The sequence below is a fragment of the Corynebacterium sp. HMSC055D05 genome, assembly GCF_001810365.1.
Classification (GTDB): Bacteria; Actinomycetota; Actinomycetes; order Mycobacteriales; family Mycobacteriaceae; genus Corynebacterium; species Corynebacterium coyleae.
The window spans coordinates 168,604-225,648 of record NZ_KV801073.1 but is presented as its reverse complement, the minus strand read 5'-3'; the positions used below and the strand labels follow the sequence as shown (position 1 = coordinate 225,648).

Here is a 57,045-nt window from a genome sequence, read left to right as displayed (position 1 = left end):
GCTGCACTGGTCCTCCGAGCTCGTGCCGGATGCTGGCGTGCTGCTGAACCTGGCTGAAGACCACATTGACTGGCACGGCTCGTTTGCGGAATACGCCGCGTCGAAGGCGAAGGTATTGCAAGCAACGCATGCGGTTGCAGGTATCGACGATACGGAGGTGCAGCGTTTAGCTGAGCAGACTGGTCGCGACGACATCATCGGGTTCACACTTCAAGAGCCTGGCGACAACCAGGTCGGTGTTTCGGGCGGCAGGATCGTGGCCAAACTCGGCGGCGAAACTATCGACGTTGCAAGTGCCGACGGCATCGAGCCCGCCGGAGCCGCCGGTCTGCTTGACGCACTCGCGGCCGCTGCGGTGGCGTTGACCCAGGGGGCCAAGCCGCATCACATCCAGCGGGCACTGGAGAAGTACCGCGTGGCCGGTCACCGTGGGGCGGTGGTGCACTCCGGCGGCGGTGTGGATTGGGTGGATAACTCCAAGGCCACGAACCCGCACGCGGCGGATTCTGCGCTCACCGGTGCGGGCACGGTGGTGTGGGTCGCGGGAGGACAGCTCAAAGGCGCTGCCGTCGACGGTGTCGTCAAAGCACACGCTGATCAGTTCCGCGCCGTTGCTCTGCTCGGTGTGGATCGTGAGCTCATCCGCGCGTCGGTCAACGCGGCCGCCCCGGACGTTCCGGTGTTTGTCTCCGACTCCACGGATCCGGAACAAGCCATGGATGAGGTTGTTGCGTGGGCGGCGACCCAGGCGCAGCCGGGCGATACGGTGCTGTTGGCGCCGGCGGCTGCGAGCTTGGATATGTTTTCGGGCATGTCAGCGCGTGGCGACGCCTTCGCAGCGGCAGCGATGCGACACTGGAGCCCGGATAACAAGTAAGCTCAACTTCACGTTGAGACTTCTCGAATGAAAGGGCAGCTGCATGGCGGTGCAACAGGGGACAACGCGGCGTGCCCCGCGATCGACCGAGCCAACCTCAAAATTGGCACTTAAGGTGCGCAAATTCGAGGAGTTTCTGGATTCCCGGCCGCTCATCGACTACACCATGATCCGCAGCATTGTCCTGGTGCTTGCAGGTCTTGGTGTGGTGATGGTGATGTCGTCGTCAATGGCGACGTCGTTCGCAGATTCCGAGAGCGTCTGGGGCGTGGCCATCCGCCAAACCGTCATGGTCATCGGTGGCCTGATCGCGTTTTGGGTGGCGCTGAAAACGCCGCCTGAGCGGCTGCGCAGCTTCTCCGCTGTCCTGATGGCCGCTTCCGTTATTTTGCTGATCTTGGTGCTCACGCCCTTGGGCACCGGCCGCGAAGAGGTAGGTTCCCAGTCGTGGATTGTGCTGGGCCCGCTGCGCCTGCAGCCATCGGAGGTGGCCCGTGTGGCTATCGCGATGTGGGGCGCGAAGGTGCTCGAACACAGAAATCCGCAACGTTTGTTCCAGGCCAACAACGGTTTCCTCGCGTTCTTTATCGTGGCTGCAATCTGTGTCGCGCTGATTGCCGCACAGGGCGACATGGGTATGGCTTTGTCGTTCGCGGTTGTGGTCGCCTTCATCCTGATCTTCGCGGGTGTGCCAAAGAAGGCAATCGTTTACCTGGGAATTGGTGGCGCGTTCTCACTGATTGTGGCGTTCTTGTCCGGAGGTTTCCGCTCTGCGCGTTTCCACGTGTATTTCGACGCACTGCGCGGCCACTTCGATGACACGCAAGGTATTGCGTTCCAATCCCACCAGGGCTTTTTGTCGCTCGCAGACGGCCACATTTTCGGTGTCGGTCTTGGCCAGTCCCGCGCGAAGTGGTTCTACCTGCCTGAGGCACGCAACGACTTTATTTTCGCGATCATCGGCGAAGAGCTCGGCCTGTGGGGCGGCACCTTGGTTATTTCCCTGTTCGCGTTGCTGGGCTTTTTCGGTTTTCGTACCGCTCGGCGTGCGCAGTCGCAGTACCAGACGCTGATGGCGGCGGCGCTGACGGCAGCGGTTGTTTCGCAGGCGTTTGTCAACATCGGCTACGTCATCGGTCTGCTGCCGGTGACCGGCATTCAGCTGCCGATGCTCTCTGCTGGCGGTACCTCGGCTGTGATCACCCTGGGGGCGATGGGTGTGTTGGCAAACGTGGCTCGCCACGAGCCGGATGCGATTTCCGCGATGCAGAACTACGGCCGCCCAGTGTTCGACCGCATGCTTGGCGTCCAGGAGCCCCGTCCGATCACACAGCAACGCCAGCCTCGCGAGCACCCACGTGAGCAGGTACAGCGCAATCACCGCCCGACGGCGCCGGTGCGTCAAGCCACTGGTGGGCCGCGCCGCGTGCGTAGATAGCAGGAGGATTACATGAGTGAACTCAACGTCGTCTTGGCAGGCGGCGGCACCGCAGGCCATATTGAGCCGGCGCTCGCCGTGGGGGAGGTGTTGCGTGATCAGTTCGGTGCCAATGTTGTCGCGTTGGGCACGGAGCGTGGTTTGGAAACCACGATTGTTCCCGCCCGCGGTTTTCAGTTGGCGTTGATTGATCCGGTGCCCATTCCGCGCAAGAAGCCGTGGAAGTTGGCTGCGGTGCCGGCGAAGCTGCTGCGTTCGGTCAATCAGGCCAAGGAGGCGATGAAGTCTTCGGGTGCTCAGGTGGTGCTCGGTACCGGCGGGTATGTGTCCGCGCCGGCGTACTTGGCGGCGAAGTCGCTGCGGCTGCCGTTTTTCGTGCTGGAAACCAACGCGCTTGCGGGCATGGCGAACAAGCTTGGGGTCAAGCTCGGCGGCGTGGGCTTGAATGCGGTGGCGAATTCGGGCATGGCTGGCGATGTCGTCGGTATTCCGGTGCGCCCTGGTGTCGGAGTGGATCCGGACGGGGCGAAGCGCGAGCGTGGCTTGCGCACGTGGGGGCTGGATCCGGAGAAGACCACGGTGTTGGTTACGGGGGGTTCTCAGGGTGCGGTGAGTATCAATACGGCACTCGCTGGCGCGGTTGAGCGTATTACCGCTGCGGGTCACCAGGTGTTGCACGCCTATGGGCGCAAAAATGATGCCCCTGCACCCCACGAGGGTTATACGGCAGTGCCGTACATCGACGACATGGAGGCGGCGTACGCGGTCGCAGATGTTGTTGTGTGTCGCTCCGGTGCGATGACGGTTGCGGAGAACTCTGCGGCTGGTGTGCCGGCGATCTACATCCCGTTGCCGCATGGCAATGGCGAGCAGGGGTTGAACTCGGCACATTTGGTTGCCACAGGGGCGGCATTGCGTATCGACGACGCCGAGCTCAACGGCGACGTACTCGTCGAGAAGCTGCTGCCTTTGCTCAATAACGACGATGCGCGTGCCGAGATGCGTCGCGCAATTGCTCAATCCGGTGCCGGCAATGTTGCCGAGGACCTCGCGCGCCGCATTGCTGATGCGGCTGGAAAGGAAAACTGATGACGGATCTCTCACGCGTGCACCTCATTGGCATCGGCGGTGCTGGCATGTCGGGCGTGGCGCATATCTTGTTGGACCGAGGCGCAACCGTGACTGGCTCTGACGCGAAGGACTCCCGTCCGGTTCGCGCACTGAAGGCCAAGGGCGCGAAGGTGGCGCTTGGCCACGACGAGGCCAACTTGGAACTTTCTGGTGAGCTTCCCACCGCGGTGGTGACGAGCTTTGCTGCTATCCCGCAGGACAACCCCGAACTCGTCCGCGCCAAGCGGGAGGGGATTCCGCTGCTGCGCCGCTCGGACCTGCTGGCCGAGTTGATGGAGGGCCGTACTCAGCTGTTGCTCGCTGGCACGCACGGCAAGACTTCGACGACGTCGATGGCGGTCGTGGCGCTGCAAGCAGCAGGGAAAGACCCGTCGTTCGCGATCGGCGGGCAACTCAACCGTGCCGGCACGAACGCTCATCACGGCCAGGGAGAGGTTTTTGTCGCGGAGGCCGACGAGTCGGACGCGTCGCTGTTGCGTTACTCCCCAGATGTCGCCGTGATTACGAACATTGAGCCGGATCACCTGGACTTCTACGGCACGCGTGAGGCGTATTTCAAGGTGTTCGATGATTTTGCGGACATTGCGAAGAACATCGTGGTGTGCCTTGATGACGAACACGCCGCAGCTTGCGGTGAGCGCGCAATCGAGCGTGGTCTGACGGTTTACGGATACGGCACTGAAGAAGCCGCGAAGCGCCACCCGAGCGTGCCGGCAGCGGCGGTGATTACCGAAGAGCGCCAGGAAGGCGAGCACACCGCAGTCGGTGTGCGTTTGCGCACGCCTGATGTGTCCGGTGAGGTCACCTACAGTATGGCTATCCCGGGCCGCCACATGGTGCTCAACTCGGCAGCAGCGCTGCTTGGTGGGGTACTCGTCGGCGCGAATCCGGAGAAGCTCGCCCAGGGGCTCAGCGAGTTCACGGGCGTGCGCCGTCGTTTCGAGTACAAAGGCAGCGTCGGCGAGACTCGCGTGTACGACGACTACGCCCACCACCCGACCGAGGTCGAGGCGGTGCTTACCGCGGCCCGCGACAAGGTGGAGGCAGAAGGCAACGGTGCGCGTGTGGTCGTGTGCTTCCAGCCACACCTGTACTCGCGCACCCAGGAGTTCTCTAGCGAGTTTGCTAAGGCATTGTCGCTGGCAGACGAGTGCGTGCTGTTGGATATCTACGGTGCCCGCGAAACCCCGGTTGAGGGTGTGACCTCGCGCATTATTAGCGACGAAATGACCATCCCGGTGCACCTTGAACCGGACTTCTCTGCTGCCCCTGCAACCGTTGCGTCCGTGACCGAGCCGGGTGACTTGGTGCTCACGATGGGGGCGGGCAGTGTGACCATGCTGGCAGACGAGATCCTGGATGCGTTGGCGGGCAAGTAATGTCCACGAAAGTTCCCATGCCTGATTCAACCGAGGAGCAGCCGAAGCACCGGAAGATCCCGTACGGTGCGATCGCAGCAACGGTGGCCATTGTTGTGGCTGTGTGCGCGGCCGTGCCGTTCACGCCGCTGATGAGCGTGAACGATATTGCCGTCGAGGGGTCCGTGAACCTGCCCGAGGAGGAAGTACGCAATCTCACCGGGATTGATTACGGCACGCCGATAGGCAAGGTGAAGCCGCGCCGAGCCGCCGAGAATGTTGCCGCAAACCCCTGGGTGGATTCCGCAACAGTGTCGCGCGCGTGGCCGAACGGCGTCAGTGTGGAGATCACAGAGCATGATCCGGTGGCGTGGGTGGACATTGATGGCCAGCCGCACCTGATCGACCGGGAGGGCCGCGATTTCATCGTTGCGGCGCCGCCCGCAGGCGCTGTGGAGATCCAGGGGGTGGCCCAGGAGCGGTTTGCGCAGGCGGTGGAGGTGGCGTCGTCGATTAGTGATGTTGCCCGGCCTCGCGTCCGCGCGCTCAAAGCCAACGGTGACTACACCTACACGCTCGTGCTTGACGACGACCGCGTAGTCCAGTGGGGAGCTGCAACCGACAATGCGAATAAGGCGCTGGCGCTCGAAACCGTGCTCCAGTTGGAAGGCCACGAGTTCAATATTTCTAACCCCGAGTTGGTGACCTCGCGCTAAAACCCCAGGTCACAACCCTAAAGTACAGGTTTAGGGTTGTGACACGCCGGGCGAGAACACAAAAAATGCTTCGCTTTCAAACATGATGGGACGCAACTGAACACCCGAGTTTTGAAAGGCGAGACTTACGCTATGACTTCTCCCGCCAACTACCTCGCCATGATCCGCGTCGTCGGTGTCGGCGGGGGCGGCGTCAACGCTGTGAACCGAATGATTGAGGAGGGGTTGAAGGGCGTCGAATTCGTCGCCATCAACACTGACTCGCAGGCGCTGCTGTTTACCGATGCCGACACCAAGCTCGACATTGGTCGAGAAGCCACCCGTGGGCTGGGTGCAGGCGCGAACCCCGAGGTTGGCCGCACTTCCGCCGAGGACCACAAGCAGGAGATTGAGGAGTCCCTGAAGGGCTCCGACATGGTCTTCGTTACCGCAGGCGAAGGCGGCGGCACCGGTACTGGTGCGGCCCCGGTCGTCGCAGGTATTGCAAAGAAGATGGGCGCACTGACCATTGGTGTTGTGACCCGCCCGTTCACCTTCGAGGGCAAGCGCCGTACCCGCCAGGCGCTGGCTGGCATTGAGAACCTGAAGGAAGTTTGCGACACCGTCATCGTGATCCCGAACGACCGCCTCCTGCAGCTGGGAGACGCGGAGCTCTCCATGATGGAAGCGTTCCGCGCGGCTGACGAGGTGCTCTACAACGGTGTTCAGGGTATTACCAATCTGATCACCATCCCGGGCATGATCAACGTCGACTTTGCGGACGTGCGCTCCGTTATGGCTGACGCTGGCTCCGCGCTCATGGGCGTCGGCTCTGCGCGCGGCGAGAACCGTGTGATGACCGCAACTGAGCAGGCCATCAACTCCCCGCTGCTGGAGACCACCATGGAGGGTGCCAAGGGCGTGCTCATCTCCGTCGCCGGTGGCTCCGACCTCGGCCTGATGGAAGTTAACAACGCTGCTTCCATCGTGGAGGAGAAGGCCGACGACGATGCCAACATCATCTTCGGCACGATTATCGACGACAACCTGGGCGACGAGGTCCGCGTGACCATCATCGCCACTGGCTTCGACGAGAAGGCCAACGCCCGCCCTGCCGAGGACGCCCCGCAGGCAAGCGTCATCGCTCCAGCCGAGGAGCTCGAGTCCCAGCCGGAGAAGCCGGCCGAGCCACGCACTGAGACCCGGACCGAGACCCGCGCCGAGCAGCCGTCGGAGAGCTACCAGGCTCGTCACCGCTACGAGCCAAACCGTGGCCTGTTTACGGACCGTGAGGACTCCCGTCCGCGCCGCGACGAGGAGTTCGGCGGCGGCTTCGACGATTTGGATGTGCCTGATTTCATGCGCTAGTTAGACTGGCTGGCATGCCAGATCTTTCCAACCGCCCCGTCCGCATGGTGTTTACTTCCCGAGCTGGCGGGGTTTCGCGTTCTCCGTACGATGCGTTCAACCTGGGAACGCATGTTGGCGACGACCCAGCCGACGTCGCCGCGAACCGTCAGCGTCTCGCCGACATCTTGGGCCTTCCCGCCGAGCGTTTCGTGTGGATGGAACAACTCCACACCAACACCGTCACCGTGGTCGACGGGCCTGCGGATGAGCCGGTTGCGACCACTGACGCGATCGTGACTCGCAAGAAAAACCTCGCGCTGTGCGTGCTGGTTGCGGACTGCACCCCCGTGCTGCTGTCCGACCACAGCGCAGGTGTGATCGCCGCAGCCCACGCGGGCCGTATGGGAGCTCGCAACGGCATTGTGCGCCGCACCGTCGAGGAGATGGTGGCGCTTGGCGCAGCCCCGGAGCGTATCCAGGTGCTGCTCGGGCCGGCGGCGGCAGGTGAGTCCTATGAGGTGCCTGCCGAGATGGCTGCGGACGTCGAAAAGCATTTGCCCGGCTCGCGCACAACCACCAAGCAGGGGACCGCGGGCATCGACGTCCGTGCCGGGCTTGTGCGCCAGCTCATGGGCATGGGCGTGACCCACATCGATGCGGATCCGCGCGATACCATCACCGATGCCGACTTCTTCTCCCATCGCCGCGAGGGCGTCACCGGACGTCAGGCCGGCGTGATTTGGATGCCAGATGCATAACCTCGAAAAAGTAACCCAGCAGATTCACGACGCCGAGCGTGCCGCAGGTCGCCCGGAAGGCAGTGTGCGACTGCTACCTGTGACCAAGTTCCACCCGGTGGAGCGCATCATCGAACTTGCCGACGCAGGCATCACCCTCGTCGGCGAAAACCGCGAGCAGGAAGCACGCGCGAAGGCAGAAGCTCTGGACGGCCGTTGCGAGATCGCGATGATCGGCCAGATCCAGTCCAAGAAAGCCAACGCTGTGGCGCGCTGGGCCGCGCAAGTACACTCGCTTGACTCTGTGAAGTTGGCGCACGGCCTCGACCGTGGCATGGCGCTTGCCCTCGAGCGCGGCGACCGCACCACGGACACCCTGCCGTGCCTGATTCAGCTTTCCGACGACGGCGATACCGCCCGCGGCGGCGCCTCCTACGATGACGTTGCCGACATCATCGAAGCAGTCGAACACTCCGAACACCTTCGCCTCGACGGGTTCATGGTCGTGCCACCGCTGGACTCTGATCCCGAGGCGGTGTTTCGGAGGGCGCGTGCGCTTGTCGACGACACCTCCGCACGCCTCGGCCGCGACCTCATCTTGTCGGCCGGCATGAGCGGCGATTTTGAGACCGCAATCGCGTGCGGATCCGATCTCGTGCGTGTCGGAACAGCGCTGCTTGGACCCCGCCCCGTAGGCTGACCTTCATCGCAAAACCACCCCCAAGGAGCCCCACTATGTCCTTCTTTGGCAGCGCAAAAGAATTCTTCGGCCTCGGTCCGATCGAGAACAACGAGGACGACGCCTACTTTGAGGATTCGCGCTACTCCGAAACTTCCTCGACTGCTGGCGCTGGCGCGTACGACCGTGCTGAGCGTCCGTCGCGTTATGAGCGTGACCACCGCGAGGTGTCGTCGACACGCGCCAGCTACCGTCCGACCCCGCGCATCGTCAACGTGTCTCCGCGTAATTACAACGATGCCAAGGAGATCGGCGAGCCGTTCCGCGATGGCGACGCAGTGGTTATGGATCTGACCGACCTGGATACCGCCGACGCGAAGCGCATCGTCGACTTTGCTGCTGGCCTGTGCTTCGGCCTGCGCGGCAGCATGCACAACCTGTCCCGTGGTGAGGACACTCGCAAGCGCCTGTTTGCCATCGTCCCGGAAAACGCCAACGTGGACAAAGATACGCTGAAGCGCTCCGCGGGCCTGCGCTAGACAACCTGTAGGGTGTGAACGCGTGGCACTTATCGGAGCAATTCTTTACGCCGTCATCGGCATCTACTCGCTGATTGTCGTCGTGCGCATCATCATTGAGATGATTCAGGCATTTTCGAAGCACTTCGACCCGCCCCACTGGTTCATCATGGTGGCGGAACCACTGTTCAAAATTACCGACCCTCCAGTGTTTGCATTACGCAAGCTCATCCCCCCGTTGAGGTTGAACGGGGGAGTAGGGCTCGATGTGAGCGTGATCGTGCTTTTCCTGGCACTTTCCCTGCTCCAGATGGTTATCCGGGCGACGATGATCGTTCCGGCACTGCATTAGCGCGCTGTCATGTGCGTTGTGTAGACGAAACAGTTACAATTCAGCAGACAAATTAAGTACGTTCCCGTAACGTGGGGCGCATTCGCGACCCGCAGACGCGGGTCCGTTACAAGAACATGAAGGGAACGCAAATGCCGTTGACGCCAGCTGACGTGCACAATGTCGCTTTCAGCAAGCCCCCGATTGGCAAGCGGGGCTACAACGAGGACGAAGTTGATCAGTTCCTCGACCTGGTTGAAGACGCGCTTGCACAGCTCCAGGATGAAAACGAAGAGCTCCGCGCACGACTCGAAGAGGGTGGCGCTGGCGTAGCGGCACCGGCAGCAGCCGGTTCTTCCGCAGACGAGGCTGCAATCCGCCGCGAGGTGGAGCAGAAGATCCGCGCTGACTACGAGGCGCAGCTGCGTTCCGCGAAGGAAGCCAAGGACAAGGCTGAGGCTGAGGCTAAGGCTGCCAAGGAAGATGCGGCAGCAGCCCGCAAGCAGGCTGAGGAAGCTCGCGCACAGGCTGCGAAGCGTCCGGCTGAAGGCGTGTCCAAGGCGGTCAACACCGCCCCGCAGAAGGCAGAGCCTTCGCAGGATTCGCACATCCAGGCTGCCAAGGTGCTCGGCCTTGCACAGGAGATGGCAGACCGTCTGACCAGCGATGCCCAGGCAGAGGCAACCTCCATGCTGGCAGACGCACGCAGCGCTGCAGAGCGTGAGGTGGCCGAGGCTGAGGCGAAGTCCAAGAAGCAACTGCAGGACGCTCAGACCCGCTCCCAGTCTCAGCTGCAGGAGGCGGAGACTCGCGCCAAGCAGCTCGTCGCCGAGGCCCAGAAGAAGGCCGAGGAGACCACTGGCGAGGCTGCTTCCCGCGCCGAGGCCCAGATCCGCCAAGCGGAGGAGAAGGCCAACAAGCTCAAGGCAGATGCAGAGCGCAAGCACACCGAGATTATGAACACGGTGAAGCAGCAGCAGACTGCGCTGGAGAATCGCATTGCGGAGCTGCGCACCTTCGAGCGCGAGTACCGTACTCGCCTGAAGACGCTGCTTGAGTCCCAGCTCGAGGAACTCGAGGCCCGCTCAACTACGGCGCCGAACGAGAAGTAAAACCTCAACGCCCGGGAGTGCTACACTTCCGGGCGTAACGCTTTGATCCGGCTATCACCGGGGAGCATTCCGGAAGAACGGCATTACGCTTATTAGAACCGGACGTTAAATGGGAAGACGTCACTTCCTTCACCACAAATGAAGTGGGGGCTTTCGCCCCAAGCAGGGTGGTACCGCGCAGCACATGCGTCCCTGCAGATTGTGTGTGGAGGAGTGTCATGGTTGGCAACGTCTACCCTAAGGTCGATATGACCGGAGGCAGCGACAAGTTTCCCGAGATGGAACGCGCTGTGCTCGACTACTGGAACAAGGATGAAACGTTCCAGGCATCGCTTGAGCAGCGTGAAGGTTGCGAAGAATACGTGTTCAATGACGGCCCGCCGTTTGCTAACGGTCTGCCGCACTACGGCCACCTGCTGACGGGCTACGTCAAGGACATCGTTCCGCGCTACCGCACGATGACCGGCTTCCATGTGCCGCGTGTGTTCGGCTGGGACTGCCACGGTCTGCCTGCGGAGCTTGAGGCGGAAAAGCAGCTCGGTATCACCGACAAGGCTCAGATCGAGGACATGGGCCTGGAGAAGTTCAACGAATACTGCGCGAAGTCCGTCATGAACTACGCCGGCGAGTGGGAAGAGTACGTCACCCGTCAGGCTCGTTGGGTGGACTTTGAGAACGGCTACAAGACCATGGACCCGGAGTACATGGAATCCGTCATGTGGGCGTTCAAGGAGCTCTACGACAAGGGCTTGATCTACCAGGGCTTCCGTGTGCTGCCGTACTCCTGGGCAGAGCACACGCCGCTGTCCAACCAGGAGACGCGTCTCGACGATTCCTACCGCGACCGCCAGGACCCTACCGTCACCGTCACCATGCCGTTCACCGGCGGGCGCGCCGGCTACGCTGCGGAGAAGACGTGGGCTGAGCACCCTGAACTGCACGATGCGGCTGCGATCGCCTGGACCACCACGCCGTGGACGCTGCCGTCGAACTTGGCGTTGGCGGTTCACCCGGAGGTTGAATACTCGTTGGTGAAGCCGGGGGATGAGGGTGTCGTCGATACGCCATTGCTCTTGGCGACGAACCTGCTCGGCGCATACGCGAAGGAACTCGGCGAGTACGAGGTCATCTCCACGTTCACCGGCGCCCAGCTCGAGGGCCTGGAGTACGAGCCGGTATTCGATTACTTCCGCGATCATGAGAACGCGTTCATGGTGCTTAACGCGGACTACGTCACCACCGAGGACGGCACCGGTGTCGTCCACCAGGCGCCCGCCTTCGGTGAAGACGATATGTTCACCTGCCAGGACTACGGCATCGATTTGGTCATCCCCGTCGACGCCGACGGCAAGTTCACCTCGCTGGTTCCGGACTACGAAGGCAAGTTGGTCTTCGACGCGAACCGCGACATCATCCGCGACCTGCGCGCCAAGGGCCGTGTCGTGCGTGACCAGACCATCGTCCACTCTTACCCGCACTCCTGGCGCTCCGGCGAGCCACTGATCTACATGGCGCTGCCGGCTTGGTTTGTGAAGGTCACGGACATCCGCGACCGCATGGTCGAGCTCAACCAGGAGATCGACTGGATCCCGTCGCACATCCGCGATGGCCAGTTTGGCAAGTGGCTCGAAGGCGCTCGCGATTGGAACATTTCGCGTACCCGCTACTGGGGCTCCCCGGTGCCGGCGTGGGTATCCGATAACCCGGAGTACCCGCGCGTGGATGTCTACGGTTCCCTCGATGAGCTCGAGCGTGACTTCGGTGAGCGCCCCAAGTCGCTGCACCGTCCGCACATTGATGAACTGGTGCGTCCGAACCCGGACGACCCGACCGGTAAGTCCATGATGCGCCGCGTGCCGGACGTTTTGGATTGCTGGTTCGAATCCGGCTCCATGCCGTTTGCGCAGTACCACTACCCGTTTGAGAACCGCGAAGAGCACGACGCTCGTCAACCGGCTGACTTCATCGTCGAGTACTCCGGCCAGACCCGTGGCTGGTTCTACGTCCAGCACGTCCTGTCCACCGCGCTGTTCGATCGTGTCGCCTACAAGAAGGTCGTCGCCCACGGCATTGTGCTTGGTTCCGACGGACAAAAGATGTCCAAGTCGAAGGGCAACTACCCGAACGTCAACGAGGTTTTCGACCGCGACGGCTCCGACGCCATGCGCTGGTTCCTGATGTCCTCGCCGATCCTGCGTGGCGGCAACCTCATCGTCACCGAGCAGGGCATCCGTGAAGGCGTGCGTCAGGCGCTGCTGCCGATCTGGAACGCGTACACGTTCCTGCAGCTGTACTCCTCGGAGGAGGCTCAGTGGTCGGTGGATTCAGACAATGTGCTTGACCGTTACATCTTGGCCAAGACCCACGACTTGGTGGAGGCCGTGGGCGAGGCTCTCGACGACACGCGCATCGCCGATGCTTGCGATGAGGTGCGTCGCTTCGCGGACACCCTGACCAACTGGTACGTGCGTCGCTCCCGTGATCGTTTCTGGGAAGGCCAGGAGGCCCACCCGGAGGCGTTCAATACGCTTTACACGGTGCTTGAAGTCGTGACCCGTACCGTCGCGCCGTTGCTGCCGTACATCTCTGAGGTGATCTGGCGTGGTCTCACCGGCGGCCGTTCGGTGCACCTGACTGACTTCCCGAAGACAGACAACCTGCCGGCGGATGCTGACCTGGTCGCTGCGATGGATGCGACGCGTGCGGTGTGTTCGGCGGCGTCGTCGGTACGCAAGGCGAACAAGCTGCGTAACCGTCTTCCACTGCCGAAGCTCACTGTTGCTCTGCCAGAGGCTGATCTACTTGAGCCGTTCCGCTCCACCATTCGCGACGAAGTGAACGTCAAGGACGTTGAGCTCACCGCGGATGTGGACTCGGCTGGTTCGTTCGAGGTCGTCGTTAATGCGAAGATTGCTGGTCCGAAGCTGGGCAAGGATGTCCAGCGCGCGATCAAGAACGTCAAGGCTGGCAACTATGAGCGTCGTGGCGACGACGTGGTGGTCGACGGAGACATCGTGCTGACTCCGGAGCTCTACACCGAGCGTCTCGTCGCCGAGAACCCGGAGAGCACTGCGCGTGTCGACGCCGACGCCGCCGTCGGCCTCGTCGTCCTGGACACCAACGTCACTGAGGAACTCGAGGCTGAAGGCTGGGCCGCCGATGTCATCCGTGGCCTGCAGGATGCGCGCAAGCGTGAGGGCCTTGAGGTCTCCGATCGCATTGCGGTTGTGCTTGCGGTGCCGGCTGAGAAGGAGGAGTGGGCTCGTCGTCACGCAGAGCACATCGCCGCTGAAACGTTGGCAACCTCCTTCGATGTGGTCACCGAACCAGTCGAAGGCCATGATGTTGTCGACGGTGTGACCGCCACCGTTCGCAAGAATTAGGCGCTGACGGACTATGCCGCTGCATAGTGGATCCTGACCCGGACCACTATGCAGCGGCATAGTGTTTTTAGGGGCTAGCCGTGAAGCGTGAGGCCCCAGTGCTGCATTGCGCCGGCGATTTCCATGCCGCTGGTGAGCGTCTTGTTGTAGTCGCTGCCGTTCGACGTCACCCCTAGTGCCCATGCGTCCGTGCCGTCGAACGCGAAGATCGCGCCTCCGGAATCGCCTCTGTCAGCGATGTTGCGAAACACGAATTGGCCGGCCCTATCTACCTCGACGAATTTGCCGCAGGAGTAGCCAGTGGTGGCACCGAGACGGCAAATGGTCATGTTGCCTTGCCCCGCTTGGGCTGGGGTGATCCAGCCCTTCAATCGGGAATTTACGGGCAGTGCGGAATCCACGTACGGCTTGGCATCGTCGTAAATCTCAATCAGTCCGATGTCGGTGCCGATAAAGCCCGTGTTGTCGCGCTCGTAGAAGGATTCGACCATCTCGCCCACAACCAGTGACCCGCCGTATTGGTCATTGACGTAGAACTGGTCACCCACATCGCCGCAGTGCCCGGCAGTAACGATGAATGTGCGGTTTTCCCGCGACGCGATAAAACCAGTAGAGCAGTAGCTTTTGTTCACGTTGTAAATCTTCGCGCCAGGTACAACCTTGCCCGGAGCCTCGAGAAACAGCCAGTCCTGTTTGTTGTGATAGTAAATGCCCAGGTTGTCGTCCCTGCCGGTTACTCCCGCGCCGTTGTTTCGTGGGTCGATGCGTTGCGGATCCACGGCCTGTGCCTGTGGTTGCTGCGGCTGTGCGTGCTGTCGCTGTGCTTGCCTTGTGGGGCTGGATTCCGATTGCGGGGCGAGAAAGTTCTTGGGAGGGAAATAAAAATTGCTCACTTGGGCGTCGGAGCCGTCGATCGTGCAACGGAATGTGAATTCACCGATGTATTCGTCATTGCTGAGAAAACCGGAGATCTCGCTGTCGAACGTCTGTCCTGTGATTGCGTCAGTGGGCACTTCGTGTGCATAGACCGTTAGGGCGTCGTAGGCAACGCCGTCGGCGGTGGACGCGTTTCTGGCGGCGTTCTGACATAATTCGGCGACCTCAGTCGGTGTCAGTTTGGTCTCGGGAGCATCGGCGGCGATATCTTCTGCACCGGAACAGGCAGTGAGCGCAGTGAGCGTGGTCGCGGATGCGAGCGCTAGCGAGATTAACGTTCGGATGATCTTCACAGATGTCATGGTGACACATCGTGGCGACGAATGTGTCGACTATGCAGCGGCATAGTTTTTCGAACAAAGAACCGCCGTCTGCTCCAAACTATGCAGCGGCATAGTGAAAAAGCTGCGCAGCCAAGGTGGGGGAATGGCCTCTTTGAGTAGATTTGAGGAAAACTATTGACTCGAACACGCATGCGATATATAAAGGTGTCAATGTTTGTAAACAAGGGGTGTGAACATGACAGTTGCAGTGAGCCAGTGGGTGGCTGATCGAACGAATGATTTGTCGGCAGAGGTGCTCGAAGACCGGATTAAGGTCAACCACCTTTCGGCCAATCACCATCGTGCGCGGATGCTTGAAGCAGTCGGGCAGTTCGATGAGCAGGATCTCGCGTCGCAGTATGGGGAGAAGTCGACCGCGACGTGGTTGCGTAGGGAACTCAACCTGCCCGAACCGACGGCTTTTGAGTATGTGCGGGTTGCCCGGGGCCTGCGCAGGTATCGCCGGTTATTCGAGGCGTTTGAGTCTGGGGTGATGCCGTATTCGACGGTTCGTTTTCTCCTGCAGTTTCTGGACGAGCAAAACGAAGAGGAGCTTGTCGCTCTTGCGTTGTCTCTGGCGTTTTCGGACCTGAAACTTGTGCTCGCCGGTGCCGGGCCGAAAGACGATGAGCCGACCGAGCCCTTCGCCCGGGCCAGAGAGTGCGACGATGGCATGCTTGCGTTCGAGGCCCGTCTTCCCGCCGTGGCTGGGCAGAAACTTCTGACCGCGCTGAAAATGGCGCAGTTGGCCAGTTTTGGTCTGGAGGACGTCGATCCGGAGGATCTCAACGATCCTGAAAAGGTGCAACTGCTTATCGACGACGCCACCAACGCCAAGGATGCTGTCGCCTCTGAGCAGGATCGCGAACCACGGAAACGGACAAAGATCACCGCCGAAGACATCGCGAAGACGGTTTCGCGCTACGGGCCTCCGGAGAAACAGGACGTTTACGCAGCGTTGCTGGCCATGGTGGATATGGTGCGGGCTCACCCGATTAGTCCGCTTCGTAGCCCCGGTGTGCAGGTTAATCTCATGGTGAATCAGGGCGGGGGCTGTTGGATGCCCGAAAACCGTGCCGCACGGTCAGAGGATGTGCGAAGCTACCTCGCCAACGCGGTGGTGCGGCTGCACTTGATGGACAAACATGGGCTGACCATCAACGTCGGCCGTGCGCAGCGGTTCGCCACTGATGGCCAGGTGCAGGCGTTGCTAGCAACGTGGGGGTATCAATGTGCCATGCCTGGGTGCTCGCATCGCCGGTTTATTGAGATCCACCACATCCGAGAATGGGAGCATGGTGGCTCGACCAACATGGATAACCTCATTCCACTGTGCTCGAGTTGTCACTCGCAGGTTAGCCACGGGACGATCATAATTGAAAGCAGGGGAACCGACCTGTTCTTCACGTTTAACGATGGTGCGCGGTTTGTTTCCCGCGGGCGAGGGTTGCCGCGTCGCCTGGATTTCATCACGGGTACCTCATTCGATGAATGACGAAATTGGAACTCGGCGGTAGCGGTGGTGCACAGTGGTGGCATGACTCGCTGGGTGCTGCATATCGACATGGACGCGTTCTACGCGTCATGTGAGCAGCTCACCCGTCCCACGCTGAAAGGGCGGCCAGTGCTCGTTGCGGGTGTGACCGGCCGCGGGGTCGTGGCGGGCGCCAGTTACGAGGCAAGAAAGTATGGGGCGCGCTCCGCCATGCCAACACACCGGGCGGCACGTCTGGTGGGGCCAAAAGCAGTTCTTGTGGCACCCCGGCGGGCGGTGTACACGACCGCGTCGAGGCGAGTGTTCGAGGTGATTAGCAAGCACGTTGATGTGGTGGAGCAACTGTCCATCGATGAAGCCTTCATGGAGCCAGCTGAGCTCATTGGTGCTACCCCTGACGAGGTGCGTGAGTGGGCGAACCAGTTGCGCGCGGAGATCAAGGAGGAGACTGGCTTGCCGAGCTCGATCGGAGCTGGGTCGGGCAAGCAATACGCCAAGATTGGTTCGGGCCGCGCGAAACCGGACGGAGTGTTTGTCATCCCGCATGAAGAACAGTTAGAGATCCTGCATCCGATGCCGGTCAATGAGTTGTGGGGTGTGGGGCCGGTGACGGAGGCGAAGTTAGCGTCGGCGGGGATCGAGACGATTGGGGATTTGGCGGCGCTGACCGAGAAAGAACTCGATATCGCGATTGGTGGTGCGGTGGGCAAGCAGCTGTGGTGGCTTGCTCGCGGTGTGGATGAGCGGCCGGTTGCCCCGCGTGCTGTGGCGAAGCAGATCTCCTCCGAGCACACCTACCCGAACGATTTAACCCAGCCGTCGGAGGTAGACACTGCGCTGGAACGTGCGGCAGCGGATTCGCATCGACGGTTGCTCAAGGACGGGAGAGGGGCTCGCACGGTGACAGTGAAGCTGCGGATGGCGGACTTTCGCATCGAATCCCGCTCGGCGACCCTGCCGTATGCAACCGACGATGCGGAAACCCTGCTCGCAACGGCGTTTCGACTGGTGCGTTACCCGGACGAAGTCGGGCCAATCAGGCTTGTGGGGGTGTCGTATTCGGGCCTGGAGGATGCGCTGCAGGATGTGTTGTTTCCGGAGTTGGATCAGGAGATTGTGAAGCCGGCGCCGGTGGCGGAGGACTACGAAACTGGGGTGAGTGATCATGCCGCACCGGCTGGACTCGAGGTGGTCTCAGAGATGGGAGACACGCCAGGGCAGTGGCGCGCTACACAAGATGTATTTCACCCTGAGTTTGGGCACGGTTGGGTGCAAGGGGCCGGCAAAGGGTGGGTCACGGTGCGGTTTGAAACGCGCGCGACGGGGCCTGGCAGGGTCAAGAGCTTGCGTAGCGACGACCCCGCGCTCGTCCCGGCCGACCCCGTCGATTCGTTGGCGTGGGAGGACTGGCTGTCAGAGCAGTGAGCTGGGATTCACACCGGTGGCCAGGGCGGTGAGCAGTGCGATACGAGCTTGGCCGGGGGAGAGATGGCCGGCGGGCAGCGCGCCGAGGTCGCCGAGGGTAGAGCCGCCACCTGCGCCGCCGTAGGCGAAGGTCACTGCACCGTAGGGGGCAGAAGTGGCAATCACTACGGGGATGCCGCGGCGCAGCATGTCGCGAAGTGCTTCGCCGGTGCCGTCGGAGACGTTGCCGGCGCCGAGAGCCTCGACAACGACGCCGTCGGGGGACTTCGAGGCGACAAGATGTGCAACGGTGCCGTCGTCACCCGGCCACGCACGCAGGATCGGCACGAACAAGCCATCCAATGGCGCAGCGGGGACAGGCATAGGTCGGCGCAGTGAAACGGGGACGTCGAAGGCGTCCAGATCGGTAGTGTGCCGCTTGCGTAGGCCGCGTGCAGGCAAGGTTATGCCACCGAAGTGAACGAAGGCGCCACCGCCGCGTTGGGTGGCGGCCACCTCGATCGCGCCACGCAGGTTCGCGGGCCCGTCAGGGTGGGGATGATCGGCGGAGCGCATCGCACCGGTCAACACGACGGGCCGTTCATCGCGGTGGACGAGGTCTAACGCGAGGGCGGTTTCTGCCATGGAGTCGGTGCCGTGGGTGATGACGAGGCCGGTGAGGGTGTCGTCGTGAAGCAATGCGCTAGTGAGCGCACGAAGGCGGTCGATGTCGGCGAGCCCCATTGACGACGAATCCAGACTCGCGATCTCCCGAGTTTGCACGTCACGGGTTGTTTTGCTGCGGGCGACAAGTTCGTCGGCGGACAGGGTGGGCACCAGTGCGCCGGAGACATCGGCGGTGGAGGCGATGGTGCCTCCGGTGGAGACAACGTAGACGGTCATGTGCACCAGAGTGCCAGAAATGGGCTTCAGTGCAGTAACGTTGAGCAAGTCAATCAAGGTATGCAAGGAGAACACGTGAAAGCACAGCGATTTGCTGCGGCACTTGCAGCGGCCAGCCTCGCGCTGGGTCTGACCGCCTGCTCGGGCGAGTCCGACAACACGGAGAACACCACCACCGCAGCCGAACAGGCAAGCGCATCCGACGCAGCGCCCGTGGCAGAAATGCCCACCGCAGAAGAGCTCAACGCAGTCCTGCAGCGCGCTGCCGACCCGAACCTGCCCATCGCAGAACGCGCGAACACCGTCCAGGGTGGCGAAACCACGCCGGAACTGTTCGATCTGATGACCCAGTCTCAGCAGGAATCAGGCGCGAACTTCCAGGTGGTCAACCCGGTGTTGCCGGGCTACACCACCAACTCGGTGTTGGCGACGGTGAACTTCACCCGACCGGACGCGGAATCGCAGCTGGCTGAGGATGTGGAGTTTGTGTACGAGGAGGGCCACTGGAAGATCTCGCAAAGCTGGGCGTGCTTCCTGGTCAGCAACACCTTGCCGCCGGAGCAGGTGCCGGACATGTGCAACACCGGCGCACCGGCCGCACCGGCCGCACCGGCTGAGGCCCCGGCCGAAGCCCCAGCCGAGCAGGCGCCTCCGGCAGCTCCTGGCCTGTAAGTTAAGCGCCGTACCGCACAGCCCGCGTGATGTCTTGGACCACGCGGGTTGTTTGCTCCCCACCGGAGTACACCAGGTGGGTTGTCGCTTCCACCTCGCCTGACACTGGCAACGGGCGGGAGAAATCGACGGTGATGTGCCCCTTCGACGTGGTGGAAGAGGACTCCACCTCGATGTGCTGGCCGTTGAGGTCCCCGGCGGCATCGGCGTCGATCGTCATGTCCTTTTCCGAGGGGCGTTCCTCGATGTCGACGGCGAGGTCAACGGTGGAATCGGTAAGCGACTCGACAGTGTAGGTGGTGGTGCGCAACATCGTGTTGTCGCCGGCGACTCGGTTTTCCACCTTCCACACGCCACCCTCACCGATTGGTTCGGTGGGGAACACGACGTTTTGGGTGATCAGCGCCAGCAGGGCGGGCTCCACATGCTGCAGGCCGCGCTCCGGTGCTTCCGGTGGGGCGAGCAGTTTGATGGTGGAGATCTTCCCAGAGTCGTCGCCACGCCAGCTCATGCGGAAGCCTTCAGTGGCGGCGACGTCCTGGCCGATGTCCAGGTTGGAGTGTTTGCCGGAGCCGACGGTGAAGTCGATTCGTCGAGAAGCAGCTGCTTCTCCCTCGCCGGGTTCAGGTGCGTCACCAACCGAGATGTCCAGCGGCAACGTCGTGATCGCCACATCGCCGCCCCGGACCTGATCGCCCACTGTCTGCGCGACACCGGACGAGACCGCAACCGTGGTGGACCAGGGCTCGGCGTTCTCGGTGTACGACAACACGCGAGCATGTTCGCCCGTATCGACGACAGTGACACCCGGCTCGTCCACAGGGAACGCGGGCACGCCCTCGATCAGGTCTTCCTCGCCCGCGCATGCGGTGAGGGACAGTGACAAAGCAACGGCGGCAACGGCGGCAGTTAAACGAGACATCTTTAAGAACGTACCGCACGGCATACGCAGGGGTAGCGTCCGAGGCGCTAAGGTGGGACGGCGATGGAACAGGCAACGAAACCCCGCTCGACACCCCGCTACCTTGGTGTCGTGATCGCTGTGATGCTCATCGTGGCGGCGCTGGACCAGCTCCTGAAAATCATCATGGTCGCATGGCTGGAACCCGGAGTGCCCCACCCAGTGATCGGAGATTGGTTCCGCTTCTACCTGCTGTTTAACCCGGGCGCCGCATTTTCAATGGGGCAGAATTCGACGTGGTTATTCACCACCCTCCAACTTGCGTTTGTCATTGGTGCGCTGTGGTTTGGTCCTCGCATGTCCACACGTTGGGAGGCGTTTGGTCTAGCGCTGGTCGCAGGTGGCGCACTGGGCAACCTGTGCGACAGGTTGTTCCGTGAGCCTGGATTCTGGTTCGGACATGTGGTGGACTACATCTCCGTAGGCAGTTTCGCGGTGTTTAACCTGGCCGATGCTGCTATTACGGTCGGTGTGGTGGTGTTTGTCGTGGCCACCTTTGTTGCAGAGCGGAAGGGGGACAACGATGGGTAAGTTCCGGGCGCTTCCAGTGCCGGAAGGGCTGGACGGGATGCGTGTCGATGCTGCGATGTCGAAGCTGTTCGGTGTCTCCCGTGCCGTCGCCGCAGAAATTGCCGCGAACGGTGACGTGCTTGTTAATGGCACTGCTGCACAGAAATCGGAACGAGTCCACACAGGCGCCATGCTGGAGGTCACGCTGCCCGAGCCGAAGCGGGCGCCGCAGCCGGTCACCGAACTCGTTGAAGGTCTGGAGATCCTGTACAAGGATGCCGACGTCATCGCGGTGGATAAGCCTGTGGGCGTGGCGGCGCATCCGACCCTGGGCTGGGAAGGCCCCGATGTGGTCGGTGGGTTGCAAGCCATGGGATTCACGCTTCCCGATGCCGGCCCGCCGGAGCGCAAGGGCATCGTGCAGCGTCTCGACGTCGGCACATCCGGCGTCATGATCGTTGCCGCAAGCGTGCCCGCTTACTCCGCGTTGAAACGCGCCTTTAAAGAACGCACCGTGGACAAGACCTATAACGCGTTGGTGCAGGGGCTGCCGGACCCGACAGTCGGCACAATTGATGCACCGATCGGACGCCACCCTTCCGCTGGGTGGAAGTTTGCCGTCACGCAGGACGGCCGGCCGAGCGTGACCCACTACGAGGTAATTGAAGCGTTCCGCCGGGCGAGTCTCATCGAGGTGCACCTAGAAACGGGCCGGACCCACCAGATCAGAGTGCATATGTCCTCGGTGGGCCATCCCTGCGTGGGAGATCCGATGTATGGGTCGGACCCGACTCTGTCGAAGCAACTCGGGTTGAAGCGCCAGTGGCTGCATGCCACCAGCCTTGGGTTCGTCCACCCGCGTACCGGTGAATATATGGAGGTCACCTCCGAGTATCCGGAGGACCTTCGTGTGGCGCTTGATGCGGTCCGTAACGGGTAGGCGGGTCGTCGCAACGCTGCTTGCAGCTGTTGTTGCGCTCTCAGCGTTGTGGGCGATTGGCGTTGCGACGCCACCACTGCCATCTGTGCTGCAAGGCGACACCCTCGGGCCCGAAGACGGGGAAGAGAACTACAAGCAACGCGCCGACGACACCTTGCGTGCCGCCGACGCCCCCGCGTTCGCGCTTGTGACGTTCGATACAGCATTATCTGCTCACGATGCTGCGGTGACGGTTGCGCCGGCGCGCCGGGCGAGTGCTCTGGTCGCGGACGGCGGAGCGCCTATCGCGGTTGGTGAACCGCCGGCGGGGCAGCTACGTGACGAAATCTTCCAGCAAGCAACCACGCAGCCAATTGACGCAGTGATCGTTTACGGTTCAGGCGATGAACTCCGCGCAGTTTCCGAACAGCCAGCTGTTTTCGCCGTGGAAGTATTGCCTTCTGATGCTGTGTGGGGAGCGTTTGCATTGACCCGAAACGTCTCTGGGGGCCGTGTATAGTTTGCGGAGTTATATGCCTGCTACCGGGAGGAGACCCCTTGGCTTCCGAGACCAATCACTCGACCGCACGTCGCCGGCTGACACGCGTGAGCCTGGCAATTGTCACGTCGTCCGCACTGCTGCTCGGCGCGTGCGGATTCGGTGGCGATGGCAACGGCGAAGGCGAAGGTGACGGGCTGCAGCCCGGCGATTACACCGTCGTGTCCCAGGAAGGCGTCTCTGACAGTGTTGTCGTCTCCGGCAAGATTGAGCCGGTGCGCACGGTCAACATCACCTCCGCGGTGCAGTCTGAGGTAAAGAATGTTGCAGTGAAGGCTGGCGATAGGGTCCAGGCGCAGCAGTTCCTCGTTGCCATGAATACCGAGGAGCTGGAGCGCCAGTTGGCGGTCCAGCAAAAGCAGCAGGCGAACGCGCAGGCTGATGCGCAGGCCAACGTGCAGCAGGCGCAGCAGCAGCTGAACGCGTATCAGGCAAGCATCAATAACGGGACGCACCCGGCGATTGCTGCTGCTCAAGCGCAGGTCGACCAGGCGCAGGCGGCTTATAACGAAGCTGTTGCTGCAGAGGGTGGCCCGCGCTTGATCAACCGCGGCATGGCGGCTGTGGAGCAGATGGCGGGTCAGATCTCTTCGCTTGGCAATGCGACGGCAAAGCCGGGTGTTCCAGCACCACCGGCACAGCCGGCACAACCGGCACCGCAAGCTCCGGCGCAGCTCGCTGGTGGTTCGTTGAGCAAGCAGGAGGCTCAGGCGGCGCTGCAGCAGGCTCAGGCGGAACTTGAGTCCGCACGTGCGCAGGCGGCGCAGGAACGTGACCAGTTGCAGGCGCAGGTGAGCTCCGCTACCCGTCAGGCCGAGTCGGCGCAGCTTGGCGAGGGCGACGGCACCCTCGAATACCAAGTCCGTGAAGGCACCGTGTACGCCCCGATCGCGGGATTGGTGACCGAGGTTTCCGTGCACGAAGGCGACATCCCGCAAGGCAAATTGCTCAGTATTGCCGACGATTCCTCCCTGGTCATCCGGGCAGACGTCCGTGAGTCGGACGTGCCAAACATCTCTGTCGGGGACCGGGTTGATTTCACGTCGACCGCAACTGGCAAGAAGCAGTTCAAGGGCAAGGTCACGCGCATTGCGCCGGCCGCGAGCGGTTCTGGTTCTGCTGAGGTTCCTGGCATGGCGATGGGCGGCGGCGGATCGCAAAATTCGAGCGAGGTGACGTTCCCGGTCGAGATCGAAATCACCGGCGACAAGGAAGGTCTGCTGCTGGGTGGTACCGCGCGTGCGGAGATCATTACCGCTGAGGCGAAGGACGCGCTCAACGTCCCGCTCGACGCCGTGTATGAGGAGGACGGCAAGAAGAAGATTCTCGTCATGGCAACCGAGGGCGAAGATGCGACCTCTGGCAAGGTCGAGGAACGCATCGTGAAAACCGGTGCGTCCAACGACGTCGACATTGCCATTACGGGCGGCGACCTCAAGGCTGGCGATATTGTCGTGAACTGGCCGGACGAGTACCGCGAGCGTATTGGGGAGACCGTTGAGATCAACGACCCGAACTTCGACCCGGAGAAGGTCCGCGAGGCTCGCGAAGGCAAGAAGAAGCAGGACGGCGAGAAGGAGCAGCCGTAAGTGTTTCGCAGGAAAAAGCGTCCGCTTGACGACGACACCCTGACCGACACGACAGACACCCACGACCAGTTCTTCCTCGACGGCGAAGAAGACCCAGCCGATGAAGACGAACCGGTAGTTGAAACTGTCCCGGTGGAGGAAGTCGTCGATACGCAGCCGCGCATGGAGAACACCGGCAGGTTGATCGACATGCGCCGGATCGTGAAGACGTACAACGTTGGCGAGCCGAGCGAACTGACCGTACTGCACGGCGTGGATTTCTACGCTGAACAGGGCGAATTTGTTTCTATCGTGGGTCCTTCGGGCTGCGGTAAATCGACGTTGATGAACCTAATCGGCATGCTTGATCGCCCCACGGAAGGGGCATACGCGTTTAACGGCGAACCTGTGTACGCGAAGCAGGACAAGGAACTGGCGCATTACCGCAGCCAAAACATCGGATTCATTTTTCAGAACTTCAACCTCGTTGGCCGCATCGACGCGCTGCAGAACGTGGCCATGCCGATGATGTACGCCGGTGTGCCGAAGCGCGAGCGCGAGGAGCGCGCCGCCGAACTGCTGGATCGCATGGGCATGGGGGATCGGTTGCACCACAACCCCAACGAACTTTCGGGTGGCCAGAAGCAGCGTGTGGCAATCGCACGCAGCCTGGCCAATGACCCAGGGCTGCTGCTTGCCGACGAGCCCACGGGTGCCCTGGATTCCAAAACCGGACGCATGGTCATGGATCTGTTCCACGAACTCAACCAGGAACTGGGCAAAGCCATCGTGTTTATTACCCACAACCCGGAGTTGGCTGAAGAAACCGGCCGGATCGTGGAAATGATGGACGGAAAAATCGCTCGTGTGCGCCAGCCGGGTGGGGTGAACTAGGTGAATATTCGCGAATCGCTACGGTTGGCGCTGTCCAGCCTGAATACCAACAAGTTGCGCTCGCTGCTGACGCTTTTGGGCATCATCATCGGCATCATGGCCGTGATCATCATCATGACGTTGGGCCGTGCCCTCGAGAACGATGTGATGGGTGGTCTGGAAGACGCCGGCACGACCACGTACCCGGTGATGGTGCACGAACGCGCGGAAGAAGGCGAGAAATCCGAGGACCCGTTTGCGGCGTTTGATCTTGCCCCGCCGACAAACGAGAACGATGCTGTCACGTTTGATCAGCTCAACGAGCTGCAAGCGTCGTTCGGCGACCGCGTGCAAGGCATCGATCTGGAGCTTTCCGGCGGTGGTGACGCACAGGTCGGGGACAACACTTCAAGTGTGTCGATCTACCCGTCGCTTGCGAGTTCGCTCGACATGCGTGGCCTGAAGGTTCAGTACGGTCGCGGGTTGGATCAAGACATCATTGATAGTGGTCGCCCCGTTGCCGTTGTGTCGCCAGAGCTGGTCGAGGCGTTGTTCGACAACGATCCGAGCAAGGCGCTCGGCTCCCGCTTCGACCTCATCATCGATGGCAAGCCGGCGGTGTTCACCATCATCGGTGTGCTGGAAAAATCGGAGAGCCAGCCCATGTTCGGGGAAACCGCGTTTGCGGACGCCTACATTCCGGTCACGGCCGCGGGCAGGGTTGGCTTGGAGGCGGACTGGGTGTCGTCGTTTAGCGTGCGTGCTGCTGTGGATGAGGACCCGGAAGTGTTCCGCGCAGACCTGCAAACGTACCTGGATCGCATGTACGCCGGTAACGACAACTACGAGGCCGAGGTGTTCGATATCTCAGCGAGCCTCGAAGGCTTGACGACGATCTTCCGCACCCTGTCGACCGTGCTCTCCGCAATCGGCGGCATCTCGCTCCTCGTCGGCGGTATCGGCGTGATGAACATCATGCTGATCACGGTTACTGAACGCACCCGCGAAATCGGCGTGCGTAAAGCGCTCGGCGCAACCCACAATGATATTCGTGTCCAGTTCATCGTCGAGGCGATGCTGGTGTGCCTCATCGGCGGCGTCATTGGCGTCATCCTAGGTGGCGCTGTCGGCATGATCGCCAGCTCGGCGCTTTTGGAAATGACATGGCCACCGATCGGAGCCGTGGTGTTCGCGCTGCTGTTCTCGCTGGCGACCGGTGTGTTCTTCGGCGCATACCCTGCGTCGAAGGCCGCGAAGATGCAGCCCATCGACGCGCTGCGCTACGAATAATTCGGACTTGCGTAGCCGTCTAAGATGAGCCGCATGGCCAAAAAATCCTCCTTCGTTCATCTTCATAACCACACCGAGTTCTCCATGTTGGACGGCATGGCAAAGGTGGACTTGCTGGCTGAGGAGGTGTCCCGCCAGGGCATGCCAGCAGTCGGCATGACCGACCACGGCAACATGTTCGGCTCCAATGCGTTTTACCGTCGCATGGTCGATGCTGGTGTGAAGCCGATCATCGGCATTGAGTCTTACATGGCACCGGACTCTCGTTTTAATAAGAAGCGTGTGCTGTGGGGTACGCCGGATCAAAAGCGTGACGATGTCTCCGCGTCCGGCGCATACCTCCACCAGACCATGCTCGCCGAGAACGCGACGGGTCTGCGCAACCTGTTCAAGCTGAGCTCCCTTGCGTCGTACGAGGGACAGTTGGGTAAGTGGCCTCGCATGGATGCGGAACTTATCGCCGAGCATGCTGACGGCATTATCGCGACCACTGGCTGCCCGTCCGGTGACGTGCAAACTCGCCTGCGTCTAGGCCAGTTTGACGCCGCGTTGGAGGCTGCGGCGATGTGGCAGGACATCTACGGCAAGGACAACTACTTCCTTGAACTGATGGACCACGGGTTGCACATCGAACGCCGCGTGCGCGACGACCTGTTGCGCATCGGAGAGATGCTTGAACTGCCGCCGCTGGTGACCAACGACTGCCACTACGTCCTCGAATCCCAGGCGCCCGCGCACGAGGCAATGCTGTGTGTCCAGACAGGCAAGACGCTGCTGGATCCGGACCGCTTCAAGTTTGATGGCTCCGGCTACTACATCAAAACTGCCGAACAGATGCGTGAGTTGTGGGACTCCACCGTGCCTGACGGGTGCGACAACACCCTGTGGATCGCGGAGCGTGTCGGCGACTACAGCGAGTTGTGGGAGGAACACCCGCACGATCGCATGCCGATCGCGGACGTTCCGGAGGGACACACCCCGACGACGTGGCTGCGTGAGGAGGTTCGCCGCGGACTGTCGGAGCGTTTCAACGGGGGAGAGGTTCCGCAGGAATACACCGAGCGTGCGAATTACGAGATCGACGTCATCGACATGAAGGGCTACCCCTCCTACTTCCTGATCGTTGCGGAGCTGATTAAGCACGCCCGCGAGATCGGCATTCGCGTTGGTCCGGGTCGTGGTTCCGCCGCTGGTTCGTTGGTTGCGTATGCGTTGACCATTACAAATATTGACCCGATGGAGCACGGCCTGCTCTTCGAGCGATTCCTCAACCCGGAGCGTCCGTCCGCACCGGATATCGATATCGACTTCGACGATCGCCGCCGCGGAGAAATGATCACCTACGCCGCCGAGCGTTGGGGCGAGGACAAGATCGCCCAGGTGATCACCTTTGGCACGGTGAAGACAAAGCAGGCCATTAAGGACTCGGCGAAGGTGAACTTCGGCCAGCCGGGCTTCCAGATGGCCGACCGCATCAACGGTGCCCTGCCACCAGCAATTATGGCGAAGGATATTCCGCTGTCCGGCATCACGGACCCGGAGCACGAGCGCTACGCGGAAGCGGCTGAGGTTCGCTCGCTGATCGAGACAGATCCGGATGTGGCCAAGATCTATGAAACCGCCCGTGGACTTGAAGGCGTTGTGCGCCAAGCAGGTGTGCACGCATGTGCGGTGATTATGGCGTCGGTGCCACTCATGGAGCACATTCCGATGTGGAAGCGTCCTGCCGACGGGGCGATCATCACGGGTTGGGATTACCCGGCGTGTGAGGCCATCGGCCTGTTGAAGATGGACTTCCTGGGGTTGCGCAACCTCACGGTGCTCGGTGACGCGCTGGAAAACGTGGAGAAGAACCGCGGCGAGACCATCGACCTTGAAGCCTTGGACACCGACGACGAGGCGGTGTACGAGTTGCTGTCTCGTGGCGACACCCTTGGTGTGTTCCAGCTCGACTCCGGAGGTATGCAGGAGCTTCTCAAGCGTATGAAGCCGACGGGCTTTAACGATATTGTCGCCTCGCTCGCTCTGTACCGTCCGGGCCCGATGGGTGTGAACGCTCACTGGGACTACGCCGACCGCAAGAATGGGCGCAAGCCGATCACTCCGATTCACCCGGAGCTTGAGGAGCCGCTGCGCGAGATTCTCGACGAAACCTACGGCCTGATCGTCTACCAAGAGCAGATCATGAACATCTCGCAGAAGGTAGCCAACTACACGGCTGGTCAGGCAGACGGCTTCCGTAAAGCCATGGGTAAGAAGAAGCCGGAGGTGCTGGCGAAGGAGTACGAGACGTTTTCTGCCGGCATGTTTGAAAACGGCTACTCCAAGGAAGCCGTCGATGCACTGTGGGGAACGATTGAGCCGTTCGCGTCGTACGCGTTTAACAAGTCGCACGCCGCAGGCTATGCGTTGGTGTCGTACTGGACTGCCTACATGAAGGCGAATTACGCCGCCGAGTACATGGCCGCGCTGCTGACCTCTGTGGGTGACAAGAAGGACAAGTCCGCGATCTACCTGTCGGATTGCCGCCACCTGGGCATCAGCGTGCTGCAGCCAGATATCAACGAGTCTGAAGAGAACTTCATGGCTGTCGGCAAAGACATCCGTTACGGACTTGCGGCTGTGCGAAACGTCGGCGCGGAAGTGGTGGAGTCCATCAAAGAGACCCGCAAGTCCAAGGGGCACTTCACCAGCTTCTCTGACTACCTGGACAAGATCGATCTCCTTCCGTGCAACAAGCGCATCACGGAATCGCTGATCAAGGCAGGCGCGTTCGATTCTTTGGGTCACCCGCGTAAGGGCTTGATGCTAATCCAAGAAGACGCGGTGGACTCAGTCTTGGCGACGAAGAAAGCCGCCGACAAGGGCCAATTCGACCTCTTCGCGGGCCTTGGTGGCGAGGACGGTTCCGCGAACTCTGCGTTTGCCATCGAAGTACCTGAAGACGAATGGGACCGTAAGCACAAACTCGCCCTCGAGCGCGAAATGCTTGGCCTATACGTGTCCGGGCACCCGCTTGATGGGTACGAGGAAGCCATCGATGCACAGACCGATACGCAGCTCACCACCATCCTGTCCGGTGAACTGCGTAACGGCGCAGAGGTCACCATCGGTGGGTTGATTTCGAATGTGGACCGACGCTTCTCTAAGAAGGACGGTTCCCCCTGGGCGATTGTGACCATCGAGGATCACCACGGCGCACAGGTGGATGTGCTGCTCTTCAACAAGGTGTACGCGCTCGTCGCTCCGCAAATTGTGGAGGACAACATCATTTTGGTCAGAGCACATGTCTCAATTCGCGACGAGCGTATGAGCTTGTTTGGCGACGACGTCAAAGTCCCCGAACTTGGCCCCGGCAACGGTGCTGGCCTGCCGCTCCGTCTAACGCTGCGGACGGACCAGTGCACCATCGACAACATTTCGAAACTCAAGGGAGTGCTGTCGAACAACCCAGGCGACTCAGACGTCTATCTCAACCTGGTCAACGGCGAACACAGTCAACTGATGATCCTCGGCGACCATCTGCGAGTGCACCGTTCTGCGAGCCTGATGGGTGATCTCAAGGCAACCCTGGGTGCGGGGATCTTGGGCTAGGGGAAACTATGCCGCTGCATAGTGTGCGCGTTTGGGGCTCGTGCGGTGGTGACTATGCCGCTGCATAGTCGGCTTCGGTGATTCTCTGCGGGCGTACCGCGCCGCGAGCTTGTCGGGTGACGCCTTGGGAGCCGGGATGCTGGGAGAGGGCGGACTATGCCGCTGCATAGTCGGCGCAGCTAAATGCCCGCTGGCATATTGCACAGCGGGCATGAGGAGATGAAGCGCGTGTCTTACTTGAAGAACTTACGCAGCGCCTCGCGACCACCAGGGATCGAGTTGATGAAGACAACCAGGCTGCCGATTGCAGCACCAAGCGTCGTAACAATCACGCTGATAGTCGTGATTGCTTTCAGGATTTCTTCCTCATTATCGGCAGGGCCGATGCTTCCGTGCGGAGCCAGCGTTGCCGAAGGCTCAGCGGTCACCTTCGTCGGCGTAGGAGCGGTCGTGGTTTCCTTCGTCGTGGTTTCGGTCGACTGGTTGGTGGTAGTTTCCTCCGACGTCTCAGTAGTCGTCGTCGAGGTGGTGGTTTCCTCCGTGCCCTCGGAAGGTGCCGGTTCCGCCGGCGCCTCAGTGGTCGTCGTCGGTGCCGGTTCCGAGGTGGCGGTGGTAGTTGCCGAAGTGGGTTCGGATGTGGTGGTCTCTGCAGCGAGAGCTGAAGTGCCAAGAGCGCCAGCGGCGACGGCGGCACCGGCTGCGGAAACCAACAGAGTGCGGAGCTTCATGCTTGAATATTCCTAGCTGGGGTGGAGGTTTAGAACGGGAGCTTCGGGAGCTGGACCTGCGGCACGTGGACGTGCGGGATGCCCAGGTGGAACTCGCGGTTCAGTGCGTCGATGATCTTGTTGATGCCACGCGGGTCAGAGAACACGATCAGACCGGTGGTCAGAACCGCAGCGAGGGTGCCAGACACTGCGCCGATGATGTGGCCCTGGGAGGAACCGGAAGTCTGCTTCTGGGGAGCCGGCGGGTTGTTGGTCTCGTCCTTGTTGTCCTCGCCCTTGCCCGGCTTGTCGGTTTCGCCCTCGCCCGGCTTGTCGGTTGCGCCCTTGTTGTCCTCAGGTTGGTCAACCGGAGCGGTGGTGTTGGTGTCGATGGCCCCGTTGCCGGTGTTTTCGGCGTCCTCAGCGTAAGCCGGGGTAACAGCCAGGGTCAGCGCGGTCGCGGCAACGACCATTGCAGAAGAAATGCGCTTCATTATGAAAAACTCCTATGGAAATTTAGGGGGTTTGTCGCTGTCGACCGTGCGCTCGACAGATCACTCGGAAGAACCTAGCAGGTTCCCAGAAGAAAACATAGTGATATAGGCAATGTTTTCAGTGTTCCCCGCATCGGATTGGCCAACACCTGGAAGTCAGGGGTTTGGTCACGGCGAGCAGTGTACCCCAAATCATCTATATGTCTAAGTTCTGTGGAAGCGGGGTAAATCGAGGTTTGAACAAACTGAAAACTCGTCGCGCGTACACTGATCGACCATGCGCCCATCCGACACATTCCAAGAGGTCCATGCCGCCGATATCCAGTTCGCGCAGGGAAGGATTTCTTCTGTCATTACTCCGTCGCCGCTGCAGTACTGCCCGCGGCTGTCTCAGCAGTACGGTGCTGAGATTTATCTCAAGCGTGAAGACCTGCAGGATGTGCGTTCGTACAAGATTCGCGGGGCGTACTTTGGCATTTCGCAGCTAACCCCGGAGGAGCGGGAGGCTGGCGTAGTGGCGGCGTCGGCAGGCAATCACGCCCAAGGCGTGGCGTACGCGTGCCGTGCGCTTGGGATTCAGGGCAAGATCTTTGTCCCGAAACCCACCCCGAAGCAGAAGCGTGACCGCATTTTGGTGCACGGCGGTGATGCGATTGAGCTCGTCGTTACGGGCAACACGTTTGACGAGGCTGCCCAGGCTGCGCGCGAAGACGCTGCGGCACGGGGAGCGACGGTGATTGAGCCGTTCGACTCGCGCAATACCGTGGTCGGGCAAGGCACCGTCGCGGCCGAGATCGTCGCGCAATTGTCCAGTATGGGCAAGCAGCTCGACACTGTTCTTGTGCCGGTCGGTGGCGGTGGCCTGATGTCAGGTGTGATGTCGTATGTGGCGGACATGTCGCCGTCGACGAGGGTGGTTGGTGTTGAGCCGGTGGGGGCGTCGTCGTTACGCGCTGCGATTGAGGCGGGCGAGCCGGTGACGCTGGAATCTATCGACCCATTCGTAGACGGTGCGGCGGTGAAGCGGATCGGTGACACTCCCTGGCAGGTGTTCCAAGCACACAAAGATCGTGCTGAGGTGTTTTCTTGCGACGAAGGGGCAGTGTGCACGGAGATGCTCTCGCTGTATCAAAACGAAGGCATCATCGCTGAGCCCGCGGGTGCGCTGTCGGTTGCGGGCCTTGCACAAACGACGATTAAGCCAGGCTCGACCGTCGTCTGCATCATCTCTGGGGGCAACAACGATGTGCTGCGCTACGCGGAGGTCATGGAGCGCTCCTTGGTCCACCGCGGGCTGCGTCACTACTTCCTGGTCAACTTCCCCCAAGAGCCAGGACAGCTTCGCATGTTCCTGCGGGAGATCCTGGGTGAGGAAGACGACATCGTCTTGTTTGAGTACCTGAAGAAGAACAACCGCGAAACCGGTGCCGCGCTCGTCGGTATTGAATTGGCGCATGCGGACGACCTTGCCCCGCTTCTGGAGCGCATGGACGGATCGCCGATCGGCTGCCGACGTTTGGAGCCCGGCACGCCGGAGTACGACTTCATCGTTGCAGGTTAAATGGTTACTTCCTACGTCCGACCCAAGGCTGGGGAGACAGCCATCCACGAACTTGAGATCAAGCGTTCGCGGTTTATTACCTGGGTGACGCGCGCCACCACTGAGGAGGAAGCGCGCGAGGTCATCCATGCTGCGCGTGAGGCGTACCCGGATGCGCGCCACCATTGTTCGGCGTTCATCGTTCATGTCGACGACGCACAGCCAATCGAGCGTTCCTCCGACGACGGCGAGCCCTCCGGCACGGCAGGAAAGCCAATGCTTGAGGTGCTCAAAGGATCAGGCATGTCCGACATTGTCGCCGTGGTTATTCGCTACTTCGGTGGCATCAAGCTTGGCACGGGTGGGCTCGTGAGTGCGTACACGAACGCGGTGTCTAAAACACTGCCGAGCGTTGTCACCACCACACGCGCCATGCGTGAGCAAGTTGCCGTGGACCTTCCGCATGCTGAAGCCGGCCGAATCGAAGCAGAACTACGCAACGCTGGGGTGGAAGTCGTAGACGTCGAATACGGCGCTGCCGCCACATACACGCTTGCGTTCGAGCCGGGGGAGCGCGAGCGTATCGACGACCTCCTCGCCGCCGCCACCCAAGGCAAAGCAGAAAGCAAAACGCTCGGACCACGGTGGGTCGAGTTGTCTACTTCGCGCTAGAATTGCATGCCATGACTATGCAGCCGCGCCCAAACAACCCGATCGACCAACGAAAAGCCGCCGTGCGCAAATACTCGCGCGACGCGCTGGTGTGGGCCGGCGGCGGCCTCGCCGGCGGCATCGCGTTCGGTCTGCTGATGCAGTCCTGGACGATCCTGGTGCTTGGGCTCGTCATCGGAGTTGCGGGTGGTTTTGTGAATTGGAACAAGGTCCAAAAGATCGTCAATCACCAGGACCGTTACTAGCGCCTTGATCGAACCGTCAGGCAAAGCCGTCCGTATCGACGCCTGGCTGTGGGCCGTGCGGATCTTCAAAACACGCAGCCAGGCCGCCGAAGCCGTTCGTGCTGGGCACGTCAAGATCGGTGGCAAGGCAGTCAAACCTGCCGTCCAGGTCGTGCCGGGAGACACGGTGCGGGTATGGAAGAACCACCACGAGTACATTCTCGAGGTTACGGCGACGGTGTCGAAGCGCGTTGGCGCCCCGGTGGCGCGCACCTGCTACATCGACCACAGTCCGCCACCACCACCGCGTGAACTCTTCGCGGCACCTCCTGTGCGCGATCGCGGAACTGGGCGCCCCACGAAGAAGGAACGCCGCGAAATCGACCGCCTCATGGGGCGGCGTAACTAAACGCAGCTAATCGATGCTGCTGCGCAGCCGGGCTAGACGGCCGTTCAGACGCTCGCGGCGCACCTCTGGGCGGTTTCCCGAATCCCAGGTTTTCTCGATGTGTTCGGTGCCGAACCGGTTGAGCAGCAGATCGTCGATAATGCGCACTTGCCCCGGGACGAATGAGTAGTTCATCGAGTTGGACACAGCCTCGATGTCTGCCGGGTTGGTCAGGTCCGCAACGTCCGAGACAAGCTCAATGCCGTGGGCACGCAGCAACTCGGTGAGGAAGCGGTAGTCGCCCGCGCGTGAGAGCGGAAACTGGCTGCCAAGCAACACGGTCAGAATGCCCGGCAGTGTCTCAGGCGAGATTTCGGTGTCCACGTCGGTGTGCACCTTTTCCTGCGGGTCTGCCAAGGTTGAAATTTGGTCAAACTGCTGATCGGCTAGCTCGATAAGCCCTGCGGCGAGGGTGAACGCGCGGTCCACCTGCGGGTCGAGTTTTTCCGCTGAGCGTTTGTACCTGATGTCGTGCTCAAACTCCGCCCACGCATGCTGCAGCACTGTACGAATCTGCACCTCGAAGACTTGGCCGACGAACTCCTCAAGGCCCTCGGATTGCTCCTCAACACGGACGACAAGGTGGTGCGAGCCGTAGCCGAAGTTGCCGGCGACTCGGGTTTCTTCGGCTTTGTCCACGCTGCGCAACACCTCAAACTCGTCGGCGAGCAGGCGCTGCACTGCAGGGATCTCGGTCGAGTGCAGCACGGTGATACGGGCGCCGATGATGTCTTTGATGTCGTGCCACGGGTCGGGGTAGAGCAACTCACCGTCGCGAGTTTTGCGGGCTTTTTCCTTCAACGAGGTCCAGGACTTCACTCGTGCATCTACACGGTCGAAATTCACGCCGGCATCGCGCATGAGTTCATGGAGGGCGTGGCGGAAGGTCATCGCCGCGTCCTCGTGTGCGTTTACCCAAGCGAAGTATGTGGAGCCGAGACGTGCGATTGTGTCGTCAGCTTCCTTGTTTCGCTTGGCCGGTTGTTTTGAAGTGCTCATGTCGGCGGGTGAGCTTACCCGGAAACTGGCGGATCGTGCATTAGCGGGAAGCCGACCGAGTATGTCATCAGTGCGCCGCGCCCCAGGATGTCGCGGACGTGATGCAGCGGTGCGTCGAAGATAAACAGTTCCTGGTCGTCGCGGGTGGCGTAGACCAGCTCGTGGTGGGGGTCGAGCACCGTCTGAAAATGGCGGTGCATCACGGTAAACGTTTTCGGGTGAGCGAGCCACGCGGTGGGTGGCACACCGTGTCCACCTACCTCTAAACCGGGCGGAAGGCCGGTCTGCTCCAGCGCGGCAGCGGGATTGCGCACCAAAAACTCGACGCCCGTGTCGACGAGCGCCCGCTTCGCCAACCGGTCAGCGGCACCATTCCAGAGCTGGTTCATGCTCGGCGTGAGCTCACCGATTTGTTGGTGGGTCAGCGCCGGACCGTCGTCGACGGTAAAGACACACACCAGGCGCGGTGCAAGGTTGATAAACGCGGTCGAGGCCGAAAAGCCAGGCGTGAGCCAGGAACGTGACGACGACGATGGCGCGACGTCGTCACGCCGCGCCAGCCGCAATTCAATAGCATCTTGGTGGACAGGGCGGGGAAGAGTTTCTACTACGTACATACTCAGTTAGACGTAGCCAACACCGCCCCGGTTCCATCCGAACCAAAACTTTTTACAGACCGAGTACCTCGAGGAGTTTCGGGGCCTGCCAAATCTGAATGTCCTGGCCCTTTTCCTGCAGTTCGCGGGCTCGCTTTTCCTTCGAGGTCACACTCGACCATTCGCCGACAACCAAGATGGTCGTTTTCTTGGTGACGTTCTTGCCCACCTGCGCGCCCTGCTTCGCAATCGCGTCCCACAACTCGCCCTTATCGTGCGGTTCGAACTCACCGGTTAAGGTGACGTGCTCGCCGTACAGAGGAGCGTTCGGGTCGGCTTGAGCATCTGGCTCCGGCACGGTGTCCGGGGTGGCCACCGACTGCCACGGAGCGGGTTTGCGCTCCTTCTTCACCGGCCCGGCCTGGTTGGAACCACGTGGCTCGGCGGTGGCGGCAACGGCAGCAGCGACACCACCTTCGGCGACCTGCTTCGCCTGCACCGCGCGGCCGGCACCGGAGCGGTCGCGGAGGACAGGGGTGACGCGGGCGTCGTCGATCGATCCGAGCGTGAACCCGGTGTCGTGGATGAAGCTCATCAGGCTGCCAGTGTGGCCGGCCTCCCGGGCGAGACCAACCATCACACCGGCGCACGCAGCGGCATCTTCGCAGGCATCGTGGTGGTTGTCCAAGGAAACGCCGAAGTGCTGCGCAAGGGTTGGAAGCTTGTGATTTGCCACATCCAGCTTGGTAGCGCGGGCCTGTGCCAACGTGCACGCGAACAGCATCTTCGGGACGGCGATGGAGGAGGCCAAGCAAGCATCGCGAAGTGCGGAGGCATCGAACTGTGCGTTGTGCGCGACAAGGGGTAAATCCCCGACAAAGGTGGTCATTTCCGCGATACAGTCGCGCACGTCTGGGGCATCAGTGACATCCTCAGCAGAAATGCCGTGGATAGCAACGTTGCCGGATTCGAACTCGTCTAAACCGGCAGGCGGCTTACATAACCAAGACTTTCGCTCGACCTCTTCGCCGTCGACAATCTTGACCAACCCGATCTGACAGATCGAGCCCCAGCGACGGTTCGCGGTTTCCACATCGAAACCGACGAAGGAGAAGCCAGGAATGCCTGCTCCGCCGTCGGCGGTAGCGGTGGTGGGGGCCTTGCCGTGCTTGGCGTCGTCGAGAAGCGTGCGCAACTTCTTTGCGCCATCGACGTCTCCCGGTGCGAACCAGACGGTCAGCGGAGCACCGGTGGTGGCAACATCCACTTTGGTCGGCGACCATGCGTCACCTTCGGTGATATCCACGCCGGTGATATCCGCAATACTAACGGTGCGGTCCGAGGAGTCGCCGCGCAGCGAGGCGAGGAGGGCAGTTGGGGTCACGGTGAGGGCGTCGTTGGTCACAGTCAACGTTGCACCATGAGCGGAAATCATTTAGACGTTGCCTTCCTTTCGGCCCGCACCAGCGGGCGGTTGCGTACGGCGCAGCACCACGGTCGAGCGCTGGCCGACAGTGACAGTCGAATCCGGACCGATGGGTTGTGCGTCTTCACGGTAGCCGAGGGGGCCAGTCGTATCGACGACGATCTCCCATTCGTCGCCAAACTTTGCGCCGGGAACAGTGAAGTCAATGTCCTCATAATGGGCGTTGAACATGAGAAGGAATGAATCGTCCACGATGCGCTGGCCGCGGCTATCGGGTTCCGCGATCGCTTCGCCATCGAGGTGAACCATAAGTGCACGGCCGAAGGCGGCGTTCCAATCGTCTTGTGTCATGAGACGGCAGTCGGGGGTGAGCCAAGCGATCTCTCGGCCGTGTTCGTCGTCGCCAAGCGCACCGCCCTCGAGGAACCTGCGGCGGCGAAACACCGGATGATCTCGGCGCAAAGCGATGAGCCGACGCGTGAATTCGTGCAGGTCTGCTGCGCTTTCAAGGTTGGACCAGTCCATCCAAGCCGTCTCGTTGTCCTGGCAGTACACGTTGTTGTTACCGCCCTGGGTGCGTGCGATCTCGTCGCCGTGAGCGAGCATCGGGGTGCCCTGAGATAGCAAGAGTGTGGTCAGGAAGTTGCGGCGTTGCCGTGCTCGCAGGTCGAGCACCACAGGGTCGTCCGTGTGGCCCTCCACACCGCAGTTCCAGGACCTGTTGTGGTTCTCGCCGTCGCGGCTATCTTCGCCGTTGGCTTCATTGTGTTTGTCGTTGTAGGACACCAGGTCATTCAGGGTGAACCCGTCGTGGGCGGTAATGAAGTTGATCGACGCGGTGGGGCGACGCCCGTTGTGCTGGTACAGGTCCGACGAGCCGGTGAGGCGCGAGGCGAACTCGCCGAGGGTGGAGTCCTCGCCGCGCCAAAAGTCACGCATGGTGTCGCGGTACTTGCCGTTCCACTCGCTCCACAGGGCAGGGAAGTTACCGACCTGGTAGCCGCCTTCGCCCACATCCCACGGCTCGGCGATGAGTTTGACCTGGCTCACCACCGGGTCCTGTTGAACCAAGTCGAAGAAGGTGGCCAGACGGTCCACGTCTGAAAACTCGCGCGCGAGGGTCGAGGCGAGGTCGAAGCGGAACCCGTCGACGTGCATCTCGGTGACCCAGTAGCGCAGCGAATCCATAATCAACTGCAGGGAGTGCGGGTAGCGCACGTTCAGTGAGTTTCCGGTGCCGGTGTAGTCCATATAGAGGAACCGGTTGTCGTCGACAAGCCTGTAATACGCCTCGTTATCAATGCCACGAAACGCAATTGTCGGGCCCATGTGGTTGCCCTCCGCGGTGTGGTTGTATACCACATCCAGGATCACCTCGATGCCGGCCTCGTGGTAGGCGCGCACCATCTGTTTGAACTCGGCCACGGCATCGCCAGGGGCAGAGGAGGAGGCGTAGCTGTGCTCCGGGGCGAAGAAACCGAACGTGTTGTAGCCCCAGTAGTTGCGCAACCCGAGTTTGAGTAGGCGGTCGTCTTGCAAAAATTGGTGCACCGGCAGCAACTCAATCGAGGTCACACCAAGGTCGGTGAGGTAATCCACCATTACCGGGTGCGCCATACCCGCATAGGTGCCGCGCAACTGCTCAGGAATGCCCGGGTGGGTCTGTGTCATGCCCTTGACATGGCACTCGTAGATCACCATCTCCTCATCAGGGATCTTCGGCGCGCGGTCGTCGCCCCAGTCGAAGAACGGGTTGATCACCACCGACAACATCGTGTGGCCGAGCGAGTCTTCTTCATTGCGACCGGTACCAGGTTCTACTGCGTTGACGTCGTAGGAAAACAGCGAGGAATGCTGATCAAACTCCCCATCAAAGGCGCGCGCGTACGGGTCCACGAGCAGCTTGCTGGGATCGCAACGCTTGCCGTCGGCCGGGTCCCACGGCCCGTGCACGCGGTAGCCATAACGCTGACCTGGGCCAACACCGGGCAGGTAAGCGTGCCAGACATGGTTATCCACCTCGTCGAGGGCGATACGCGTTTCGGCGCCGGTGTCGTCGATAAGACAAAGCTCAACTGCATCAGCAACCCCCGAAAACAGTGCAAAGTTCGTCCCCGCCCCATCAAACGTCGAGCCCAGCGGATGTGCGGAGCCAGGCCAGACTTGCTGCTGCAGATCCGGATGCGTCGTCTCAGTCATGCTGCCCGAGCATAGTGCACCCGCTCGACACTGCCCGGGCTACGAGTGCTGCGCCAAACCGTCCAGCAAAAACTTCACGGCCGCAGCATGCGTCTGCGCAGAATCGTCTTCGTACGTGTCCGAAACACTGCCGGTCGCTTCCGCAAGTTGTGTGCTTGCTTGGTGCACGGCGGCATCCCCAAGCGTCAAATGCAACAGGCCGAGAGCCACAGCACGCATCTCGCTTGACGACGACCCCTCACCCGAATACTCACGCACCGACGCAATAAACAATTCCGACAACTGGGCGCGAACCTCAGCGTCCGGCTGACTCACTGCAGCCACAAGCACCTCTGCGCCATCGCGGATGCCGAGCACCGCTTCCCGCAGCGCGCGACTTAGCTCAGCTGGGTCGGCAACTGGATCGCTCATGAGCGGGCGCACAATATGCTCCGCCAACGACGCGAGCAACTCCTGCTTGTTGACGATATGCCAGTACAACGCGCCGGGGGCGACGCCCAGCGACGACGCCACACGCCGCATGGAAACATCAGCCAAACCGTACCCAGACAGCAGCTCAAGCGCCGCCTGCGTGATGCGCTCGCGAGACAATTGCATGACACACCACCCTAGACCGAAGTGGCCGAAACATGGGTTTACGTGACTTCACAGGAACCATTCAGAACAATAGTACGGACGTTCAACCGTCAGGTAAGCGTTGCGTTGGTACTCTTTGGGACGAACGTCCCGTCGTGGCGCCAATCCACGCTCAAGACGGTTGCCCGCGTCCAGCGAACGGATGGGGTGAAACTAGGAAGGTAGTCAAAGATGAAGATGAACACTACGTCCGGCATGGCAGCATGCGTAGCTGCAGCAATGCTCGTACTTCCGCTTTCGGCATGCGGATCCTCCGACGAAGGCAAGTCCGGAGGGCTGTCCACCGCTGCTGAGGCTGCTCCGGCCGATACGGCTGTCGAGTCCACGGTGTCCGAGAATGCCGATAAGAGCGAAGGAAAGAAGGACGACGCAAAGAAGGACGAGAAGAAGGCAACCGCCACGACTTCGAAGAAGAAGGAGTCGAAGGAAGAGGGCGGCAACCAGGGCGAGGCGCCGACCCTTGCCAATCCGTTTGAGAACGGCATGCCGGAAAACACCAACCAGCCGCTCGAGGGCGCACAGGAAGGTACCGACGAAGACCGCAAGCAGATGGAAGACACTGCACGTGCTGTGCTGAACCCGGGTTCTTTCGCTGACTGGACCCGCACCATCTTGGACAATTCCTGTAAGGCAGTCGCTGACCCGATGATGGAGGAACTGGAGCGTCAGGGTCTGACCCTTGAGCAGGTTGAAGAGGCGGGCCGCCTTGCTGAGCAGCAGGGCCAGGCGCTCGAGCTGCCGAAGTCCGAGGTCAGCATTTCCGACGTTCGTGTGGACGGTAACCGTGCGTCTGCCAACCTGACTGCAAAGAACGCAAACGGTGAAGAAACCCAGGTCATGATCTTCGAGAAGGAAGACGGCCGCTGGAAGTTCTGCAACTAGTGATGGGATCTGGTGCAGGGCTGCTCGCGCTAGCCCTGCTCCTCGGTATCGCTGGAGGTTTCGCCTGGGGTGGTCTTCGTCCCGCATACGTCGGCGTGATCACAGAAAACGGCGGTATCGGGGTCGACGAAGTGGCAAGCCCTGTGAATGTACAGTTCACAGGGTTTGCGTGGTTTGTGCTGCTGGCACTCCTGCTCGGGGTGGTGCTTGGCGCCGTGGGGTGGCGCAGCGTGCGCCGCGGCAGGGTCGGCGGTTCTGTGTGGTGGATGCTGTGGATCATGACCGTTGCCGTACTCGGCGCGATCTCGATCTACTTGTTTGGTGACTGGTTGAGCCTCAAACTGCACCCCAGGCCTACCCACGATGTCTTGGAAACCGGATCGAGCTTCACGCTTGTCCCGCCGGTTTCGCCGGGGGTCGGGTGGGCTGTTGCGCCGCTGACAGCTGGTCTGGTGTTTTGGATCGGCAACCTGCGCGCCTATGCGCGTGAACCACGCGGGGATGACGACAGCCGTCTGTAAGGCCCCGAACGGCCGGAATCGGACTGCGTCGTTACACTGACGGCGTACACAGCTTGAACGCGCCAATAACGCAGGAGGTTCGCCCAGTGACAGGTGCCGGAAACACATTCTTCATTCTTTTGCTGTTCCTCCTTGCAGGCATCCTCGTCGGTGGAGTGTGGTCGTCGTATCAGAACGGCTCCTCAAGAGCGGTGACTGCCGTCCTCGCGCTTCTTGCAGTTATGGCAGCCCTAGGTGGTGTGCTGATGTTGGTGGAGGTGATGTGAGATGTTCGGAGTTCGGCCCCTTACCCGCGACGAGGTTGATTCGCTAACCAATGTGTGGCGGGCCCGTGGTTTGATCCCGGTGCTCGTCGCCGTTGCATCCGCCTTCGCCGCCTGGTCGCTTCTGTTGCCGGTAGTGCCCACAGCCGTCATCGATGCCGGACAGTCTGCATCCCTTGCCGGGCTGTCCACTGGTGTGTTCATGCTGGCAACAGTGCTCACGCAGGTTTGTACGCCGTGGGCTCTGCGGAGGTTCGGCTACAGCATCATCATGGCAGTGGCCTCAATGCTTCTGGGTATCCCGGCGTTGGGGTACATCATCGGCATGGATGCAGCGCCGCTGCTGACGGTTAGTGCGATTCGTGGCATCGGCTTCGGTGCATTGTCCGTGGCTGAAGCGGCGATTATCGCGGAGCTGGTACCGCTGCGCCTGCTCGGCAGTGCCACGGGAATTTTCGGTGGTGTTGTCGGCCTTGCTCAGATGATTGCGCTGCCATCGGGCTTAGCCCTGGTGGACAGGATTGGGTACGACGCCGTGTATATTATCGCCGCATCGATCGGTGGCATCTCGCTCATTGCCTGTGCGGCGATCCCTGCTATTCCACCACCGGATCCCGAGCCAGAGACCACAAACATGGTCCATGTGCCCATGTGGCATCTGGTGCTCGTGCCGGCACTCGCGTTGATGTTTGTGACCACTGCTTACGGTGCGATCACGAACTTCTTGCCGGTCTCCATGCGTGATCTCGACCCGGCCACGGGTGCCGCGATGGGCGGCGTAATGCTCGGCGTGATGAACTTTGCGTCGATGATCTCGCGCTACACGGCAGGCAAGATCATGGACCGTCGTGGGCAGCCTGGCACCGTGCTCATCCCATGCCAGGTCCTTTGTGCACTCGGCGTGTTGCTCATGGCAGCCATCTTGGCGCTTGAGCTACCGGTTTGGACCATGCTGCTGGCCGCCCTGTGTTACGGCGCAGGCTTCGGCGCGGTGCAAAACGAGGCACTGACCATGATGTTCTACCGCCTGCCGCGCTCGAAGACCTCGGAAGCTTCTGCTATCTGGAACATTGCTTTCGACGGCGGGACGGGCCTGGGTTCTACCTTCTACGGCATGCTCATTGCCACGATGGCGTTCGCGCCGATGTTTGGCATCGCCTCCGGTGTCATCGCGATTGGGCTGATTGTCACGTTGCTTGACCGTCAGTTGGGCCGTCACCGTGTGGTGGAAGTTAACAATCTGTCGGCTCGTTTGAAGGCTGTGCAGGCGCCGCGTCGTTATCCGTCGAAGAATAAGAAGCAGCCGAAGAACCAGTAATCGGGGGAGCGGATACACTACGCAACCATGACGAACACCCCGGCAAGCCCGACAGTCGCGGTACTTGATTACCTCGGCAGTGAGACCACCACCAGCCTTGTCAGTGCTTTGGTGAATGCAGGTGCTGATGCTTTTGCCACCACTGACCCCGACAAGGCTGTGCAGGCAAGCGGTCTTGTCCTGCCTGGTGGGGCATCGTTTGCAGACGCTGCTGCGGCGATCAAGCGCATCAAAGGGGATCGCATCGTAGGCCAGCGTCTGGCAGGGGGTAGGGCACTGCTTGCGGTCGGCACTGGAATGCACGTGCTTTTCGACGACGCCGTGACCGGCAGCCGCACCACACCAGGCCTTGGGGAGTGGCCGGGCCAAGTTGTGGAGGCAGCATTTGAAGCGGGGGAGTACCCCGTCGTGGCGGCAGATGGTTCGAAGCTGCTGGCCGGAATTGTTGGAGACGTGTTCTTCGACGCGCCACAAGCCGTGAAGTCGTTCCCGTTGGCAGAGGATGACTTCATCGCCTACCCGAAACTGTCTTGGGCAGACATCAACGGCGAGCGCATCCTTGCCGCTGTAGAAAATGGGCCATTGTGGGCGATGGCGTTCGACCCAGCCATGTCCGGTGAGGTTGGTGTGAGCGTGCTGGGCAACTGGGTGCAGCAGCTGCAGCCGGAGGTGTCTCATGCATAAGCCGGCGGAGCTGCTTGATGCTGCATTGTGCGCGGTTGATGAGGCGCGTGAGGTATTCGTCGACAAAGTGGGGGCTGCTCCTGCACTGCGCAAGGGGGCCGGCGACTTTGCCACAGAGGCTGATCTGATCATTGAGAAGCTGTTGCGCAAGCGTCTGACGGACACGACTGGCATTGCGGTGTACGGCGAGGAACAAGGCGGGTCGTTTGATCCGGAGGCGTGCTGGGTTGTTGACCCGATCGACGGTACGTCGAACTACTCGTCCGGCAATCCGAACTGCGCCATCCTGTGCACGCTGCTGCTTGGTGGAAAACCGGTCGCAGCGATTACCGATGCGCCGCTGCTGAACATGCGCCTCACCGCGGTCGATGGCGAGCCCGTGCACCTCAACGGCAACGCCTTGCCACCGGTTGGTGCGCTGACTTCCGCTGCGGAGCAGGTGGGGATTGGCTCGTTGGCCTCGGCGGATAGGCAGCGATACCCAGCATCGTTCCGTCTCGACTTGGCAGGCGCACTCACGGATTCGCACCTGCGGCCGCGCATCAGCGGATCGGTCGGCGTTGACCTGGCCTTCGTCGCGCAGGGGATCTACCAGGCTGCGGTCAGTTTTTCCCCGCACATCTGGGATAACGCAGCTGGTGTGTTGTTGGCACGCAGTGCAGGGGCGAACGCAAGCGCGTTTGATGGTTCGGAATGGACTCCGACCACCGCCGGTGTGGTTATCGGTACACCGCATGCGCATCGTACTGTGCTCGATGCGATCCAGATGGTTGCAAAGTAGCGGAAGGACGCTTCAGATGAAGAAGAACAAAACCGGTGCACTGCTGCTCGGTGTGGCGGGTGCGGTGATGTGGGGCTTTTCCCGCATGGACTGGGTGACCGCGAAGTACAACGACGACCTCTCCGGCGAAGGTGTAGCAACCATCACCGGCGCGGAGTGGTCCACCGAGATCACCGCAGTGGCGGTGCTGCTGCTCGCCGGTGCGATTGCCGCGTTTGCGTTGCGCAAGGTCGGTCGTCGTGTTATCGGCGGAATTTGCGCGCTCGCCGCCGCTGCTGCTGTCATCCCAGCAGCAGCGCTTCTGGCGCGTGGTGCTGACCATGAGCGTATCCACGCCATCTTGACGGCAGGGGCGGAACAGGCAGCCACGGATACGTCCTCCGCTGCTATTGCGAACTGGGCGGAGATCACCGCCGCCGACGTTGCTGTGGTAGGCCCAGTACTCACGATCGTGGGATGTGTGCTGGGGGTGATTGGCGGTGCGATGCTCGTCGTCAAGCCTGGCGAGGATGCGCCGAAGCAACACAAATACGAGAAGGAAGCTGTGCGCAAAGAAACCATCCGTCACGACCTGAAAGAGGAGCCGGATTCCGGACGCGTGATGTGGGATGCGCTCGACGCGGATATCGACCCGACCGAAACTGGTGACGAGGATTTTCGTCCTACGCAGGGCAACCGCTAACCTATAGCGCTATAGGCCGTATCACCTGGAGGTAGGCGCATGTCGGCACCGAGCGCGGTATCAAACGTTGTCGCTGGTGTGCTCCGTGATGTCGAAAAACGCGAAGCGGTCGTGCCGTTCCAGGAAATCAAGGCCCGCTCGCGCGACATGCCCCCAACCCGCGATGCTAAAGCAGCACTTTTGCGCCACGGCTGCGGGGTCATCGTGGAGATCAAACGCAACTCGCCAGTTTTTGGCCCAACCGCGGTAGGCAGACGCTCGATCGAGTCGGTTGCCCAAGACATCGAGCGCGGTGGCGCCCACCTCATCGCTTGCCAGACAGAGCGGCTGCGTTTCGACGGCTCCCTGGCAGATCTGGCCAACGCCCGCGCAGCCGTAAGCCTGCCGATGGTGTGTCGCGATGTCATCGTCGACCCGTACCAGATCCACGAGGCCCGCTGCTACGGCGCCGACATGCTCCCGCTGCAGGTAGGCATCCTCGAACAGCCGCGCCTGGAGGCACTGCTGGACCGAGTGGAATCGCTGGGCATGGTCGGTGTGGCCGAGGTGCGCACGCCAGCGGAGGCGGATCGGGCCCTTAAGGCCGGCGTGAGTGTGATCGCGGTGAACTCCTGGACCTTTGACACCAACGACCTCAACCGCAACGCCTTTGCGGATATCGCGCCGGGGCTTCCCACCGAAGTGATCAAGATCAGCCTGGGTGGTGTGACCACTCCGCGTGACCTGATGGACGCCGCCGCGTGTGGTGCGGATGCCGTGTTGGCAGCGGAGGCTGTGATGGCGTCTGGCGATGTGTACGAGGCAACCCGCTCTTTGGCGGCCGCGGGACAGCACCCAGCCTGTCCATCGCGGAATTAAACTGGCACACTGTTGGGCGTGCAAACAACACTTCTGGCAAACATTCCTTCCCCGCCGCAGGGGGTGTGGCAGCTCGGACCGATTCCGATTCGTGCCTATGCGCTGTGCATCATGGCGGGCATTGTTGTCGCGCTGTTGATTTCCCTGCGTCGCTACAAGGCCCGCGGTGGTAATCCGGAGACGATCTGGGATGCAGCGATCGTGATTATCCCGACCGGCATTATCGGCGGGCGCCTTTACCACGTGATCACGGATTACGATAAGTACTTCGGTGAGGGCAAGAACCCGTGGAAGGCCTTCGACATCACCTCGGGTGGGTTGGGCATCATCGGCGCAGTCGCGCTGGGAACCCTGTGCGTGTGGGTGATGATGCGCCGCAAGGGCCTTCCGTTCGCGCCACTTGCGGATGCAGTTGCGCCGACGGTGATTCTCGCCCAAGGCATCGGCCGGTTGGGCAATTACTTCAACCAGGAGCTCTATGGGGCCGAAACCAATGTGCCGTGGGCGCTGGATATTTACTACCGCGTCAACGAGGCGGGGGAGTTCGCGCCGCTGACCGGCCGGTCCACCGGTGAGGTGATCGCGAGCGTGCACCCGACGTTCCTCTACGAGCTGATCTGGAACGTTGCGGTGTTCTTCCTGCTCATCTGGATTGACCGCCGCCGGCGCCTGGGCCATGGCAGCGTGTTTTGGCTCTATGTCGCGGGTTATACCCTTGGCCGGTTCTTCATCGAGCTGATGCGTAGCGACGAAGCCACGCTCATCCTCGGCCTGCGCGTCAACACCTGGATGACCGCAATCTTGTTCATCATCGCGGTGGTGATGTTCATGCGCACACCGAAGGGGCGCGAGACCCCGGAAGAGGTCGATCCGGATTACAACGCACCGTCCACGGCAGAAGAGGACAATCCGGAGTACCGTGTTGCGGTGGAAGACACGCGAGAAGCCTACGAAGGTGAGGTTGGAAAACGTGGATAGGAAAACGAAGATCGTTTGTACGCTCGGTCCCGCTGTGGCCAGCAAGGATGCGATCTTAGGACTCGTGCGCGACGGCATGGATGTCGCGCGCCTGAACTTTTCGCACGGCGATTACCCGGATCACGAGCAGAATTACCGTTGGGTGCGCGAAGCCACTGATGAGACCGGCCATGCGGTCGGCATTTTGGCGGACTTGCAGGGCCCGAAGATTCGCCTTGGCCGCTTTGAAGGCGACGGCAAAACCTACTGGGAGACGGGCGAAACCGTCCGCATCACCGTCGACGATGTTGTAGGTACGCACGACCGTGTGTCTACGACGTACAAGCAGCTGGCCAAGGATGCGAAGCCGGGGGACCGTTTGCTTGTCGACGACGGCAAGGTCGGCCTCGTCTGCACCGACATCGACGGCAACGACGTAGTCTGCCGCGTCACCGAGGGCGGCCCGGTGTCGAACAACAAGGGCGTGTCGCTTCCGGGCATGGACATCTCCGTGCCTGCGCTGAGCGAGAAGGACAAGGAAGATCTGCGGTTCGCGCTGAAGCTCGGCGTGGACATTATTGCGTTGTCGTTCGTCCGTTCGCCGTCTGATGTCGAGCTCGTGCACGAGATCATGGATGAGGTCGGCCGGCGCGTGCCGGTCGTCGCAAAGCTGGAAAAGCCCGAGGCTGTCGACGCGTTGGAGTCCATCATCCTTGCATTCGACGCCGTGATGGTCGCTCGTGGTGACCTGGGTGTGGAGATCCCGCTCGAGCAGGTGCCGGCTGTGCAGAAGCGTGTGATTCAGATTGCGCGTGAGAATGCGAAGCCGGTGATAGTCGCTACGCAGATGCTCGACTCGATGATTGAGAACTCCCGCCCGACCCGCGCGGAGGCCTCCGATGTGGCCAACGCTGTGCTCGACGGCGCGGACGCCGTGATGCTGTCCGGCGAGACATCCGTGGGTGTGGACCCGCACAACGTGGTGCGCACCATGAGCCGCATCGTCCGCTCTGCTGAAACGATGGGCAACGTCCCGCCGCTGAACCACATTCCGCGCACCAAGCGTGGCGTGGTGTCCTACTCGGCTAACGACATTGCGCAGCGACTTAACGCACGTGCGATTGTCACGTTTACGACCTCCGGCGATACTGCACGCCGCGTGGCGCGTCTGCACCCGGACCTGCCACTGCTCGTGTTCACACCGGTGCAGCAGGTCCGCTCGCAACTCGCCATGACCTGGGGTGCGGAGACGTTCCTGTGCGATGAGGTCAACAGCACCGACGAGATGGTCAAGGTTGTGGACAAGCAATTGCTGGCCATGGACCAGTACCACGAAGGCGACACCATGGTGGTCGTCGCGGGCACCCCGCCAGGAGTTGCGGGCACTACCAACACGATCCTCGTGCACCAACTCGGCGAGGACACGCGAAACCCCTAACGCGTTACCCTGGTGGGCATGCCTGAAACACATGCTGGAATCCAAGTACGCGATGCCCACCTACACAACCTGCGCAACGTGGACGTGGATATCCCACGCGGCACTCTCGTTGCGGTGACAGGGGTGTCAGGCTCCGGCAAGTCGTCGCTGGCGTTCGGCACCATCCACGGGGAGGGACAACGGCGCTACCTTGAATCGGTGGCGCCGTTTGCGCGTCGCCTGATTGGTTCTGCAGTAGACCCGCAGGTCGGCGCGGTTGAGGGACTGCCGCCGACCGTGGCGCTCGAACAGTCCACCTCCGGGGGCGGGGCGCGCTCGACGGTGGGGACGGTCTCGGCGCTGTCCAACAGCATCCGCCTGCTGTACTCGCGCGCTGGCGATAACCCGAAGGGGCTGTACTCCGACTCGTTTTCGCCCAACACGCCGGAAGGCATGTGCCCGACGTGCCAGGGCACAGGTGTCGTGCACGAGCCAACCGAAGAGTCGATGGTGCCGGACCCGACGCTATCCATCGAGGAGGGCGCGATTAAAGCCTGGCCTGGCGCGTGGGCAGGTAAGAACTTCCACGACATTTTGCAGACGCTGGGCTACGACCTCGATTCACCCTGGCAGGATCTGCCGAAGAAGGACCGTGACTGGATCCTGTTCACCGACGAGCGCCCCGTGGTGACCGTGAAACCGCTGCGCGGCGCGGACCAGATCCAGCGAAACTACAAAGGCACCTGGCGATCTGTGGCGTCGTATCTGACCAGTACACTCGCCGAAACACAGTCCGATACCCTGCGCAAACGCGTGCTGTCCTACATGGAGTCACGCGTCTGCGAGACCTGCCACGGCCGTCGCCTCAACCCGGAAGCACTCAAGGTTACCTATGCTGGCATGCCCATCGACCAACTCGGCGCCTTGCCTCTCGACCGTGTCTATGAGGTACTCGCGGCACAGAAGCCCTCGGAGGGCTCCGCCGAAGACTTGCTGCTCAAACAGATTTTGCCCGCGGTGCAGTCCGCACTCGACTTGGGCCTTGCGCACTTGAGCCTGGATCGGCCCGCGCCCACGTTGTCCGCGGGTGAGTTGCAGCGCATCCGTTTGTCCTCGCAGCTGCGCTCCGGCCTGTTCGGTGTGGCGTATGTGCTCGACGAGCCGTCAGCGGGCCTACACCCGTCCGAGCGTGGTGCGGTGCTGGATATTTGCCGCCGATTCATCGACGCAGGCAATTCCGTTCTCTTGGTGGAACACGACATGGAACTCGTTGCCCAGACTGACTGGCTCGTCGACGTCGGGCCGCTCGCGGGTGAGCGCGGCGGCGAAGTGGTCTATTCCGGCCCCACCAGCGAATACTCCGGCGATGCGCCAACTGCCCGCGCGCTTGCCAACCGCAAGCTCTCGCTTAACGACGACCCCCGCGCCGCCACCGGCGAACTTTCCCTGTCCGGTGTCTCGGCCCGCTCCATCGACGGCCTGGATGTGTCGTTTGGGATGGGGCAGTTCACCGCCGTGGCTGGTGTGTCTGGTTCAGGCAAGTCGACGCTGGTCAGCACCGTTCTCGCCGGTGTCCTTCGCGACGCCGCCTCTACCGTTGTTGATGAAGACGATGAGGTGGGACAGGAGGGCGAGTGGGGCGTCGATAAGCATGATGGCTTTGACGCTGTCACCCGCGTCGTGCAAATTACCCAAAAGCCGATCGGGCGCACCCCGCGGTCAACCCTGGCCACCTACACCGGACTCTTCGACGGCGTGCGCAAACTCTTCGCCAACACCGACGAAGCAAAGCGACGCAAATGGAGCGTGTCGCGCTTTTCCTACAACGTCAAGCAAGGACAGTGCCCGACCTGCGGCGGCGCCGGCAAGATCGAAGTCGAGCTAGTGTTCCTGCCCGGCTCGTACACCACCTGCCCCGACTGCGGCGGTGCACGCTACAACGACGAAACCCTCGAAGTGACCTGGGAAAGACTCAGTGTTGCGGACGTGCTGGAGTTGACCGTCGACGAAGCAGCCGACGTATTCGCCGACGAACCGAAGATCCTGCGCGCCGTCGAAACTCTGCAAGCCGTGGGGCTGGGGTACCTGCGCCTCGGCCAGGGCGCGCCCGAACTGTCCGGTGGCGAGGCACAGCGCATCAAACTCGCCACCGAGTTGCAGCGCTCCCGCAACTCGCGCCGGGGCCACACCGTGTACCTCCTCGACGAGCCCACCACCGGCCTGCATCCGGCCGACATCTCACTGCTAGTCAAGGAACTCAACAGCCTCGTCGATGCAGGCCAAACCGTGATCGTGGTCGAGCATGACGTCTCCGTGATCGCGCAGGCGGACCGTGTCATCGAGATGGGCCCCGGCGCTGGCGCCGACGGCGGACAAGTTGTGGCTTCGGGCACCCCGTCAGAGCTCGCAAAGTGCGACACCGCAACAGGGCGCGTGCTCGCCGAGCGGTCGGCATAGTCCCGGAGGCTCGTTCGGTTTCGGACCCGGCGGTGGTGCGACGCTATGCAGCGGCATAGTGTGTTGGCGGTTGTAGAGACTATGCAGCGGCATAGTCCTGGGGACCCACGGTGTTTCGCTATGCCTCGATGTGCCATTCGGTCGTAAAACTGCCCCACCACCAGTCGCGCCACTCGTTGAAACTTGGGTGGACCGGCGGAGTGATCACATCGTCGCCTACATGCAGTTCGCTGACGGGGCTAATGCCGTGGAGCGAGTTGAGGAACCACAACGGGTGCTTGGCGGCGAGTTCGGGTTTGAGCTGACGGCGCTCCACCCGCATATCTAACTTCTCGGCGCGCGCGACAACCTGGTGCAGTGTGACACTCGGCAGCCACACGCCGTCGGGCAGACACAGGGAGTCGCCGTCCCACATCACGAGCGCGCCGGTGGTGGTCTCCAGCATGGAGCCATGCTTATCGACGATCACCGTGTCGTCCGTCCCCTCCACCTGGTACCGCGAACGGTACGCGTGAAATGCGGCGAAGTCGGGGCCTTTCACCTCGGGCTGGGTGCGCGGGTCTGGGGCTTGCGTGTAGGTCAGTGAGGTGGTGGGGCGAGGGGATGGGGCGGGGCGGACGTCGAGAAGCAAAAGCCCTGAGGAGAGCGCGATGCGGGGGAAGAGTTCGCCTTCGCTGAGCAGCGGCAGCATCGCGTCGACAAACCCGGCGGGGAGCGGACCGGCGGTGCGAGTGAAGCGCTCGATGTGCAGGCTGAGGCCGTTGGTGCTGCCGGAGGAGTGGCGCCAAGAATCTGCGACGTCGATGGGGCCGTCAAGGAAGTCACGTGGAACAAACGCGCCGTGCCAGGCGTACTTACGCATCCCACGCTCCTAAAACGGACTGGGCCTTCAGGTTGCGCTCGGCGATCTCAGCGGAAGGGTCGGAGGCGAGCACGATCGCGCCACCTGCACCGACTGTCACAGTGGAGCCGGCGCGTACTGCGGCGCGGATGACCACCGACAGGTCGGCTTGGCCGTCGAACCCGATGTAGCCGAGCGCGCCCGAGTAGACGCCGCGCGGGGAGGTTTCCAGCCGGTCGATGATTTCGCACGTCCGTAGTTTCGGTGCGCCGGTCATGGAACCGGGCGGGAAGGTGGCACGGATGGCGTCGACGGCAGTGGCTCCCTCGCGTAGCTGCCCGGTGATGGTGGAAACCAGTTGGTGCACGGTGGCATACGACTCCACCTGCATCAGACCCGGGACCTGTACGCTGCCGGGTTCGCAGACGCGGGAAAGATCGTTGCGCAGCAGGTCGACGATCATGAGGTTTTCGGCGCGGGTTTTGTCGTCGTGAAGCAATGCGGGGTCCTGATCAGCGGGAATGGTGCCCTTGATCGGCTTGGCCTCCACCTCGCGGCCACGCACGGTGAGGAAACGTTCGGGCGAGGCGCTGGCGACTTCCACACCGTCGAAGATGAGGTGCGCGGCATATGGCGCGGGGTTGTGCTCACGCAGCGGCGCATAGATCTCGCCGGTTGCTTCGGCGGTGTAGGTGTCGGTCAGGCAGACCTCGTAACTCTCACCGGCGCGCAGCAGGTCCTGTGCTTTCTCGATGCAGTCGAGGTAATCAGGGTTGCTCCAGGAACCATTGCTAATCGACGACCCCCGCGCACCGTCCGCCCCATCCAAGGCCTTCTCGAGGCGGTCAAGGAGTGCATCCGTGCCGTCGCCGGCGAGTGCACACAAGTGGGCGATTTCGGCCTCGTGGTCGTAAACGATGAACGATTGCGGGCGCACAAAGTAAGCGTCCGGGTATGGGGAGCGGTGGCGCAGCGTGATCGGAAGGGTAAGCTCCGCGCACTCGTAGCCGAGGTACCCAATGACACCGCCGGTAAAGGGCAGGTCAGGCGCGTCGTGGAGAGGGGCGGACAGTTCGCGTTGGAGGGTGTGGAGGATATCGGGGTCGCTACCAAGCGAATAGCGAAACGAGCGCGACAGGGCGCCCGCGGTGTCTCCGAGGATGGAGAAACGCCCGCGGGGGTCGGCGGAATCGAGGAAAAACGCATCGTTGCCGTCGCGATTGATCGCGTTGAAGACGCGCTGGCAGTCGAGTGCGCCGGGCACCTCGCGGTGCAGCAACCGCCAGCCGCCGAGGAAGTTACGCATGATCGCGGCGCCGTGCTCAGTCAGCACCGATTCGGGGTGGAACTGCACACCCCAATGCGGAGCGCCATCGACCTTGAGCGCCTGGATGACGCCGTCTTCGCTGCGAGCGTGCACGGTGACGCCGGGGATTTCCTCGACGTGCAGAGAGTGGTAGCGCACCACCTGAAAACCCTGCGGAATACCAGCGAAAATGCCCTCACCGGAATGGGTAATTGTGGAAACGAACCCGTGGCGAGGCTCCGGAGCACGAGTGACGGAGGCCCCTGCGAGCATCGCCAGACCCTGGTGTCCCAGACACACGCCCAGCAGCGGGACCCCGGAATCGGCGGCAGCCTCAATCACGCGCCGGGACGTACCAAAGTCTTCCTCGCGTTCGGGGGTACCTGGCCCGGGGGAGATCACAACGTGGCTGAACTCGCCGGCGCGCACACGCTGTGGAAGGTCAGCACCCTCGCCAGCAGGCACAACGAGTGGTTCGCGGCCGGCAGCCTCGGCGATGAGGTGGGCGAGGTTGAACGTGTATGAATCGTAATTGTCAATGAGCAGGATCATCGATTCGGAATCGTATAGCGTTGACGCGCATGGACGCCAGCATCCGACAAGCAAGCGCACAAGACGCCATCGCCATTGCCGACATGCACTACCGCTCCCGTGCCCAAGCATTCCGGGGGCATATTGACGACGACGTCCTCGACGATCACGCAGCACTCGAACAACAGTGGGTCGAGTACTTCCGCAACCCGAACGGCCGCGTCGCAATCGCGGAGTTTGACGGAAAGATCATCGGGTTGGCGTACGGCATCCCAGGCGAGCGCACCGAACTTCGCAACCTGTACCTGCTCGAGGACGCAGCAGGGACCGGAGTGGCGCCGAAGCTTCTCGACGCCGTCATCCACCCCGGCGAACCAGCATTTCTCTGGGTGGCAGACTTCAACGACCGCGCCCAGGCCTTCTACACCAAGCAAGGCTTTGCGTTTGATGGTGAGTCGAAAACCCATGAGCGGGACAAGATCACCACCAAACGCATGGTGCGCGATTAGTTGATCGGGGTTGGGCTGATCTTCCAGACCTCGTCGGCGTAGTCGCGGATGGTGCGGTCGGAGGAGAATCGGCCAGACTCGCAAATGTTGATCCAGCACTTCCGCGCCCACTCGTCCTGGTCGGCGTAGTAGTCAGCGGCCATACGGTCGCGAGTCGCACGGAAATCAGCGAAGTCGCCTAAGACGTAGAAGACGTCGCGCTCGCCGTAGCCGTTGTCGTCGAGAAGCGATGCGCGAATGTCGTGGAAGGCTCCGGTGCCACGGTCATCCAAGGTGCCGTCGACAAGCGCATCGAGTGCGCGCATGAGCCCTGGGGTCTGCTCCGCAACCTGGCGCGGGTTGTAGTGCGTCTTCAACTCCGGCAGGTCCTCCTCGCGGGCGCCGAAGATGTAGGCGTTGTCCTCGCCAACAGCATCGACGATCTCCACATTCGCGCCGTCCATCGTGCCCAGCGTGAGCGCGCCATTCATCATGAACTTCATGTTCGATGTGCCCGAGGCCTCTTTGCCAGCGGTGGAAATCTGCTCGGAAACATCCGTTGCCGGGATGATCTGCTCGGCGGGGGAGACGTTGTAGTTCTCCACGAACACCACATGGATGTACTGGGAAGCAACCGGATCATTATTCACCAGCTCAGCGATGGTGTTGATGAGCTTGATGATGCCCTTCGCCGTGACGTAACCCGGGGCCGCCTTCGCACCAAAGATGAACGTGCGCTTCGGGATGTTGTGCTCGCCATCCTTGGTGATCCGGAAGTACAAATCCAAGATGTACAGGGCGTTCATCAACTGGCGCTTGTACTCATGCAGACGCTTGATCTGGGTGTCAAAGATCGAGTCTGGGTCGATCACCGCACCCTGGCGGGCGTTGATCCATCCGGCGAAGTCTCGCTTGTTCGCTGCCTTGATCTCGCGCAGCTCGCGCATGATATCCGGGTCGTCCGCGAAGTGGCGTAGCTCCTGCAGCTTGGACAGGTCGGTGACCCACTCGTCCGAACCCGCGAGACGGTCCAACAGCTCGGACAAGCGCGGGTTGCACATACGCAGCCAACGGCGAGGGGTCACACCGTTGGTCTTGTTGTTAAAACGTTCCGGGTACAACCCGTGCCAGAAGCCGAGCGTGTCGCGTTTGATGATCTCCGTGTGAAGCGCAGCCACACCATTGACCGAATAGGAGGCGTAGCAGGCGATCCATGCCATGTGGACGCGACCGTCGTGGATCGGGGAGTGGTGGTGCGCCGTTTCTGGATCCACCCCGCGGGCCTCCATATCAAGGCGGTAACGGCGGTCAATCTCTTCCACAATCTCCCAGATGCGCCAGAAGAGCTGCTTGAAGATGGACTCCTCCCAGGTCTCCAGCGCCTCCTGCAGCACCGTGTGGTTGGTGTAGGCAAACGTGTTGGTGGTGACTTCCCAGGCGTCGTCCCAGCCGAGTCCGTGCTCGTCCATAAGCAAACGCATTAGCTCAGGAATGCCGAGCACCGGGTGTGTGTCGTTGAGCTGGATCGAGTTGTACTTATGGAAGTTGCGCAGGTCGTCGCCGTGGGCGGCGCGGTAGTCGTCGATAAGTTCCTGCAACGATGCAGACACGAAGAAGTATTGCTGACGCACGCGCAGCAACTTGCCGGCGTACGTGGTGTCGTTCGGGTAGAGCACACGCGTGATGTCGTGGACAGCCTCGCGCTCAAGGATCGCGTCGGCAAAGCGCTGAGAATTGAACGCGTCATAGTCGAACTCATCGATCGGGGAAGCGTCCCACAGACGCAGTGTGCCCACATTGTTCGTGCCGTAACCCGTGATCGGCATGTGGTACGGAATTGCGCGCACATCCATGTCGTCGAAATGAACAATGCGCTGCTCAGAGCCACGACGCACGATAAACGGGTAGAACGATTCCTTCCAACGGTCCGGGTGCTCGCGCTGGAAGCCGTCCTCGAACTCCTGGCGGAACAACCCGTAGCGGTACAGCAGGCCATAGCCGGTCAGCGGATAGTCCTGCGTCGCTGCCGAATCCAAGAAGCAGGCGGCGAGGCGGCCGAGCCCGCCATTGCCCAGTGCCGCGTCGTGTTCTGCCTCCAACACGTCGGAGAGCTCGTGGCCCAACTCGCGGGTCACCGCCTCAGCCTTATCGACGAGCCCAAGGTTTGTCAGATTGTTCAGCAGCGCACGGCCCTGCAAAAACTCCGCCGAGAAATACGCAGCGCGACGAGCCTTGCGGTAGGCGTTGCGGGTTTCATCCCAATCGTCGGCGATCTGCTCAACGACAGCGGCCGACAAGCCGGTCCAAAACTTCTTTACGGTTGCGGCTTGCGGCGACTTGCCGGCAAAGCCACGGACATGGCCTGCGATCGTCTGCTCAAATGTGGGTGACTGCTTGGAGAACGTCATGGCGCCCAAGCGTACCGCCAGTTAGCCAGCTAGGTAGGTCAAGACAGCAACTGCGGCCGAGCGTGTGGCAGCAGAAATCGTGGGCTCATAATCCGGCAGGAAGTTCGGCATATGGTTGACCGGAACATCCTCGGCAACCCTATCCTCCGCGACAGCACGATCCCACACGTCGCGCGGGGTGCATCCGATGAGCCAGAAGAGGTACGGCGCCCCAAACGTTTGACCGATGATCGGGAAGTCCTCGGAAACCGTCTTCGGATCCGACGTGACCGAGTCCTCACCGAACACCGCATCGAAGTTCGCGCGCACTGCGGAAAAGACCGCCTCGTCGTTGTCCAACAGTTCGCCGTGAGCAAAGTACTCGATGCCAGCCGTGCCCTCCGCGCCCGAGGCAGCTACCTCGGCATGGACAACACGCTCGATGGCGGCATACACGCGTGCCTTGACCTTGTCGTCGTAGAAACGGCAGTTGAGCACCAACTCCGCCGACCCTGGAATGATATTGATCGCGCGCCCAGCACTCATGCTGCCGACGGTGACCACCGCGAAATCCGCCGGATTGACCTCACGCCCCACAATCGCCTGCAGACGAGCGATAATCATCGCGGCAGTAAACGTGGGATCCACCGAGTTGTGCGGCATCGAACCGTGGGCCGAACGGCCGGGAATGTGCACCCTGATCGAATCACAAGCAGCGAACTGCGGGCCGGGCTTGGACATGACCTCGCCAGCGCGACCAGGCATCACGTGCAGGCCCAACACCACGTCCGGGGTGGGCACCTTCTCAGCCAGGCCGCCATCGGCCATGTCTTGGGCGCCCGCAGCCAGCTCCTCGCCAGGCTGGAACAATGCGATAAACGTGCCCGACCAGTGGTCGCGCGTGTTGTCCATGACGTGGCACAAGCTCAGCAGAGCCGTGGTGTGGATGTCGTGGCCGCAAGCGTGCATCGTGCCGGTCGTGTGCCCATCCGCAGTGGTGACCACCTTGCGGGAAGCAAACGGTACGCCGGTGCGCTCCGTGACCGGAAGGCCATCAAAGTCGGCTCGGTAGAGCGCTGTCGGGCCTTCACCGTTGCGAAAGACTGCGCAGATGC

52 protein-coding genes (2 of these 52 cut by a window edge) are annotated in these 57,045 nt (G+C 61.6%); 38 read left to right on the top strand and 14 right to left on the bottom strand.

Annotation, left to right across the window (positions count from 1 at the left end; translation table 11 throughout):
- The 12 genes from murD to ileS all read left to right on the top strand — a co-directional run.
- Positions 1 to 877, top strand: partial view of a UDP-N-acetylmuramoyl-L-alanine--D-glutamate ligase gene (gene murD, locus HMPREF2734_RS06955; RefSeq protein WP_246816791.1) — the 3' portion only. The gene continues 518 nt to the left of window position 1, outside the view; the window shows 877 of its 1,395 coding nt (coding positions 519–1,395); its start codon lies beyond the left edge, outside the window; its stop codon occupies positions 875 to 877.
- Between the two features lie 43 nt (positions 878 to 920).
- Positions 921 to 2,315, top strand: coding sequence for an FtsW/RodA/SpoVE family cell cycle protein (locus HMPREF2734_RS06950; protein WP_070422193.1), 1,395 nt, complete (start codon positions 921 to 923; stop codon positions 2,313 to 2,315).
- 12 nt (positions 2,316 to 2,327) lie between these two features.
- On the top strand, positions 2,328 to 3,404 hold the full coding sequence (locus HMPREF2734_RS06945; protein ID WP_070570093.1) for a UDP-N-acetylglucosamine--N-acetylmuramyl-(pentapeptide) pyrophosphoryl-undecaprenol N-acetylglucosamine transferase: 1,077 nt from the start codon (positions 2,328 to 2,330) through the stop codon (positions 3,402 to 3,404).
- On the top strand, positions 3,404 to 4,825 hold the full coding sequence (gene murC, locus HMPREF2734_RS06940) for a UDP-N-acetylmuramate--L-alanine ligase (RefSeq protein WP_070570091.1): 1,422 nt from the start codon (positions 3,404 to 3,406) through the stop codon (positions 4,823 to 4,825). Before HMPREF2734_RS06945 ends, murC begins: the two co-directional genes overlap by 1 nt.
- A gap of 17 nt (positions 4,826 to 4,842) precedes the next feature.
- Positions 4,843 to 5,520 carry a cell division protein FtsQ/DivIB gene (locus HMPREF2734_RS06935; RefSeq protein ID WP_070422196.1) on the top strand — a complete coding sequence of 226 codons (678 nt, stop codon included), beginning with the start codon at positions 4,843 to 4,845 and terminating at the stop codon, positions 5,518 to 5,520.
- A 132-nt stretch (positions 5,521 to 5,652) separates the two neighbouring features.
- Entirely contained in the window at positions 5,653 to 6,867 is a 1,215-nt protein-coding gene (ftsZ, locus tag HMPREF2734_RS06930) for a cell division protein FtsZ (protein ID WP_070570089.1), read from the top strand.
- Between the two features lie 14 nt (positions 6,868 to 6,881).
- Positions 6,882 to 7,607 carry a peptidoglycan editing factor PgeF gene (gene pgeF / locus HMPREF2734_RS06925; protein ID WP_070570087.1) on the top strand — a complete coding sequence of 242 codons (726 nt, stop codon included), beginning with the start codon at positions 6,882 to 6,884 and terminating at the stop codon, positions 7,605 to 7,607.
- Positions 7,600 to 8,286 (top strand): YggS family pyridoxal phosphate-dependent enzyme, encoded by a 687-nt coding sequence (locus tag HMPREF2734_RS06920; RefSeq protein ID WP_070570085.1) that lies wholly within the window; start codon positions 7,600 to 7,602, stop codon positions 8,284 to 8,286. The genes pgeF and HMPREF2734_RS06920 overlap by 8 nt, the downstream gene beginning before the upstream one ends.
- Positions 8,287 to 8,321: 35 nt before the next feature.
- Positions 8,322 to 8,804: a cell division protein SepF gene (locus tag HMPREF2734_RS06915; protein ID WP_070570083.1), complete on the top strand. Its 483-nt coding sequence runs from the start codon at positions 8,322 to 8,324 to the stop codon at positions 8,802 to 8,804.
- 22 nt (positions 8,805 to 8,826) lie between these two features.
- A complete protein-coding gene (locus HMPREF2734_RS06910; RefSeq protein ID WP_070422201.1) occupies positions 8,827 to 9,135 on the top strand; it encodes a YggT family protein in 309 nt (102 codons plus the stop codon).
- Positions 9,136 to 9,266: 131 nt separating this feature from the next.
- Positions 9,267 to 10,226 carry a DivIVA domain-containing protein gene (locus HMPREF2734_RS06905; protein ID WP_070570081.1) on the top strand — a complete coding sequence of 320 codons (960 nt, stop codon included), beginning with the start codon at positions 9,267 to 9,269 and terminating at the stop codon, positions 10,224 to 10,226.
- Positions 10,227 to 10,444: 218 nt separating this feature from the next.
- On the top strand, positions 10,445 to 13,609 hold the full coding sequence (ileS, locus tag HMPREF2734_RS06900; RefSeq protein WP_070570079.1) for an isoleucine--tRNA ligase: 3,165 nt from the start codon (positions 10,445 to 10,447) through the stop codon (positions 13,607 to 13,609).
- 74 nt (positions 13,610 to 13,683) lie between these two features.
- Here ileS and HMPREF2734_RS06895 read toward each other — a convergent pair whose 3' ends face one another.
- Positions 13,684 to 14,847 (bottom strand): S1 family peptidase, encoded by a 1,164-nt coding sequence (locus HMPREF2734_RS06895; RefSeq protein ID WP_070570077.1) that lies wholly within the window; start codon positions 14,845 to 14,847, stop codon positions 13,684 to 13,686.
- 217 nt (positions 14,848 to 15,064) lie between these two features.
- On the opposite strand from HMPREF2734_RS06895, the gene HMPREF2734_RS06890 reads away from it, so the two are divergent.
- Positions 15,065 to 16,363, top strand: a complete 1,299-nt coding sequence (locus HMPREF2734_RS06890) for an HNH endonuclease signature motif containing protein (protein ID WP_070570075.1) — start codon at positions 15,065 to 15,067, stop codon at positions 16,361 to 16,363.
- Positions 16,364 to 16,405: 42 nt separating this feature from the next.
- Positions 16,406 to 17,788, top strand: a complete 1,383-nt coding sequence (locus HMPREF2734_RS06885; protein ID WP_070450902.1) for a DNA polymerase IV — start codon at positions 16,406 to 16,408, stop codon at positions 17,786 to 17,788.
- Here the strand turns inward: HMPREF2734_RS06885 and HMPREF2734_RS06880 are convergent.
- Entirely contained in the window at positions 17,777 to 18,670 is an 894-nt protein-coding gene (locus HMPREF2734_RS06880; RefSeq protein WP_070570226.1) for an asparaginase, read from the bottom strand. The two genes, HMPREF2734_RS06885 and HMPREF2734_RS06880, sit on opposite strands and share 12 nt — an antisense overlap.
- A gap of 75 nt (positions 18,671 to 18,745) precedes the next feature.
- Between HMPREF2734_RS06880 and HMPREF2734_RS06875 the strand changes: the two genes are divergently transcribed.
- Positions 18,746 to 19,342 (top strand): WKL family lipoprotein, encoded by a 597-nt coding sequence (locus HMPREF2734_RS06875; RefSeq protein ID WP_070570073.1) that lies wholly within the window; start codon positions 18,746 to 18,748, stop codon positions 19,340 to 19,342.
- A gap of 1 nt (position 19,343) precedes the next feature.
- On the opposite strand, the gene HMPREF2734_RS06870 is transcribed toward HMPREF2734_RS06875, so the two are convergent.
- Positions 19,344 to 20,264 (bottom strand): hypothetical protein, encoded by a 921-nt coding sequence (locus HMPREF2734_RS06870; protein WP_083308108.1) that lies wholly within the window; start codon positions 20,262 to 20,264, stop codon positions 19,344 to 19,346.
- 63 nt (positions 20,265 to 20,327) lie between these two features.
- Between HMPREF2734_RS06870 and lspA the strand changes: the two genes are divergently transcribed.
- The 7 genes from lspA (at position 20,328) to dnaE (ending at position 29,616) form a co-directional block, all read left to right on the top strand.
- The gene (lspA, locus tag HMPREF2734_RS06865) at positions 20,328 to 20,834 is read left to right on the top strand and encodes a signal peptidase II (RefSeq protein ID WP_070422208.1); all 507 of its coding nucleotides are present in this window, start codon (positions 20,328 to 20,330) and stop codon (positions 20,832 to 20,834) included.
- Positions 20,827 to 21,753, top strand: coding sequence for an RluA family pseudouridine synthase (locus HMPREF2734_RS06860; RefSeq protein WP_070422209.1), 927 nt, complete (start codon positions 20,827 to 20,829; stop codon positions 21,751 to 21,753). The genes lspA and HMPREF2734_RS06860 overlap by 8 nt, the downstream gene beginning before the upstream one ends.
- On the top strand, positions 21,734 to 22,252 hold the full coding sequence (locus tag HMPREF2734_RS06855; protein WP_070570071.1) for a hypothetical protein: 519 nt from the start codon (positions 21,734 to 21,736) through the stop codon (positions 22,250 to 22,252). The genes HMPREF2734_RS06860 and HMPREF2734_RS06855 overlap by 20 nt, the downstream gene beginning before the upstream one ends.
- A 38-nt stretch (positions 22,253 to 22,290) precedes the next feature.
- Positions 22,291 to 23,880: an efflux RND transporter periplasmic adaptor subunit gene (locus HMPREF2734_RS06850; protein WP_070570069.1), complete on the top strand. Its 1,590-nt coding sequence runs from the start codon at positions 22,291 to 22,293 to the stop codon at positions 23,878 to 23,880.
- Between the two features lie 162 nt (positions 23,881 to 24,042).
- Positions 24,043 to 24,753 carry an ABC transporter ATP-binding protein gene (locus HMPREF2734_RS06845; RefSeq protein ID WP_070422382.1) on the top strand — a complete coding sequence of 237 codons (711 nt, stop codon included), beginning with the start codon at positions 24,043 to 24,045 and terminating at the stop codon, positions 24,751 to 24,753.
- Positions 24,754 to 26,022 carry an ABC transporter permease gene (locus HMPREF2734_RS06840; RefSeq protein ID WP_070570067.1) on the top strand — a complete coding sequence of 423 codons (1,269 nt, stop codon included), beginning with the start codon at positions 24,754 to 24,756 and terminating at the stop codon, positions 26,020 to 26,022.
- A gap of 33 nt (positions 26,023 to 26,055) precedes the next feature.
- A complete protein-coding gene (gene dnaE, locus HMPREF2734_RS06835; protein ID WP_070570222.1) occupies positions 26,056 to 29,616 on the top strand; it encodes a DNA polymerase III subunit alpha in 3,561 nt (1,186 codons plus the stop codon).
- 233 nt (positions 29,617 to 29,849) lie between these two features.
- On the opposite strand, the gene HMPREF2734_RS06830 is transcribed toward dnaE, so the two are convergent.
- The gene (locus HMPREF2734_RS06830) at positions 29,850 to 30,344 is read right to left on the bottom strand and encodes a hypothetical protein (protein WP_070570065.1); all 495 of its coding nucleotides are present in this window, start codon (positions 30,342 to 30,344) and stop codon (positions 29,850 to 29,852) included.
- A gap of 29 nt (positions 30,345 to 30,373) precedes the next feature.
- Positions 30,374 to 30,817, bottom strand: coding sequence for a hypothetical protein (locus HMPREF2734_RS06825; protein ID WP_070570063.1), 444 nt, complete (start codon positions 30,815 to 30,817; stop codon positions 30,374 to 30,376).
- Positions 30,818 to 31,094: 277 nt separating this feature from the next.
- Here HMPREF2734_RS06825 and ilvA point away from each other — a divergent pair, with 277 nt between their 5' ends.
- From ilvA to HMPREF2734_RS06805, 4 genes are read left to right on the top strand one after another with little or no spacing between them, the layout of a single operon-like run.
- The gene (gene ilvA, locus HMPREF2734_RS06820; protein WP_070570061.1) at positions 31,095 to 32,378 is read left to right on the top strand and encodes a threonine ammonia-lyase IlvA; all 1,284 of its coding nucleotides are present in this window, start codon (positions 31,095 to 31,097) and stop codon (positions 32,376 to 32,378) included.
- Complete coding sequence (locus HMPREF2734_RS06815) at positions 32,379 to 33,029, top strand: YigZ family protein (RefSeq protein WP_070570060.1); 651 nt, start codon at positions 32,379 to 32,381, stop codon at positions 33,027 to 33,029.
- Positions 33,030 to 33,040: 11 nt separating this feature from the next.
- On the top strand, positions 33,041 to 33,274 hold the full coding sequence (locus tag HMPREF2734_RS06810) for a hypothetical protein (protein ID WP_070422217.1): 234 nt from the start codon (positions 33,041 to 33,043) through the stop codon (positions 33,272 to 33,274).
- A gap of 4 nt (positions 33,275 to 33,278) precedes the next feature.
- Entirely contained in the window at positions 33,279 to 33,662 is a 384-nt protein-coding gene (locus HMPREF2734_RS06805; protein WP_070570058.1) for an RNA-binding S4 domain-containing protein, read from the top strand.
- Between the two features lie 6 nt (positions 33,663 to 33,668).
- Here the strand turns inward: HMPREF2734_RS06805 and HMPREF2734_RS06800 are convergent, their stop codons facing one another.
- The 5 genes from HMPREF2734_RS06800 to HMPREF2734_RS06780 all read right to left on the bottom strand — a co-directional run bounded on the left by HMPREF2734_RS06800 (position 33,669) and on the right by HMPREF2734_RS06780 (position 39,518).
- Positions 33,669 to 34,700, bottom strand: a complete 1,032-nt coding sequence (locus HMPREF2734_RS06800; protein ID WP_070570056.1) for a GTP pyrophosphokinase — start codon at positions 34,698 to 34,700, stop codon at positions 33,669 to 33,671.
- Between the two features lie 14 nt (positions 34,701 to 34,714).
- Positions 34,715 to 35,266, bottom strand: coding sequence for a hypothetical protein (locus HMPREF2734_RS06795; RefSeq protein WP_070450928.1), 552 nt, complete (start codon positions 35,264 to 35,266; stop codon positions 34,715 to 34,717).
- A gap of 103 nt (positions 35,267 to 35,369) precedes the next feature.
- Positions 35,370 to 36,731: an exonuclease domain-containing protein gene (locus HMPREF2734_RS06790; RefSeq protein ID WP_070570054.1), complete on the bottom strand. Its 1,362-nt coding sequence runs from the start codon at positions 36,729 to 36,731 to the stop codon at positions 35,370 to 35,372.
- The gene (gene glgX, locus HMPREF2734_RS06785; RefSeq protein ID WP_070570052.1) at positions 36,732 to 38,921 is read right to left on the bottom strand and encodes a glycogen debranching protein GlgX; all 2,190 of its coding nucleotides are present in this window, start codon (positions 38,919 to 38,921) and stop codon (positions 36,732 to 36,734) included.
- A 39-nt stretch (positions 38,922 to 38,960) separates the two neighbouring features.
- Entirely contained in the window at positions 38,961 to 39,518 is a 558-nt protein-coding gene (locus tag HMPREF2734_RS06780) for a TetR family transcriptional regulator (RefSeq protein WP_070570050.1), read from the bottom strand.
- A gap of 210 nt (positions 39,519 to 39,728) precedes the next feature.
- Here HMPREF2734_RS06780 and HMPREF2734_RS06775 point away from each other — a divergent pair, with 210 nt between their 5' ends.
- From HMPREF2734_RS06775 to HMPREF2734_RS06725, 11 genes are all read left to right on the top strand, one after another.
- On the top strand, positions 39,729 to 40,439 hold the full coding sequence (locus HMPREF2734_RS06775; protein WP_070422224.1) for a hypothetical protein: 711 nt from the start codon (positions 39,729 to 39,731) through the stop codon (positions 40,437 to 40,439).
- The gene (locus HMPREF2734_RS06770) at positions 40,439 to 40,960 is read left to right on the top strand and encodes a hypothetical protein (protein WP_141739363.1); all 522 of its coding nucleotides are present in this window, start codon (positions 40,439 to 40,441) and stop codon (positions 40,958 to 40,960) included. The genes HMPREF2734_RS06775 and HMPREF2734_RS06770 overlap by 1 nt, the downstream gene beginning before the upstream one ends.
- An 86-nt stretch (positions 40,961 to 41,046) precedes the next feature.
- Positions 41,047 to 41,226, top strand: a complete 180-nt coding sequence (locus HMPREF2734_RS06765; protein ID WP_070422226.1) for a hypothetical protein — start codon at positions 41,047 to 41,049, stop codon at positions 41,224 to 41,226.
- A gap of 1 nt (position 41,227) precedes the next feature.
- Complete coding sequence (locus tag HMPREF2734_RS06760) at positions 41,228 to 42,541, top strand: MFS transporter (protein WP_070570048.1); 1,314 nt, start codon at positions 41,228 to 41,230, stop codon at positions 42,539 to 42,541.
- Positions 42,542 to 42,568: 27 nt separating this feature from the next.
- The gene (locus HMPREF2734_RS06755) at positions 42,569 to 43,225 is read left to right on the top strand and encodes a type 1 glutamine amidotransferase family protein (RefSeq protein ID WP_070422228.1); all 657 of its coding nucleotides are present in this window, start codon (positions 42,569 to 42,571) and stop codon (positions 43,223 to 43,225) included.
- Positions 43,218 to 44,006 (top strand): inositol monophosphatase family protein, encoded by a 789-nt coding sequence (locus tag HMPREF2734_RS06750; protein WP_070422229.1) that lies wholly within the window; start codon positions 43,218 to 43,220, stop codon positions 44,004 to 44,006. Before HMPREF2734_RS06755 ends, HMPREF2734_RS06750 begins: the two co-directional genes overlap by 8 nt.
- A gap of 16 nt (positions 44,007 to 44,022) precedes the next feature.
- Positions 44,023 to 44,688, top strand: a complete 666-nt coding sequence (locus HMPREF2734_RS06745) for a TIGR02234 family membrane protein (protein WP_070483936.1) — start codon at positions 44,023 to 44,025, stop codon at positions 44,686 to 44,688.
- Positions 44,689 to 44,727: 39 nt separating this feature from the next.
- Entirely contained in the window at positions 44,728 to 45,546 is an 819-nt protein-coding gene (locus tag HMPREF2734_RS06740) for an indole-3-glycerol phosphate synthase TrpC (RefSeq protein ID WP_070422231.1), read from the top strand.
- 18 nt (positions 45,547 to 45,564) lie between these two features.
- Positions 45,565 to 46,524 (top strand): prolipoprotein diacylglyceryl transferase, encoded by a 960-nt coding sequence (lgt, locus tag HMPREF2734_RS06735; protein ID WP_070422383.1) that lies wholly within the window; start codon positions 45,565 to 45,567, stop codon positions 46,522 to 46,524.
- A complete protein-coding gene (pyk, locus tag HMPREF2734_RS06730; RefSeq protein WP_070570220.1) occupies positions 46,517 to 47,941 on the top strand; it encodes a pyruvate kinase in 1,425 nt (474 codons plus the stop codon). The genes lgt and pyk overlap by 8 nt, the downstream gene beginning before the upstream one ends.
- Before the next feature lie 18 nt (positions 47,942 to 47,959).
- Positions 47,960 to 50,377, top strand: coding sequence for an excinuclease ABC subunit UvrA (locus HMPREF2734_RS06725; protein WP_070570046.1), 2,418 nt, complete (start codon positions 47,960 to 47,962; stop codon positions 50,375 to 50,377).
- A gap of 118 nt (positions 50,378 to 50,495) precedes the next feature.
- Here the strand turns inward: HMPREF2734_RS06725 and HMPREF2734_RS06720 are convergent, their stop codons facing one another.
- Both HMPREF2734_RS06720 and HMPREF2734_RS06715 read right to left on the bottom strand, forming a co-directional pair.
- Complete coding sequence (locus HMPREF2734_RS06720; RefSeq protein ID WP_070570044.1) at positions 50,496 to 51,239, bottom strand: aminotransferase class IV; 744 nt, start codon at positions 51,237 to 51,239, stop codon at positions 50,496 to 50,498.
- A complete protein-coding gene (locus tag HMPREF2734_RS06715) occupies positions 51,232 to 53,076 on the bottom strand; it encodes a chorismate-binding protein (protein ID WP_070570042.1) in 1,845 nt (614 codons plus the stop codon). The genes HMPREF2734_RS06720 and HMPREF2734_RS06715 overlap by 8 nt, the downstream gene beginning before the upstream one ends.
- Before the next feature lie 29 nt (positions 53,077 to 53,105).
- Between HMPREF2734_RS06715 and HMPREF2734_RS06710 the strand changes: the two genes are divergently transcribed.
- A complete protein-coding gene (locus tag HMPREF2734_RS06710) occupies positions 53,106 to 53,564 on the top strand; it encodes a GNAT family N-acetyltransferase (RefSeq protein WP_070450949.1) in 459 nt (152 codons plus the stop codon).
- On the opposite strand, the gene HMPREF2734_RS06705 is transcribed toward HMPREF2734_RS06710, so the two are convergent.
- Complete coding sequence (locus HMPREF2734_RS06705; RefSeq protein WP_070570040.1) at positions 53,561 to 55,951, bottom strand: glycogen/starch/alpha-glucan phosphorylase; 2,391 nt, start codon at positions 55,949 to 55,951, stop codon at positions 53,561 to 53,563. The genes HMPREF2734_RS06710 and HMPREF2734_RS06705 overlap by 4 nt on opposite strands.
- 21 nt (positions 55,952 to 55,972) lie before the next feature.
- Positions 55,973 to 57,045 carry the 3' portion of an amidohydrolase gene (locus HMPREF2734_RS06700; protein WP_070422237.1) on the bottom strand. 181 nt of this gene lie beyond the right edge of the window, so only the last 1,073 of its 1,254 coding nucleotides appear in the window; its start codon lies beyond the right edge, outside the window; it ends in the stop codon at positions 55,973 to 55,975.

What these genes read in the sequence shown, in the direction of transcription:
- HMPREF2734_RS06950 (WP_070422193.1), top strand. Translation starts at nt 921, where the DNA reads ATGGCGGTGCAACAGGGGACAACGCGGCGTGCCCCGCGATCGACCGAG.
- HMPREF2734_RS06945 (WP_070570093.1), top strand. Translation starts at nt 2,328, where the DNA reads ATGAGTGAACTCAACGTCGTCTTGGCAGGCGGCGGCACCGCAGGCCAT.
- murC (WP_070570091.1), top strand. Translation starts at nt 3,404, where the DNA reads ATGACGGATCTCTCACGCGTGCACCTCATTGGCATCGGCGGTGCTGGC.
- HMPREF2734_RS06935 (WP_070422196.1), top strand. Translation starts at nt 4,843, where the DNA reads ATGCCTGATTCAACCGAGGAGCAGCCGAAGCACCGGAAGATCCCGTAC.
- ftsZ (WP_070570089.1), top strand. Translation starts at nt 5,653, where the DNA reads ATGACTTCTCCCGCCAACTACCTCGCCATGATCCGCGTCGTCGGTGTC.
- pgeF (WP_070570087.1), top strand. Translation starts at nt 6,882, where the DNA reads ATGCCAGATCTTTCCAACCGCCCCGTCCGCATGGTGTTTACTTCCCGA.
- HMPREF2734_RS06920 (WP_070570085.1), top strand. Translation starts at nt 7,600, where the DNA reads ATGCATAACCTCGAAAAAGTAACCCAGCAGATTCACGACGCCGAGCGT.
- HMPREF2734_RS06915 (WP_070570083.1), top strand. Translation starts at nt 8,322, where the DNA reads ATGTCCTTCTTTGGCAGCGCAAAAGAATTCTTCGGCCTCGGTCCGATC.
- HMPREF2734_RS06905 (WP_070570081.1), top strand. Translation starts at nt 9,267, where the DNA reads ATGCCGTTGACGCCAGCTGACGTGCACAATGTCGCTTTCAGCAAGCCC.
- ileS (WP_070570079.1), top strand. Translation starts at nt 10,445, where the DNA reads ATGGTTGGCAACGTCTACCCTAAGGTCGATATGACCGGAGGCAGCGAC.
- HMPREF2734_RS06895 (WP_070570077.1), bottom strand. Translation starts at nt 14,847, where the DNA reads ATGACATCTGTGAAGATCATCCGAACGTTAATCTCGCTAGCGCTCGCA.
- HMPREF2734_RS06890 (WP_070570075.1), top strand. Translation starts at nt 15,065, where the DNA reads ATGACAGTTGCAGTGAGCCAGTGGGTGGCTGATCGAACGAATGATTTG.
- HMPREF2734_RS06885 (WP_070450902.1), top strand. Translation starts at nt 16,406, where the DNA reads ATGACTCGCTGGGTGCTGCATATCGACATGGACGCGTTCTACGCGTCA.
- HMPREF2734_RS06880 (WP_070570226.1), bottom strand. Translation starts at nt 18,670, where the DNA reads ATGACCGTCTACGTTGTCTCCACCGGAGGCACCATCGCCTCCACCGCC.
- HMPREF2734_RS06870 (WP_083308108.1), bottom strand. Translation starts at nt 20,264, where the DNA reads ATGTCTCGTTTAACTGCCGCCGTTGCCGCCGTTGCTTTGTCACTGTCC.
- lspA (WP_070422208.1), top strand. Translation starts at nt 20,328, where the DNA reads ATGGAACAGGCAACGAAACCCCGCTCGACACCCCGCTACCTTGGTGTC.
- HMPREF2734_RS06860 (WP_070422209.1), top strand. Translation starts at nt 20,827, where the DNA reads ATGGGTAAGTTCCGGGCGCTTCCAGTGCCGGAAGGGCTGGACGGGATG.
- HMPREF2734_RS06855 (WP_070570071.1), top strand. Translation starts at nt 21,734, where the DNA reads ATGCGGTCCGTAACGGGTAGGCGGGTCGTCGCAACGCTGCTTGCAGCT.
- HMPREF2734_RS06845 (WP_070422382.1), top strand. Translation starts at nt 24,043, where the DNA reads ATGGAGAACACCGGCAGGTTGATCGACATGCGCCGGATCGTGAAGACG.
- dnaE (WP_070570222.1), top strand. Translation starts at nt 26,056, where the DNA reads ATGGCCAAAAAATCCTCCTTCGTTCATCTTCATAACCACACCGAGTTC.
- HMPREF2734_RS06830 (WP_070570065.1), bottom strand. Translation starts at nt 30,344, where the DNA reads ATGAAGCTCCGCACTCTGTTGGTTTCCGCAGCCGGTGCCGCCGTCGCC.
- HMPREF2734_RS06825 (WP_070570063.1), bottom strand. Translation starts at nt 30,817, where the DNA reads ATGAAGCGCATTTCTTCTGCAATGGTCGTTGCCGCGACCGCGCTGACC.
- ilvA (WP_070570061.1), top strand. Translation starts at nt 31,095, where the DNA reads ATGCGCCCATCCGACACATTCCAAGAGGTCCATGCCGCCGATATCCAG.
- HMPREF2734_RS06815 (WP_070570060.1), top strand. Translation starts at nt 32,379, where the DNA reads ATGGTTACTTCCTACGTCCGACCCAAGGCTGGGGAGACAGCCATCCAC.
- HMPREF2734_RS06810 (WP_070422217.1), top strand. Translation starts at nt 33,041, where the DNA reads ATGACTATGCAGCCGCGCCCAAACAACCCGATCGACCAACGAAAAGCC.
- HMPREF2734_RS06800 (WP_070570056.1), bottom strand. Translation starts at nt 34,700, where the DNA reads ATGAGCACTTCAAAACAACCGGCCAAGCGAAACAAGGAAGCTGACGAC.
- HMPREF2734_RS06790 (WP_070570054.1), bottom strand. Translation starts at nt 36,731, where the DNA reads ATGATTTCCGCTCATGGTGCAACGTTGACTGTGACCAACGACGCCCTC.
- glgX (WP_070570052.1), bottom strand. Translation starts at nt 38,921, where the DNA reads ATGACTGAGACGACGCATCCGGATCTGCAGCAGCAAGTCTGGCCTGGC.
- HMPREF2734_RS06780 (WP_070570050.1), bottom strand. Translation starts at nt 39,518, where the DNA reads ATGCAATTGTCTCGCGAGCGCATCACGCAGGCGGCGCTTGAGCTGCTG.
- HMPREF2734_RS06775 (WP_070422224.1), top strand. Translation starts at nt 39,729, where the DNA reads ATGAAGATGAACACTACGTCCGGCATGGCAGCATGCGTAGCTGCAGCA.
- HMPREF2734_RS06760 (WP_070570048.1), top strand. Translation starts at nt 41,228, where the DNA reads ATGTTCGGAGTTCGGCCCCTTACCCGCGACGAGGTTGATTCGCTAACC.
- HMPREF2734_RS06755 (WP_070422228.1), top strand. Translation starts at nt 42,569, where the DNA reads ATGACGAACACCCCGGCAAGCCCGACAGTCGCGGTACTTGATTACCTC.
- HMPREF2734_RS06750 (WP_070422229.1), top strand. Translation starts at nt 43,218, where the DNA reads ATGCATAAGCCGGCGGAGCTGCTTGATGCTGCATTGTGCGCGGTTGAT.
- HMPREF2734_RS06745 (WP_070483936.1), top strand. Translation starts at nt 44,023, where the DNA reads ATGAAGAAGAACAAAACCGGTGCACTGCTGCTCGGTGTGGCGGGTGCG.
- HMPREF2734_RS06740 (WP_070422231.1), top strand. Translation starts at nt 44,728, where the DNA reads ATGTCGGCACCGAGCGCGGTATCAAACGTTGTCGCTGGTGTGCTCCGT.
- HMPREF2734_RS06725 (WP_070570046.1), top strand. Translation starts at nt 47,960, where the DNA reads ATGCCTGAAACACATGCTGGAATCCAAGTACGCGATGCCCACCTACAC.
- HMPREF2734_RS06720 (WP_070570044.1), bottom strand. Translation starts at nt 51,239, where the DNA reads ATGCGTAAGTACGCCTGGCACGGCGCGTTTGTTCCACGTGACTTCCTT.
- HMPREF2734_RS06715 (WP_070570042.1), bottom strand. Translation starts at nt 53,076, where the DNA reads ATGATCCTGCTCATTGACAATTACGATTCATACACGTTCAACCTCGCC.
- HMPREF2734_RS06710 (WP_070450949.1), top strand. Translation starts at nt 53,106, where the DNA reads ATGGACGCCAGCATCCGACAAGCAAGCGCACAAGACGCCATCGCCATT.
- HMPREF2734_RS06705 (WP_070570040.1), bottom strand. Translation starts at nt 55,951, where the DNA reads ATGACGTTCTCCAAGCAGTCACCCACATTTGAGCAGACGATCGCAGGC.